General features: G+C 62.5%; 44 protein-coding genes and 1 tRNA gene (1 of these 45 running past the window's edge). 27 read left to right on the forward strand and 18 right to left on the reverse strand.

Going from position 1 to position 57,671, the window contains the following annotated elements; genetic code table 11:
- The 5 genes from OES25_10740 to OES25_10760 all read right to left on the reverse strand — a co-directional run.
- Positions 1–291 (reverse strand): Hsp20/alpha crystallin family protein (locus tag OES25_10740; GenBank protein MDH3628115.1); only part of this gene is annotated, 291 nt, incomplete at its 3' end.
- Between the two features lie 64 nt (positions 292–355).
- A complete protein-coding gene (clpB, locus tag OES25_10745) occupies positions 356–2,899 on the reverse strand; it encodes an ATP-dependent chaperone ClpB (GenBank protein MDH3628116.1) in 2,544 nt (847 codons plus the stop codon).
- 88 nt (positions 2,900–2,987) lie between these two features.
- Positions 2,988–4,295 (reverse strand): metallopeptidase TldD-related protein, encoded by a 1,308-nt coding sequence (locus OES25_10750; protein ID MDH3628117.1) that lies wholly within the window; start codon positions 4,293–4,295, stop codon positions 2,988–2,990.
- Positions 4,295–5,782, reverse strand: coding sequence for a TldD/PmbA family protein (locus OES25_10755; GenBank protein MDH3628118.1), 1,488 nt, complete (start codon positions 5,780–5,782; stop codon positions 4,295–4,297). The genes OES25_10750 and OES25_10755 overlap by 1 nt, the downstream gene beginning before the upstream one ends.
- Before the next feature lie 47 nt (positions 5,783–5,829).
- Positions 5,830–6,006 carry a 4Fe-4S binding protein gene (locus tag OES25_10760; GenBank protein MDH3628119.1) on the reverse strand — a complete coding sequence of 59 codons (177 nt, stop codon included), beginning with the start codon at positions 6,004–6,006 and terminating at the stop codon, positions 5,830–5,832.
- 92 nt (positions 6,007–6,098) lie between these two features.
- Between OES25_10760 and OES25_10765 the strand changes: the two genes are divergently transcribed.
- Genes OES25_10765 through OES25_10780 form a run of 4 tightly spaced genes read left to right on the forward strand, consistent with a single transcriptional unit; the run spans position 6,099 to position 12,006 of the window.
- On the forward strand, positions 6,099–7,505 hold the full coding sequence (locus tag OES25_10765) for an HD domain-containing protein (protein ID MDH3628120.1): 1,407 nt from the start codon (positions 6,099–6,101) through the stop codon (positions 7,503–7,505).
- A 43-nt stretch (positions 7,506–7,548) separates the two neighbouring features.
- Entirely contained in the window at positions 7,549–8,808 is a 1,260-nt protein-coding gene (locus OES25_10770; protein ID MDH3628121.1) for a serine hydroxymethyltransferase, read from the forward strand.
- A gap of 28 nt (positions 8,809–8,836) precedes the next feature.
- Positions 8,837–10,753 (forward strand): ATP-dependent DNA helicase, encoded by a 1,917-nt coding sequence (locus OES25_10775; protein MDH3628122.1) that lies wholly within the window; start codon positions 8,837–8,839, stop codon positions 10,751–10,753.
- A gap of 44 nt (positions 10,754–10,797) precedes the next feature.
- Positions 10,798–12,006: a dipeptidase gene (locus tag OES25_10780; GenBank protein ID MDH3628123.1), complete on the forward strand. Its 1,209-nt coding sequence runs from the start codon at positions 10,798–10,800 to the stop codon at positions 12,004–12,006.
- Here OES25_10780 and OES25_10785 read toward each other — a convergent pair.
- Positions 12,000–13,649 (reverse strand): gamma-glutamyltransferase family protein, encoded by a 1,650-nt coding sequence (locus OES25_10785; protein ID MDH3628124.1) that lies wholly within the window; start codon positions 13,647–13,649, stop codon positions 12,000–12,002. The two genes, OES25_10780 and OES25_10785, sit on opposite strands and share 7 nt — an antisense overlap.
- A 106-nt stretch (positions 13,650–13,755) precedes the next feature.
- On the opposite strand from OES25_10785, the gene OES25_10790 reads away from it, so the two are divergent.
- The 3 genes from OES25_10790 (at position 13,756) to OES25_10800 (ending at position 18,366) form a co-directional block, all read left to right on the forward strand.
- Positions 13,756–14,739 (forward strand): PDZ domain-containing protein, encoded by a 984-nt coding sequence (locus tag OES25_10790; protein MDH3628125.1) that lies wholly within the window; start codon positions 13,756–13,758, stop codon positions 14,737–14,739.
- Between the two features lie 42 nt (positions 14,740–14,781).
- A complete protein-coding gene (locus OES25_10795; protein MDH3628126.1) occupies positions 14,782–15,984 on the forward strand; it encodes a pyridoxal phosphate-dependent aminotransferase in 1,203 nt (400 codons plus the stop codon).
- Positions 15,985–16,104: 120 nt separating this feature from the next.
- A complete protein-coding gene (locus OES25_10800; protein ID MDH3628127.1) occupies positions 16,105–18,366 on the forward strand; it encodes a transketolase in 2,262 nt (753 codons plus the stop codon).
- Positions 18,367–18,368: 2 nt separating this feature from the next.
- Here OES25_10800 and OES25_10805 read toward each other — a convergent pair whose 3' ends face one another.
- The gene (locus tag OES25_10805; GenBank protein MDH3628128.1) at positions 18,369–19,262 is read right to left on the reverse strand and encodes a M23 family metallopeptidase; all 894 of its coding nucleotides are present in this window, start codon (positions 19,260–19,262) and stop codon (positions 18,369–18,371) included.
- A gap of 128 nt (positions 19,263–19,390) precedes the next feature.
- Here OES25_10805 and OES25_10810 point away from each other — a divergent pair, with 128 nt between their 5' ends.
- A complete protein-coding gene (locus tag OES25_10810; GenBank protein MDH3628129.1) occupies positions 19,391–20,263 on the forward strand; it encodes a thioredoxin fold domain-containing protein in 873 nt (290 codons plus the stop codon).
- Between the two features lie 3 nt (positions 20,264–20,266).
- Positions 20,267–21,919 (forward strand): metallopeptidase TldD-related protein, encoded by a 1,653-nt coding sequence (locus OES25_10815; protein MDH3628130.1) that lies wholly within the window; start codon positions 20,267–20,269, stop codon positions 21,917–21,919.
- Here OES25_10815 and OES25_10820 read toward each other — a convergent pair.
- On the reverse strand, positions 21,916–22,719 hold the full coding sequence (locus OES25_10820) for a transporter (GenBank protein MDH3628131.1): 804 nt from the start codon (positions 22,717–22,719) through the stop codon (positions 21,916–21,918). The genes OES25_10815 and OES25_10820 overlap by 4 nt on opposite strands.
- A 107-nt stretch (positions 22,720–22,826) precedes the next feature.
- On the opposite strand from OES25_10820, the gene ettA reads away from it, so the two are divergent.
- From ettA to OES25_10835, 3 genes are read left to right on the forward strand one after another with little or no spacing between them, the layout of a single operon-like run.
- The gene (ettA, locus tag OES25_10825) at positions 22,827–24,503 is read left to right on the forward strand and encodes an energy-dependent translational throttle protein EttA (GenBank protein MDH3628132.1); all 1,677 of its coding nucleotides are present in this window, start codon (positions 22,827–22,829) and stop codon (positions 24,501–24,503) included.
- A 57-nt stretch (positions 24,504–24,560) separates the two neighbouring features.
- The gene (locus OES25_10830) at positions 24,561–26,261 is read left to right on the forward strand and encodes an ABC transporter ATP-binding protein/permease (protein MDH3628133.1); all 1,701 of its coding nucleotides are present in this window, start codon (positions 24,561–24,563) and stop codon (positions 26,259–26,261) included.
- A complete protein-coding gene (locus tag OES25_10835; protein ID MDH3628134.1) occupies positions 26,258–28,045 on the forward strand; it encodes an ABC transporter ATP-binding protein/permease in 1,788 nt (595 codons plus the stop codon). The genes OES25_10830 and OES25_10835 overlap by 4 nt, the downstream gene beginning before the upstream one ends.
- A gap of 6 nt (positions 28,046–28,051) precedes the next feature.
- Here the strand turns inward: OES25_10835 and OES25_10840 are convergent, their stop codons facing one another.
- Positions 28,052–30,109: a tetratricopeptide repeat protein gene (locus tag OES25_10840; GenBank protein ID MDH3628135.1), complete on the reverse strand. Its 2,058-nt coding sequence runs from the start codon at positions 30,107–30,109 to the stop codon at positions 28,052–28,054.
- A gap of 21 nt (positions 30,110–30,130) precedes the next feature.
- The gene (locus tag OES25_10845) at positions 30,131–31,963 is read right to left on the reverse strand and encodes a VCBS repeat-containing protein (protein ID MDH3628136.1); all 1,833 of its coding nucleotides are present in this window, start codon (positions 31,961–31,963) and stop codon (positions 30,131–30,133) included.
- Between the two features lie 322 nt (positions 31,964–32,285).
- Between OES25_10845 and OES25_10850 the strand changes: the two genes are divergently transcribed.
- Positions 32,286–32,906, forward strand: a complete 621-nt coding sequence (locus OES25_10850) for an RNA polymerase sigma factor (GenBank protein ID MDH3628137.1) — start codon at positions 32,286–32,288, stop codon at positions 32,904–32,906.
- A 14-nt stretch (positions 32,907–32,920) separates the two neighbouring features.
- The gene (locus OES25_10855) at positions 32,921–33,775 is read left to right on the forward strand and encodes a hypothetical protein (protein MDH3628138.1); all 855 of its coding nucleotides are present in this window, start codon (positions 32,921–32,923) and stop codon (positions 33,773–33,775) included.
- A 4-nt stretch (positions 33,776–33,779) separates the two neighbouring features.
- Here the strand turns inward: OES25_10855 and OES25_10860 are convergent, their stop codons facing one another.
- The 3 genes from OES25_10860 to OES25_10870 form a co-directional block, all read right to left on the reverse strand.
- Complete coding sequence (locus tag OES25_10860; protein ID MDH3628139.1) at positions 33,780–36,197, reverse strand: CHAT domain-containing protein; 2,418 nt, start codon at positions 36,195–36,197, stop codon at positions 33,780–33,782.
- Between the two features lie 31 nt (positions 36,198–36,228).
- Entirely contained in the window at positions 36,229–36,600 is a 372-nt protein-coding gene (locus tag OES25_10865) for a hypothetical protein (GenBank protein ID MDH3628140.1), read from the reverse strand.
- A 74-nt stretch (positions 36,601–36,674) separates the two neighbouring features.
- A complete protein-coding gene (locus OES25_10870) occupies positions 36,675–38,639 on the reverse strand; it encodes a DUF11 domain-containing protein (protein MDH3628141.1) in 1,965 nt (654 codons plus the stop codon).
- 148 nt (positions 38,640–38,787) lie between these two features.
- On the opposite strand from OES25_10870, the gene OES25_10875 reads away from it, so the two are divergent.
- From OES25_10875 to OES25_10885, 3 genes are read left to right on the forward strand one after another with little or no spacing between them, the layout of a single operon-like run.
- The gene (locus OES25_10875) at positions 38,788–39,468 is read left to right on the forward strand and encodes a YkgJ family cysteine cluster protein (GenBank protein MDH3628142.1); all 681 of its coding nucleotides are present in this window, start codon (positions 38,788–38,790) and stop codon (positions 39,466–39,468) included.
- A complete protein-coding gene (locus tag OES25_10880; GenBank protein ID MDH3628143.1) occupies positions 39,461–41,422 on the forward strand; it encodes an oligopeptide transporter, OPT family in 1,962 nt (653 codons plus the stop codon). The genes OES25_10875 and OES25_10880 overlap by 8 nt, the downstream gene beginning before the upstream one ends.
- 4 nt (positions 41,423–41,426) lie before the next feature.
- Complete coding sequence (locus OES25_10885; protein ID MDH3628144.1) at positions 41,427–42,557, forward strand: DNA topoisomerase IV subunit A; 1,131 nt, start codon at positions 41,427–41,429, stop codon at positions 42,555–42,557.
- An 8-nt stretch (positions 42,558–42,565) separates the two neighbouring features.
- On the opposite strand, the gene OES25_10890 is transcribed toward OES25_10885, so the two are convergent.
- Entirely contained in the window at positions 42,566–43,120 is a 555-nt protein-coding gene (locus tag OES25_10890; protein MDH3628145.1) for a YqgE/AlgH family protein, read from the reverse strand.
- 86 nt (positions 43,121–43,206) lie between these two features.
- On the opposite strand from OES25_10890, the gene OES25_10895 reads away from it, so the two are divergent.
- Both OES25_10895 and OES25_10900 read left to right on the forward strand, forming a co-directional pair.
- Positions 43,207–43,584, forward strand: a complete 378-nt coding sequence (locus OES25_10895; GenBank protein ID MDH3628146.1) for a response regulator — start codon at positions 43,207–43,209, stop codon at positions 43,582–43,584.
- A gap of 36 nt (positions 43,585–43,620) precedes the next feature.
- Positions 43,621–43,695, forward strand: a tRNA-Cys gene (locus OES25_10900).
- 4 nt (positions 43,696–43,699) lie between these two features.
- Here OES25_10900 and OES25_10905 read toward each other — a convergent pair.
- Positions 43,700–44,272, reverse strand: a complete 573-nt coding sequence (locus OES25_10905) for a class I SAM-dependent methyltransferase (GenBank protein MDH3628147.1) — start codon at positions 44,270–44,272, stop codon at positions 43,700–43,702.
- Positions 44,273–44,297: 25 nt separating this feature from the next.
- On the opposite strand from OES25_10905, the gene OES25_10910 reads away from it, so the two are divergent.
- The 5 genes from OES25_10910 (at position 44,298) to OES25_10930 (ending at position 50,301) form a co-directional block, all read left to right on the forward strand.
- Positions 44,298–45,029 carry a class I SAM-dependent methyltransferase gene (locus tag OES25_10910; protein ID MDH3628148.1) on the forward strand — a complete coding sequence of 244 codons (732 nt, stop codon included), beginning with the start codon at positions 44,298–44,300 and terminating at the stop codon, positions 45,027–45,029.
- An 83-nt stretch (positions 45,030–45,112) separates the two neighbouring features.
- Complete coding sequence (locus OES25_10915; GenBank protein ID MDH3628149.1) at positions 45,113–46,615, forward strand: hypothetical protein; 1,503 nt, start codon at positions 45,113–45,115, stop codon at positions 46,613–46,615.
- A gap of 27 nt (positions 46,616–46,642) precedes the next feature.
- A complete protein-coding gene (locus tag OES25_10920; protein ID MDH3628150.1) occupies positions 46,643–47,599 on the forward strand; it encodes a glycosyltransferase family 2 protein in 957 nt (318 codons plus the stop codon).
- Positions 47,596–48,582 (forward strand): NAD-dependent epimerase/dehydratase family protein, encoded by a 987-nt coding sequence (locus OES25_10925; GenBank protein MDH3628151.1) that lies wholly within the window; start codon positions 47,596–47,598, stop codon positions 48,580–48,582. Before OES25_10920 ends, OES25_10925 begins: the two co-directional genes overlap by 4 nt.
- Before the next feature lie 339 nt (positions 48,583–48,921).
- Positions 48,922–50,301: a discoidin domain-containing protein gene (locus tag OES25_10930; protein ID MDH3628152.1), complete on the forward strand. Its 1,380-nt coding sequence runs from the start codon at positions 48,922–48,924 to the stop codon at positions 50,299–50,301.
- A gap of 5 nt (positions 50,302–50,306) precedes the next feature.
- Here OES25_10930 and glgP read toward each other — a convergent pair whose 3' ends face one another.
- Entirely contained in the window at positions 50,307–52,442 is a 2,136-nt protein-coding gene (gene glgP, locus OES25_10935; GenBank protein MDH3628153.1) for an alpha-glucan family phosphorylase, read from the reverse strand.
- A 78-nt stretch (positions 52,443–52,520) separates the two neighbouring features.
- Between glgP and OES25_10940 the strand changes: the two genes are divergently transcribed.
- Positions 52,521–53,303, forward strand: coding sequence for a 3'-5' exonuclease (locus tag OES25_10940; GenBank protein MDH3628154.1), 783 nt, complete (start codon positions 52,521–52,523; stop codon positions 53,301–53,303).
- A 16-nt stretch (positions 53,304–53,319) separates the two neighbouring features.
- On the opposite strand, the gene OES25_10945 is transcribed toward OES25_10940, so the two are convergent.
- Together OES25_10945 and OES25_10950 are read right to left on the reverse strand one after the other, a co-directional pair.
- Positions 53,320–54,699, reverse strand: coding sequence for a sulfatase (locus OES25_10945; GenBank protein ID MDH3628155.1), 1,380 nt, complete (start codon positions 54,697–54,699; stop codon positions 53,320–53,322).
- Positions 54,696–55,466: a class I SAM-dependent methyltransferase gene (locus OES25_10950; protein ID MDH3628156.1), complete on the reverse strand. Its 771-nt coding sequence runs from the start codon at positions 55,464–55,466 to the stop codon at positions 54,696–54,698. Before OES25_10950 ends, OES25_10945 begins: the two co-directional genes overlap by 4 nt.
- 74 nt (positions 55,467–55,540) lie before the next feature.
- On the opposite strand from OES25_10950, the gene speA reads away from it, so the two are divergent.
- Both speA and OES25_10960 read left to right on the forward strand, forming a co-directional pair.
- Positions 55,541–57,451, forward strand: a complete 1,911-nt coding sequence (speA, locus tag OES25_10955; protein MDH3628157.1) for a biosynthetic arginine decarboxylase — start codon at positions 55,541–55,543, stop codon at positions 57,449–57,451.
- Positions 57,452–57,461: 10 nt separating this feature from the next.
- Positions 57,462–57,671, forward strand: the 5' end (the start) of a protein-coding gene (locus OES25_10960) for a SpoIIE family protein phosphatase (protein MDH3628158.1). 1,470 nt of this gene lie beyond the right edge of the window; only the first 210 of its 1,680 coding nucleotides appear in the window; it begins with the start codon at positions 57,462–57,464; its stop codon lies off the right edge, out of view.

Here is a 57,671-nt window from a genome sequence, read left to right on the forward strand (position 1 = left end):
GACCCGCATGTGGTTCTCCCGGGTTTCGCTCTCGTCGACGCCGCGCTCACCACGAAGTCGAAGCATGCCGTTCTCGATCTGGATATCGACCTCGTCTGCCGTGACGCCCGGGAGGTCGACACGTAGCACATAGCGGTTTGGCTCTTCGTGGAGGTCCACCGGAGGATGCCAGCCCGCAGCGATGCCGTCGCCGCTTCCGTCCGAGCGGGAGAGAACATCCTCAAACATCCGATTCAACCGGTTCTGGAGTTCGACCAGATCCCTAACCGGGTCCCATCGCTGGATCGCCATCAGTCACTTCCTATCGTCGGCCCCACCAGCAGGACCACCCCTAGATAGTACGACCAAATCCCCGTCATGTCCGCGTGAGTTCCCCGGTGGAAAGGGCCAGGGATTCGCCGTCGGTGGCGACATCGACCCGAACCGTATCGCCCGCCAGAAACTTGCCCTCCAGAAGGTCCAACGACAGTGGATCAAGGAGCCATTTCTGGATCGCCCGCTTCAGCGGCCTCGCGCCGAACGCCGGGTCGTAGCCCCATTCCGCCAGCCGGCCTCGCGCCGCGTCGCTGACCTCCAGGGACAACCCGCGCTCGCTGAGGATCCCGGCAAAGCGGGAAATCTGTAGATCGACGATCTGCGACAACGCGTCGCGACCAAGGGACTCGAACTCGATCGTCGAGTCCAGGCGATTGAGAAACTCCGGTCGGAACGTGTGTTGAAGGGCGTCGGGCTGAACGTTCGACGACAGGATCAAGATCGTGTTGCGGAAATCGACCGTACGGCCCTTGCCGTCCGTCAGTCGCCCGTCGTCCAGAACCTGGAGTAGGACGTTGAAGATCTCCGAATGAGCTTTCTCGATCTCGTCAAACAGGATCACGGAGTACGGTCGACGTCGCACCGCCTCGGTCAACTGTCCACCCTCGTCATGACCGACGTAGCCGGGAGGAGAACCGATCATTCTGGCTACCGAGTGTCTTTCGGAGTACTCCGACATGTCGAGTCGGACCAATGCCCTCTCGTCACCGAAGAGACTCTCCGCAAGCGCCTTGGCCAGCTCCGTCTTGCCGACGCCGGTAGGTCCGAGGAACAAGAACGTACCGACCGGCCGGGCAGGGTCCTTGAGGCCGGCTCGCGCGCGTCGGACCGCAGTTGCAGCGGCCGTGACCGCCTCGTTCTGTCCGATGACACGACAATGAAGATGGTCCTCGAGATGAATCAGCTTCTCGACCTCGCCCTCGAGGAGCTTCGCGGTCGGAATCCCGGACCACTCTGCCACGACGGTGGCGATGTTCTCGTCGGTGACTTCCTCACTCAGCATCGCGCCGTCTTTCTGGAGTTCTTCGAGGCACGCGTTCAGCTCCGTACGTCGAGACTCAAGCTCGGGGATCTCGCCATACCGCAACTCGGCGGCCCGCTCCAATGCGGATGCGCGTTCCGCCTTCTCGGTCTCTTCCCGCGTCTTTTCGATGCGCTTGTTGATCTCCTGAACCTCGTGGATCGCGCTCTTCTCGTTGTCCCACCGCTGCTTCATGGCGATGAGCTGTTCATTCAGATCCGCCAGCTCCGACTCGATCGCGGCGAGACGGTCGCGGGAAGCCCGATCGCTCTCCTGGGAGAGCGCCTGCTTCTCGACTTCAAGCTGCAGGGTCTTACGCTGCAGTTCGTCGATCTCGGTCGGCACCGAGTCGATCTGCATTTTCAGCAGCGCGGCTGCCTCGTCGATGAGATCGATCGCCTTGTCGGGGAGGAACCGGTCGCGGATATAGCGATCCGAGAGTGTTGCTGCGGCCACGAGGGCGGCATCCTGAATTCGAACACCGTGGTGAACCTCGTAGCGTTCCTTGAGACCGCGAAGGATCGAAATGGTATCCGGGACCGACGGTTCTCCCACCTTGACCGGCTGGAACCGTCTCTCTAGCGCCGAGTCTTTCTCGATGTATTTCCGATACTCGGCCAGGGTGGTCGCGCCGATGCAACGCAGCTCACCGCGTGCGAGTGCAGGCTTGAGGAGGTTGGCTGCATCCATCGCGCCTTCCGCCGCGCCCGCGCCGACCAGAGTGTGCAGCTCATCGATGAACAGGAGGTTGTTGCCGTCGGAGTCCTGAATCTCCTTCAGGACCGACTTCAGGCGATCCTCGAACTCACCTCGAAACTTCGCTCCCGCCACGAGCGCCCCCAGGTCGAGGGCCAGCAACGAGCGATCTTTTAGCGACTCCGGGACGTCGCCGTCCGCGATTCGTCTGGCGAGCCCCTCGGCAATCGCCGTCTTGCCCACACCCGGCTCGCCAATCAGGACCGGGTTGTTCTTGGTCCTGCGGGACAAGACCTGCATCGTGCGACGGATCTCGTCATCCCGCCCGATCACGGGATCGAGCTTGCCCTCCCGCGCCAGTTCCGTCAGGTCGCGGGCGTATTTTCGTAAAGCCTGAAGTTTGTCCTCGGGACTCGAGTCGGTGACCCGGCGGTCGCCGCGCACGTCGCGGAGTGCCGAGAGGACACCCTTCTCCGTCGCACCAAATCGCTTGAGCGTCTCGCCGGCACGGTCATTCCCGCGTGTCATTGCCAGGAGCAGATGCTCCGTCGACAGGTACTCGTCGCCGAACTCCTGGCGGAGCCCGTCGGCCTGTTTCAGTGTCTCCGCGAGCTGTCGGGAGGTCTGTGGTTCCGCTCCGCCCGCGACCGTTGGAAAGGTCGCGAGTTCTTGTTGAACGGCGTTCTGAATTCCGGCGGGATCGACTCCCAGTCGCTGCAGGATCGGTGTGACGATCCCTTCGCTCTGAGAGGTCAGCGCGGCCAGGAGATGCAGGGACGTCCACTCCGCGTGGCCGGCGCCCGCCGCGAGTTGCTGGGCGTTCTGGAGCGCGTCAATGGTCTTGAGCGTCATTCGTTCTGGGTTCATGGTCGTCTCCTGGAACCGGAACGGTCTCCGGGTTAGCGGGGGGTTGGGATTCTCTAGACGGTCTGTCAAGCCGGGCGGGGACGGTGGATCAGCGAGGGTCGAATCGACAGCGCACACGCATCCCGGGAACACTCTCTCCCTCGAAGCGGACGAATCTCGTTTCCGGGTCGCGGAGGATGTCGAACAGGTTTCCGGAAAGTGTGCCGCGGCCTCGGCCGCTATAACCGTCGGCTCCGAGGGCCAACACGTGGGGTGCCGAGAGGGAGAAGTCTCCACTCGAACTGTCCTGTGTATGGACACCCAGCACGGAGAGCACCAGAGGGCCGCCGGCGGTTTCGGCGCCGGCTTGTTCCTCATCGAGCGGTTTCCCGTCGCCGAATTCGATGCTGTCGCTATCGGTGATCTGCGGGGTCGGCGTCATTTGCAGGCGGTGTGCGAATTTCAGGTCGAGGATGGGCTGGACGAGGCGCCCTCGATCGATGAACGAACACCGCTCAGCGGCGATGCCCTCCGCGGTGAAGCGATAGGTGCCTGAGCGAAACGGGTGAAGCGGGTCAAATCGCAGGTGGATATCGTCTCGGAGGACGGCGTCCTCCGCGCCAAAGCGATCCAGGGCGAATTGTCCTTCACCATGAGAGACGACCGAGCCGCGGAGGTTGAACAGGAGCGTGCTGAGGACGTAGGACTGCACGACGTGGGGGTGCAGCAGGACCGACTGGACGCCGTCGGACATCGTGGCTTCTGCGCCGGCCAGGGCGTGGGCGAGGACCGCGATCCGTTGCAGGCGCGAGTCGATCCGCTCGGGGGATTCCAGCCGCCGAGAGCCGTGTCCGTCGCCGACCTCTCCGTTGACGTACACGTACCACCCGCACTGAGTGCCACGTGAGCGGACGTCGACCCCGTTGGAGTTTGTCAGACGAGCCGAGCGACGGGTGGCGGAGAGCGACCCACTCCAGGTGCGATAGCCCTCGCGATCGACATGGGCCTGCATTCTCTGAACCTGTTGCGCGAGCGGTTCAACGCTTCCGTCGGCGACCTCGGCCGCCGCGTCGTCGTAGATTTCGACATCGGGCATCGGCGTCGGTTCGCTGACATGCGCCGCATCCGGGTCGTCGTAGGCGGTCTCCCGTGCCCACTGAAGGACCTCCCTCGGCTCGCTTTCCAGCTGACGCCGTTCGAGATGCCCCCGACTGACACGGCCGTCGTTCCAGACCAACAGGTAGCGAGCGCCCCCACCGCGCGTCAGGTTGATCGGGGAGTGAACGCTCCCGATTTCCCGATCCTTGATGCCAAGCGATATGCCGGATGCCTCGGAGACGAACAGCGACCACGCGGCCGGCCCGTCCGGCCGACCGGTCTGGTGCTCCAGATACTCCCGTAGGGCGTCGGCCGACATCAACTGCCGCCGATGTGGACGTCCGGGTGAGGGTCCAGGACGAGGAAGTAATGACTCCCGCCGCTGGACGGGACATGCTGGCCCCACTTGCCGCAGAATCCGATGGCGTCCAGTCGCAGGGGGCCGAAGGCCTCGCGGATCGACTCCAGTGCGCCGAACATCGAACCGGAGAAGATCGCCGGCTTGTGGAGCGTGACGCCGTCCGGTGAGAGCGAATAGATGGCCCGGCAGTTGAACACGAACTCGCCGACCGACGTGTTGACCTGTCCCCCGGTGTAGCCAGAGAGATAACAGACCCGTGGATGGCGACGGAACACGCCGGCGTCCGCAAGCAGGTCGCGAACCTCTTCCGGACCGTAGTCTTCGAATCGACCGGGGGCGGGGAGGGGTGTCGCACACTCGATGCGAATGTTGGTCATTCGAGGGAGCGGCGCCGAGCCGTACGACTGCGCGCGGGCCGCACCGGTCAGGCGAACACCGCCGTTCCGGTACGACCAGAGATCGGACAGGCCATCGCGAAGGTGGCCGTCCTCGACCAGCACGGCTCGCTCGCGTGGCAGTCCATTGGCGCTGTAGGGCTGCCAGGCGTGGTCGTTCGGTTGGGGTTCGTCGATGATCGAAACATGGGACGGGCCCACCCGGTGGCCGGTCCGAAATCGACCGTCCTCGGCAAGCACCGACGCGCGGAAGCCGTCGGACTCGGACGCATGCCCGAACGCCTCGTGGGCCAGCCCCTTGGCGAGTGCGTAGTCGATGACGAGTGGGAAGCTGCCGCCCGGATGATGAGGTGCGTCGGCCAGTCGTGTCGCGAGTCCGGCGGCAGCGCGGCCTCGTGTCATGAACCTTTCAACGACCTCGTCGTCGTCGATCAACCGGGGATCGCTCGAGAAGACGTTGGTGGAGACACCGTGCCGCCCGTCGGTGCCGTGATTCGTGGCTCGTAGCGAGAGCAGGCAGCGGGGCATGCCGAACAGGACGTCGGTGGTGTCGCTACGACGGATTCTCCAGGCATCCATCTCGGCTCTGTAGCCCAGTTGGAGGGAGGCATCCGCCGTGGACCGTTGGAGTTCGGTCTCGATTTCCAGGAGCCGCTTGCCGACGCGGGTCTGGTCGATGGCGTCGAAGGCGTCGTCGTCCACCGGGACCTCGCGGCCCTGATGGACGGCAAGTGTCGAGAGCGCGGCCGGCGTCAACCCGAGCCGCTCGCCGTGGCGTGTCGCCTCGATCGTCCTGTCGAGGAGACTCTCGGAATCCTCGGGGTCGAAGCCGTCCACGCTCGCCAGAGCGGGGTAGCCGTGATCGTCGATCACATGCATGCCGTGGCCGGCGGATATCGAGCGGTGGGTGTTCTCGACCCGCCCCTGACGCACCGATACGTGACGGGACGACAGCGATTGGGCGCGCCAGATCAGGAATACGCCACGCTCCCTTGCCGTCGCACAGAGGCGCGAGCTCAGGTCATCCAGGCGTTCCAGGTCATCGATCACGGCCGGACGTTAACCCGCCCGACAACCGTCTGCAAGCCTATCTGTCGCTAATCGATCGTGACGGCACCCGAGGCGCAGTTGTCGACACAGATCCAACACTCGGTACAGGCGGCGGGGTTGGCCAGCTCGGTGGCACCGTTCTCGTGCTCGATGACATCCTCGGGGCAGACCGCAGCGCAGACGCCGGAATGCTCGCAAAGATCGCTGTCAATAGTGATACCCATGCGAAAAACATAGGGTCCGGTCCGGGTGCGGGCAACCCGGTTGCCACCGTCCCGTTGCGGGGTGTAGCATCACGCCTCCCACCGAGAGAGTGATGGCCGACTCCGTCCGACAACGATTTGAGCAGGAAGAAGACGCCAGGCTGGCGATATATGCCTGGCGCTCGGCGGACGCCGACCGCCGGATGCCGGTCGAGAATGAGGGGCGGCTCTACGATTACCGCTCACGATTCCAGCGAGATCGAGATCGGGTCGTCTATTCCAGGGCGTTTCGACGTCTTCGCCAGAAGGCCCAGGCCGGGATGCTCCCGGAATACGAGGATCATCGTCGTAATCGCCTGACCCACACGTTGGAGGTCACGCAACTGGCCCGCACGGTTGCCCGAGCCCTCCGACTCAACGAGGACCTGGTGGAGGCGATCGGGCTGGCCCACGATCTAGGTCAACCACCGTTCGGTCCCGTCGGCACCCGCGCTCTCGACGATATCGTCGGTGGGCGTCTCGACGGTCGTGGCGGACCCGGTCTCGGTGATCTCGGTGGTTTCCGACGAAGCTGGCAGTCGCTTCGAGTCGTGGACAGTCTGGAAAAGCGATACGACCATCCGGGTCTCAATCTCACCGACCCGGTCCGAGAAGGCGTCGTCAAGTGCGCGCCGGTGCCGGACCCACCTCCGTGGGAGAGTCTCGGTCTGCGACGGGGCTGCGGGGTTCATCTCGAGGGGCAGGTCGTACGCGTCGCGGACCGGATCGCCACCGCGCTCCACGATCTCGACGACGGCCTACAGTCCGGACAGTTGGAGCTGTCGCGGGTCGAGCGACTCGACTCGGTTCGGCAACTGCGCCGGAAGCTCGGCGATCGCTACCCGTCCCGAGGGAGCCGGTTCGCCCGCATCAACTCGCTCCACAGGGGATTCGTTCATCTGCTCGTGACCGGAGCCGTGGTCGCCAGCGGGCGACGCCTCAAGCGGTTGATCGCCGATCAAGAGATCGAATCGGCGGAGCAACTGTCGACGGTTCGTGATGAGATCATTGACGGCACCGAGATTCGATTGCCGCCCTCCGCGCGACGGGTTCTGGAGCAGATCGAGCAGTTCCTCGAGGGACGCGTTCGCTCGACACGCGAGGCGGACCAGGTCGAGGCGACAGGACGCCGGGTCATCCTCGGGCTCTTCGCCGCCTACTGGTCCGACCCGACGCTCCTCGATGACCACGTGTTGCTTCGATTCCGCGAGGCAACGGGGGTGCGATACCTTCGGGATATCCCACGGGAGCGTCGAGCGGGGGAGATACGCGAGGTCTACCAGCAGGGATCCCAGTATGTGACGGTCCTGATCGACCATCTGGCAGCCATGACCGACACTTACGCGGTCCGCGAACACCGTCGCCTGCTGTCGATGGCTGCCGTACCGATCCCCGGCGCCGAGCGGCTACGTTTCGAATCCGAGTCTCTGGCTCCATATCCGGACACCCCTCGACCGCCCTCAACCGATAGAATGGACTGATCCTCAAATCCAAGAGCAACATCCAGTAAGTGAGATAGTCAAGATGAACAACAAGACCCTTCGCGAAACGGACCCCGGCGTCGCCGACGCCCTGGAGGGCGAGGCCCGACGTCAGGCCGAGGGCCTGGAGTTGATCGCATCGGAAAACTTCGTCAGCGAGGCAGTTCTCGAGGCGATGGGTTCGGTCCTTACCAACAAGTACGCCGAGGGGTATCCGGGGCGTCGTTACTACGGGGGATGCGAGTACTCGGATCAGGTCGAGAGGCTCGCCCGGGATCGTGCCAAGCAGCTGTTCGATGCTGAGTACGCAAATGTCCAACCGCACTCGGGGAGTCAGGCAAACCAGGCGGTCTATTTCAGCGTTCTGAAGCCCGGCGACACGGTCCTCGGCATGGATCTCGCCCACGGTGGACACCTCACACACGGTCATCCCCTCAATCTCTCCGGCCAGCTGTTCAAGTTCGTGGGCTACGGCGTCCGTCGTGAGGATGAACAGATCGACTATGACGGACTCCTCGACCTGGCGAAGGAGCACCGACCGAAGTTGATTGTCTGCGGCGCGTCTGCGTACTCACGGACGATCGACTTTGAACGGATCGCGCAGATCGCCGCGGAAGTCGGTGCACCCGTGATGGCGGACATCGCACACATCGCGGGTCTCGTCGCGGCCGGCGCTCACCCAAGTCCCGTGCCGCACTGCGAATACGTCACCACGACCACTCACAAGACATTACGAGGGCCCCGCGGAGGGTTGATCGTCAGCCGCAAGAAATTCGCCAAGGCCATCAATCGAACGGTCTTCCCGGGGTTGCAGGGTGGCCCCTTCATGCACGTCATCGCCGCCAAGGCGGTCGCGTTCCACGAGGCATTGCAGCCGACCTATGCCGACTACATCGGTCAGGTGGTCAAGAACGCCAGCACGCTTGCGGAGCGGATGGCAGGCCACGGATTCCGACTCGTCTCCGGCGGGACCGACAACCATCTCTTCCTCCTGGATGTCTTCTCGAAGGGGATCACCGGCAAGGAGGCCGAGGAGGCTCTGGAGGCGGCGGGGATTACGGTGAACAAGAACGCAATTCCGTTCGACCAGAATCCGCCGATGGTGGCCAGCGGGCTCCGGATTGGAACGCCGGCGCTGACCAGTCGAGGGATGGATCAGGACGCCATGGAGACGGTCGGCGACCTGATCGCCAGAGTCCTGGACAACCGCGACGACCCCGAGCAGCTGAAATCGATCCGACGACAGGTCGCGGAGTTCTCGTCGGCGTACCCGCTCTATGCCGGCCGCTTACAGATCGCCTGAGCCGGCAGCGACGTAGACGAACCGACCGGTGAAAACGCTCGATCGATTCTTCTCTCTGGATGGAGAGCTCGCCCGCGCCATCGAGGGCTACGAAGAGCGGCAGGGGCAGCGGCAGATGGCCGAGACCGTTGCCCAGACTCTCGAGCGCGGGGGGGTTCGCCTGATCGAGGCCGCGACGGGCACGGGCAAGACGCTGGCCTATCTCTTGCCGCTGATCCTCTCCGGTCGTCGGGTCATCATCTCGACCGGAACCCTTAACCTGCAGGATCAGATCGACCAGAAAGACCTTCCGTTCGTGCGGGACAAACTTGGACTCAACGTCGATTGGCGAGTGATGAAGGGGCGAGACAATTACCTCTGTCGCTATCGCCTTGCGGAGTTCGCCCGTCAGCCGCTCCTTCGAGATGCAAGCGAGGCCCGGCATGTCGACACGGTCGTCGCCTGGGCAGGCGAGACCGAGTCCGGGGATCGCGCCGAACTCAAGGGGCTACCCGAGCGACTTCAATTCTGGCGGGATATCAACGCTCGCGCCGATACGTGCACCGGCAGCCGCTGCCCGGAGTACGAGAACTGTTGGTTGACCCGCGTCAAGCGAGAGGCACAGCAGACCAACATCGTCATCGTGAACCACCACCTGTTCTTTGCGGATCTTGCTGTTCGTTCGGAGTTTGGTTCCGTCTTGCCAGAGTACGACACGGTCGTCTTCGATGAGGCGCACCTTCTCGAGGAAGTTGCGACCCTCTACTTCGGGATCCAGGTGTCCACGAACCAGATCGAGGAGTTGGCCCGTGACGCGGAGAAGCTCTCGGCTGCCGGCGGTGGGCCAAAGGTCAACGGCGCGGGTGCGGGGCCCCTGCGTGAGGCCGCACGGGAATTCTTCATGCCGTTGCAGGGACGCCTCAGAGACGCCATCGGACGGATTCGTTTCGATCCTCCAGGCCACGGCGGCGCAGACCTCGAGGCCGAGTGGGCGGTCCTGTCCCACGCACTCGATGAGGTCTCGCGGCAATCGGCCGCGCTCGAAACGGGTGCCGAGACCGTCGAGTCGCTCCCGCGTCGCTGCGAGACGATCCGTGTTGCGTTGCAGAACATCGTGCCGCGCGACGATCCGGGGACCGTTTACGGCATCGAGATGCGTGGGAGGGCATCGGTCGTCCTGACCGCGTCGCCGATCGATGTGGCGGACACGCTTCGCGAGCGGCTCTTCGAGCGAGTTGACGCCGCGGTCCTTACATCGGCGACCCTTGCTATCGGCGGCAAGTTCGACTTCTATCGTCAGCGGTTGGGTGTCGATGACGCGGAAGGGACAATCGTCCCCTCGTCTTTTGATTACGAGACGCAGGCCGCACTCTACCTGCCACCCCACATGCCCGAGCCACGCGAGCCCCAGTACTTCGACCGTGCCCTGGACGAGATTATCGCTCTGCTGGAACTTAGCGGCGGGCGGGCGTTTCTCTTGTTCACGTCCCACGCACAGATGAATCGTGTGCACGAACGGCTCTCTGAATACGAGCGATGGCCGCTCCTGTTGCAGGGGCAAGGCAGTAAGGCCGGCCTGATCGAGACGTTCCGCACGACCGATCGGGCGGTGCTCCTCGGTACGACGTCGTTCTGGCAGGGTGTGGACGTCGCCGGCCCGGCGTTGTCGCTGGTCGTGATCGACAAGCTCCCGTTTGACGTTCCCAGCGATCCGCTGGTGGCGGCTCGGATCGAACGACTACGGGACCAGGGACAGAACCCGTTCATGGAATACCAGTTGCCGATGGCGGTGTTGGATCTCAAGCAGGGACTCGGCAGGCTGCTGCGAGGACGCGAGGACCGTGGCGTACTGGCGGTGCTTGACGGCCGTCTCGTGAGTCGCCGGTACGGCAAGGTGTTCCTCGAGTCGCTGCCACCCTACAGCCGCTTCCGTGACCGTGAACCGCTTGCCGGGTTTTTTCGCTGAGTCCCTACGCTGCTATCATCAGCGCCCCAGAGCAAGGAGCTCCCATGCGACGTCAGATCCCGCTTCTGATTCTGATCGCGTTGTGCACGATCTCGTGCTCGACGCACGAGCCCGTACGCGACGATTCGATCACTCGGGCCAGGGACCTCGCCCGTCGGGTGATGATCGTCGATACCCACGTTGACGTGCCGTATCGATTACAAACGTCGGACGCCGATATTTCCGGCCCTGCGCCGGATGGGGACTTCGACTATCCCCGTGCCGTCGAAGGCGGACTCGATCTACCGTTCATGTCGATCTACGTACCGGCAAGCTATCAGGAGACGGGTGGCGCGAAGGTATTTGCAGATCAGATGCTGGACCAACTCGAAGCCATTGTCGCCGAGCATCCTGACAAATTTGCACTTGTTCACGACTCGGACGATGCGGAGCGAATCTTCGCGGCGGGGAAGATCGGTTTCGCGCTCGGGATGGAGAACGGCGCTCCGGTGGAGGGCGATCTCGCGAATCTATCCCACTTCCATGAACGCGGCATCCGCTACATCACGCTGACCCACTCGAAGGACAACGAGATTTGCGACTCGTCCTACGACCCCGCGCGCACCTGGAACGGTCTCAGTCCGTTTGGTCACGAAGTCGTTGCCGAGATGAATCGGCTCGGAATCATGATCGATGTATCCCACATCAGCGACGCCGCCTTTGAGCAGGTTCTCGATGTAACCCGCGCGCCGGTGATCGCCTCCCACTCGAGTTGTCGTCATTTCACGCCGGACTTCGAACGCAACATGAGCGATGAGATGATTCGGCGACTGGCGGAGAACGGCGGCGTGATACAGATCAATTTTGGCTCATCGTTTCTTGACGGCACGTACCAGAAGGCTCGTTCAGCTCACTGGAAAGCGGTGGGGGAGTATCTGGACGAAAACGGTATCGATCACTCGTCCGCAGAGGCGGCAGACTATCAGAAACAGTATTTCACCGATCGTCCCCTAGCCGTGTCGACCCTCGAGCGCGTCGTCGAACACATCGAACACGTGGTGAAGCTTGTCGGTGTCGATCACGTTGGAATCGGTTCTGACTTTGACGGCGTTGGGGACTCGCTCCCGAAACAGTTGCAGGACGTTTCCGCCTACCCCAACCTGATCGCGGAGTTGCTGCGTCGTGGCTACGATGACGCCGAAGTCGAGAAGATCTGCGGCGGAAACCTGCTGCGAGTCTGGAAGGAAGTCGAGCAGGCGGCAGCCGCTCAGTAGCCTCGCGCGCAACCGTCTTTGCGGGATTCCGTCGCACCGGAAAGCACGCCACTCTGCGGATCGCGTGCAACCGCCTGGTAACCCCCGTAGCTGTCCACTCCCGGGCCGAGTCGATGTCCTCTGCGGGACAGATCTTGACGAATCTCGTCGGGGACCTCGGACTCCAGATGCAGGACCCCTCCCGCGGTCATCAGCGTGCCGGTCGGCTCCGATGAATCCGTGTGATAGAACCGCGCGGCATCGCCGGCCTCCTGTAGGTTCATGTCGAGGTCCAGCATGTTGACGAGTATCTGGACATGTCCCTGAGGTTGCATGTCACCGCCCATGACGCCGAATGCCAGCCACGGTTGTCCGTCCTTCATGGCGAACGCAGGAATGATCGTGTGGAACGGACGCTTTCCCGGCTTGAGGTGATTCGGGCTTTCGGGATACAGGTTAAAGAGCGCACCACGATTCTGGATGCCGAAGCCCCACTGAGGGAGGACGTAACCCGAGCCGAAGCCGGTGTAGTTGCTCTGGATCAGCGAGACCATGTTGCCGTCCCTGTCGGCCACGGCGAGGTAGGTCGTGTCTCCGCGAGCCATACCCGGATCGCCCGGCTCGAGGCGCTCTGCCGCACGATTCATGTCGATCCGTTTGGCCTGCGTGCGTCCGTAAGCTTTCGAGATCAGGTTGCCTGTGGGGACTTCGGCAAACTCCGGATCGGCATAGAATCGCGCCCGGTCTTCGTAGGCCAACTTCTTGGCCTCGATCATCAGATGCCAGAAGTTCGCCGACTCGCGACCCATCGAACGAAGATCGAAACCCTCGAGGATGTTCAGCATCTCGAGCGCGGCGATGCCTTGCCCGTTGGGCGGCAGCTCGAACAGGTCGACGCCACGATAGGAGGTGGACTGGGGTTCGACCCAATCGGACGAGTGTCGTGTCAAGTCTTCGATGGAGAAGAACCCACCCTGGGCCTCCGAGAACGCAACGATCGCCCGCGCGATCTCGCCGTCGTAGAATGCCGCGCGCCCGGCGGTCGCCAGTTGGCGATAGGTTCCCGCCAGAGCCGGGTTTCGGAAGATCTGTCCTTCGTCGGGGGCCTTACCGTCGAGGAGGAACACCTCGGCAAATCCGGGCTTCTCTCCGAAGATCTTCACGGACCGTTTCCATTCGGCGGCGATCACTTTGGGGACGGGTCGGCCTGTTTCAGCCGCCGCGATCGACGGGGCGAGAATGCTTGCCATCGGCAGTTTGCCGAAGCGATCGTGGAGTACAAACCACCCGTCGACCGCACCGGGCACGCTCCAGGCGTAGGGGCTGTGGAGAGGGATAGTGCCGTCGTCCTCCGCAGGAACGGAGCCCGCCGTCAACGCCGCGGGGGCTCGGCCGGACCCGTTGAGACCGTGGAGTCTTCCGCTGTTTGCGTCCCAGAGGATCGCGAAGAGGTCACCTCCTACGCCACAGGACGTCGGTTCGAGAAAGCCGAGCGCGGCGTTGACTCCGATGGCGGCATCGACGGCCGTGCCGCCTTCTTTCAGAAGATCCAGACCGATCTGGACTGCTTGCGGATGGGCAGCCGCGACCATCCCGTTCTTCGCGTGGACCACGCGATGGGTCGGGGCATGTTTTCCTCCCGGAGCGTCGAAATTCCTGGGCATCGGACCGATCCTAACCGAAAAGCGGGATCTCCGTCCTCGCGCCGGATGCGTCCAAACCGTGGGTCCGTCGTACTACCCTATGAAGTCTCGGATACAGGAGTTATCGATGTCGGTACGTTCCACGGTTCAAATCTCGCTCTTCGCCTTCCTGGCCCTTTTCCTTCTCTCGACAGGATCGCTGTCGGCCGAGGAGCCACCGCCACCGCCACCGCGATCGGCGCCGCAGGTCCTTTCGCTGTTCGGCAGTGGAGGAACGTACCTCGGTGTTCGACTTGAGGAAGAGATCGACCATGAAGAGGGTGGGGCCCGCGTGACGACCGTCGTCGACGGGTCGCCTGCCGACGACGCCGGTCTCGAGGTGGGGGACATCATCGTCGAGTTCGACGGCGATGTGATCCGCGGTCCAGCCGCCTTGTCAAAGAAGATCAGCAGCCGTGACCCCGGCGACAAGATCAAGATTCGTATCGTTCGCGAGCGTCGTAAGCAATCCATCGACGTAGAGCTCGGAGAACGGGCGTCGTCGGCCCTGGCCGCGCTCGCGCCGCTCGATGCCTCACGGTCCTACGAGTTCTTCTTCGATGACCTCGAGGTGCCAAACGTCGACCCGGAGGTTCTGGAACGCGCGCTGGAGAGCGCCGGTAGGGCGCTCGGCGAGTTGAAGTTTCCCGGTTACTCGGTTGCATGCGCCGATGGCGATTGCGAGGGAACATCCCTTTTCTCATTCGGTTCGCGACCGACGCTGGGTGTTCATCTCGTCGAGACCACGTCGGAGCTCCGCGAGCATCTCGGCGGCAGCGACGACGCGGGTGTGCTCGTGAGCCGTGTCCTGAGGGGAACCCCTGCGGATAGCGCGGGGATCGAGGTCGGGGATCTGATCCTGCGTGTCGATGGGGACGAGGTCTCGGACGCCAGGGAATTGCGTGGTGCGCTTCGCGAGCTGGCCGGTGAGGCGTTCATGATCGAGATCGTTCGCGACGGCGACGCGCTCACCCTGGAGGTCGTGCTTCCTGAGCAGGATGCCGACGCCAACGGCCCCAAGGCGCTCTTTTCTCCGCCGGGATTCTTGATGCCTGTAGCCTTCCCCGTCTAGAATCCTCACGATCGTGAGGACTAGAGACCGGGAGGGGCCATTGTGAGTGTTCTGTCGCGTCGTGCCCGTGAGTTGGGCACGGAAAACGCATTCGTCGTACTGGGGGAGGTTGCGCGTCTCGAGGCTGACGGCGCGGATGTCGTTTCGTTCTGCATCGGCCAGCCCGACTTCCCGACTCCCGAGAACATTTGTAACGCGGCGATCGCGGCGATCCGTGAGGGCAAGCACGGTTATACGCCGTCACCGGGAATCGAACCGCTTCGTCACGCCGTTGCCGAATACTTGACGCGAACCCGCGGGGTCGTCGTCGAGCCGGATCACGTCGTCTGTGGTTGCGGTGGGAAGCCGTTCATCGGCTACACCATCCAGAGCGTGACCGACTACGGAGTGGGAGAGGAGGTCATTTATCCCAATCCGGGTTTCCCGATTTATGACTCCCAGGTGACCGCCTGTGGAGCCATCCCCGTTCCGCTTGATCTGAGAGAGAGTCGTGGCTTCGGCTTCGACATGGACGAGCTCCGTGCGCGGGTCAACGAGAAGACACGCCTGCTGATTCTCTGTAGCCCGCAGAATCCGACCGGCGGATGTCTTTCGCGGTCGGACCTGGAACAGGTGGCAGAGATCGTTCGTCCGTTCGATAACCTGTGGATCTACTCCGACGAGGTCTACTCCGGTCTGGTCTACGACGGCGACTTCGCGAGTATCGCGGCCGTGGACGGCATGCAAGAGCGGACGGTCATCGCGGATTCCGCGTCCAAGACCTACGCGATGACCGGTTGGCGGATCGGCTACGCGGCCAATGCGAAGCTGGCACCGGCGATGACCCGATGGGTCACCAATACCGATTCCTGCCCACCGCACCCCAATCAATTCGCCGTCGTCGAGGCATTGAACGGACCTCAGGACGCCGCGTTGGAAATGCGAGATGTGTTTCACAAGCGACGGGATCGTATCGTTGCCGGTCTCAACGACCTCGACGGCGTGCATTGCCTGACGCCCGGCGGTGCGTTCTACGTCTGGCCTAACGTCACCGAACTGTGCAAGATCGTCGGGGTCGAGGACAGCGAGTCGCTGAGGAAGCGACTGCTGTACGACGCCGGCGTCGCGGTGTTGGCCGACATCCACTTCGGTCGGAAGGTCGAGGGCGACGGCGAACATATCCGTTTCTCGTACGCGTCGTCCTTCGAGGCGATCGACGACGGGTTAGGCCGAATCGAGGATTTCATCAAGAAGAACCGTCGCTGATCGCGACGACCGGGGAGAATAATCGTGGCCGAGTCGCGTCCCGCCGATGTGCAACAGCTCTACAACCAGGCCGAAGAGTCTTTCGAACACTATGAGGTCGTGAAGGATCTGGTCGACGAGATGATCGACCTGATGCTGAACTACCGTCAGAGTGGTCATCCAGGTGGATCCCGATCGAAGGTTCACGTGTTTCTCACGCTTGTGCTGTCGGGTGCGATGCGATGGGACCTGTGGCGTCCCTGGCGCCCGTTCTGCGATCGATTCGTGCTTTCGGCCGGGCACACCGTCCCATTGGTCTACGCGTCGCTGGCCGTGCTGAATGAGATCGCACGCAGACGACACAAGCAGACCGGAAACGAAGCATTCGCCTTTCCGAGCGACGGCCGGTACGCATTGACCTGGGAGGACCTGCTCGACCTGCGGCACAACCAGGGTCTCGCCGGTCACGCGGAGATGGAAGGGAAGACGATGTTCCTCAAGTGGAACACCGGGCCGTCGGGGCATGGTATGCCGGCCGCCGCAGGGGAGGCCCTGGCGCTCCGGATGGCGGGTGCCCGAGAGGTCAGGGTGTTCGCCGTCGAAGGCGAGGGCGGATTGACACCGGGGGCGAGTCACGAGACGCGGAATAGCGCGTGGGGTCTGGGCCTGGACAATCTCACGTTTCTGGTGGACTGGAACGACTACGGGATCGATGACAACGCGATCTCCTCGGTGGTTCACGGCGCCCCCGTCGATTGGTTTGAGCCTAATGGGTGGAAGGTCGGCGGGACCGAACACGGATCCGAGTGGGGGCCGGTCTGTCGCGCGCTACTCGAGACCGTCTACGGGCCCAATCCGAATCGCGCCCCGACGATGGCCTGGTTCAAGACCCGCAAGGGGCGCGGTTACTTGAAGTACGACAACAAGTCTCACGGTGCCGCGCACAAGATGAACAGTGAGCCGTTCTGGCAACTGCGCGACGGGTTTGCCGAGAAATACGGCGTCACCTACGAGGGGAAAGACCAGCCGACCCCCGAAGGGGAAGCGGCCGTCCGCGAACAGGCAGCCACCAATCTGCGTACGGCGATGAGCATTCTTGATGATCGCCCAGACGTGGTGGAGGCGATCGGCGATCGGTTGCTGAAGCTCGCCGAATCGGTGCCCGACTCGATTGATGGCATGCGTCTCGACGGAGGCGGCGCCGCGATCTTTCATGACGAGGCGCTCTACGATTTTCGCAACTATCCCGAGTCGGTCTACGCCAAGCCGGGTGAGATCAAACCGAATCGGACCGGGCTGGCGACCTGGGGTGCGTGGGTCAACAGTTACGCCCGTAAGAACTACAACCGACCGCTGTTCGTCGTCTGCTCCGCCGATCTTGCCGACTCGACCAACATCTCCGGTTTCGCCAAGGGCTACGGCGACGTGGAAGGCTACGGCTGGTATCAGCGCGACGAGGACCCCGACGGCGTCTTGCTTCCGCAGCAGATTACTGAATTCACCAACGCAGGGATCTGTGTCGGTGCGGCGTCGGTGAACCTGGCCTCGGATCCGATGAAGGAGTTCAACGGATTCTGGACCGGTTGCTCGACCTACGGTTCGTTCTCGTATCTGAAGTACGGGCCGATGCGTCTCTTCAGCCAGTTGGCCCAGGACTGCGATCTGAAGGTCGGCAAGGTGATCTGGGTCGCCGGTCATTCGGGGCCGGAAACGGCCGAGGATTCTCGAACCCATTTCGGCATTTTCTCCCCGGGAGTGACCCAGTTGTTTCCGGACGGTCATGTGATCGACCTGCATCCGTGGGAATACAACGAGGTGCCCGTCGTCCTGGCCGCAGCACTCAAGACCGACGCCGCCATCGTGGCACTGCACCTGACGCGTCCTGCCATCGAGATTCCCGATCGAGATGCGCTGGGAATGGATTCCCACTTCGAGGCAGCTCGGGGGGCGTATTTGATCCGAGCGTACGACGCGTCGCGACCGAAGGCCGGGACCGTGATCGTTCAGGGCTCATCGACGACCAACAACCTCGTCAAGATCTTGCCGAAACTCAATTCGAGTGGCCCCAACGTGAAGATCGTCGCCGCGATCAGCCCGCAGCTGTTCGCGTTGCAGGATCGTGCGTATCGCGATTCGGTGCTTTCCGACAGCGATCGATGGGACTCGATGGTGATAAGCAACCGATCCCGGCGGGTCACCTCCGATTGGATCGCCCACCAACTCGTTGCCGAGTACTCCTTGACCTCCGACTTCGACGATCGCTGGCGCACCGGCGGCAGTGTCGACGAGGTCATCGATGAGGCCCACCTCTCATCTCGACATATAGCGGATGGGATCGAGCGGTTCGCCCGCGACCGTGATGAGCGGCTCCGACGGATGAAGGACCGGATTCCGGAAGCGTAGGCTCAGTCCGGACGCGCGAACAGGGAAGGATCCAGCAGGGCGGTCGGATCGAACGGTACGTCGCCGATCTTGGCACCCCAGTGGAGGTGTGGGCCTGTCACTCGCCCGGTGGAGCCGGATAGGCCCACTCGTTGGCCGGCCTCGACGGCGTCGTCTTCCTTGACCTGTAGCTTGCTGAGGTGCGCGTAGAGCGTGAACAACCCGCCGCCGTGATCCAGGATGACGGTGTTCCCCGAGTAGTAGAGATCCTGGGCCAGCACGACGCGGGCGTCCCCGCTGGCGATCACCCCCGTGCCCTCTGCGGCCCGCAGGTCGAGTCCGGGGTGAGGGGAGCGAGGCGCGTCGTTGAAGAACCGGCGCAGACCGAAGATGGACGTCGGCTCGCCCGGCACGGGGCGGACGAAGGGGCCTTCGGCGATCGGCGCGTCGCGTTTAAGGTAGAGGGCGCGCAGCTTCCCGCGCTCGCGATCGAGCCGATCCCGTACGTCTGCCGGCGGTTCCACGTACTTCGAGGAGACGGATAGCCGTTCTTCGGGAAACTCCCGTGATTCGATCGTCAGCGCGTGGGTGCCGATCACCGTGTCCCCGTCGGTCGTCGTGCCACGTACCTCGATGACCTGGGCTCCCGCCATGGCATCCAGATCCACGAGCGTCCAGCCCACCCAGCGATGTCGGGCCGGATCTCGTGGGTCTGCCGTGAACTGGATCACACGCTCCAGGAAGGTGCCGCTCAGATGGTCGAGCGGGACGTCCGAATCGGCCCAGACCCGGACCGGTTCTCCCGGTGCCAGCACGCGGCCGCCGACGTCGATTTCGAGCCCGGCGGACACGGGCAGCCTCGACGCAAGGGCGAGCATCAGGCAGGCGGTGGCGAACGGACTACGGGGCAGTTTCATCCTTCCATCCTACCCCGGCTCCCGGGAGACCCGCGCCGTTTGATTCCGTTCGCATCGCGGGCTAGAGTGGTGGCGTCGTCTCGGCCGGATGCCGGGGCTTCCCCCAACGGAAAAACGGAGACCCGCCGATGTCGTTCGGAGCCATCTTCACCGCGCTCTACTTCCTGCTCGTGGCAGCGGTGCTGACCTTCTCTCCGATCGTGACGACCCATGTTGGATTTCAGGTCAGTCGTTGGGGCGGGATCGCGCTACTGTTCTTCATGGCTCTCGCTCTGTTCGGCAATCGCGTCTGGGCAAGGTGGTGTGGGCTTCTGTTGTCAATCGCAATCGCGTCGGGAGTGTTGCTCTCCGGCGCCGAGGGTCCGATCATGCTGACCGTACTCATGGGCGCCATCGTAGGAGCCGTTCTGCTGTTGTTCCAGACCGGGGGTTCCTCGACCCAGCGATCGGGGCCGGGGCCGATCACGACCGGCTTGATGCTGGCTTCCGGGGCGTCCGCTTCCATCGTGGTTGTCGGGCTGCTGTTCGCCAGTCAGTCCGGTAGCGCGATCGCGTCGCCGCAGCCCACTGGCGACGAGGTGATGCGCGTCTCACGGACCCGCGTCGAGTGGACCGACTTCGGTGCCGCGTTGCAGCTGGGTGAGCAGGACGATCTCCCGATCCTGGTCAGCTTCGAAACGCCCTGGTGCGGTTACTGCAAGAAGATGAATCAAGTCACGTGGCGCGATCAGCAGGTGATCGATCGGCTCGGCGGGATCATCGCCGTTCGCATCAATGCAGAGTCCGCCGAGGAAGCGGGCGGCTATCGTGGGGTCGACGTCGCCCGTCGCTACAAGGTGCAGGGCTATCCGACGGTGATGCTGATGCGGGCGGATGGCCGGGTCATCTCCCGCACCAGCGGCTACCTCGCGCCGTCGCGATTGCTCTCCTGGCTCGATGGGCAACTTGGGCGTCGTGCGCCGGCGTCTTCGGTATCGACGATTCCAGTCTCCGGATCCTGATAGATGACACCGGGCCTGGCCCTGACCTCGAGTCGTCGCGTCGCCGGAGTCGCCGCGGAAGAACTCCGTCGCGCGATGGCGATGATGAAGGCACCGGGACATCCGCGCCCCTACTTCCTCTCGTACCTGATCCGTGACGAGGAGGCCTGGACCATCCAGGCTCGCTACGGTGCGGTCGGTCAGGACAGCCGGCGTCGGCGTCGCAACGCCTTCTGTGATGTTCGCGTCGGCTCCCATCGGTATGACCAAGTGCGTGAGGGGGGGCTCGATGACAACGACAAGGAAGCCGAGTCCTACTCGTATGTCGATCTTCCGTTTGACGGTCATCTCGACGGCACCCGTCACGGTCTGTGGAGGCTGGCGGACGCCCGCTATCGAGAAGCGCTCGAGACCCTGCTGAATAAACGGTCCCATGCGTTGACCTATCGTGATCAGAACAGGGGCTTCCAGGCGTTCGAGAAACTGGAAGCCCGTCGCGCTGAGGACTGGAAGACCCTCCCGACCATCGATCATGACTTCTGGTTGGACTACGTGACCCGGGTCTCTCGATCCCTGAAGCGATACGGGGATATCAAAGATTCACACGTCGAGTTCTCGGCGGACCTGACCGCCCGTGTCTTTGTGGACTCGGTCGGGTCGCGAATCATCGAGAGTCACCCGGTGGTCTCTCTCGAGTGCTATCTGTGGCTTCTCTCGAAGCGCGGGGATGCTTTTCCGTGGACCCACAAGATCACGGTGACGGACCTCGAGGAACTTCCGGACGAGAAGGCGTTTCGTCGTCAGATCTCGAAGGTCGTGACGCAACTCCGCGCGTTGGCCGAGGCACCACTCGTTCGGTCGTTTTCCGGTCCGGCCTTCCTGGAGCCGATCCCGGCAGGACTCCTGATTCACGAGGCAGTCGGGCATCGACTGGAAGGATGCCGCTTGCTGGCCTCGGGAGAGGGACAAACCTTCAAGGGCGCGTTGGGGAAGAAAGTTCTTCCTTCGTTCCTCTCGGTCTACGACGACCCTCCGAGAACACACTACGACGGGTGCTCCCTGGTCGGTCACTACCGATACGACGACGAGGGAGTCGTCGCAGCACGGGCGAATCTGATCGAGGATGGCGTGTTGAAGGATTACCTGAGAACACGCGTCGGCCTCGCCCGTGGGCATCGATCCAACGGCCATGCGCGGTGTTGTTACCATGAGCGTCCGATCAGTCGCATGGGGGTGCTCTGCGTCGAAGCGCGGGACGGCCTCGAACGCAAGGCTCTTTGGCAACGGTTTCTTGACGAGATCGTCCGTTCCGGTGCGCCCTACGGTCTGCGCGTCGTCCACGCCAGCAGCGGGGAGACGGCGACCGACGCCTACAACTTTCAGGCGTTCATGGGAGAGATCAATCTCGCTGCCCGGGTCTACCCCGACGGACGACAGGAGTGGATTCGAGGCGTCAACTTCGTCGGCACGCCGCTCAATGCGACGCAGGGCATTGTCGCCGCCGGCCGCGTCGGAGAGGTGGATAATGCGTGGTGCGGCGCCGAGTCCGGCTACGTGCCGGTCTCGACGGTCTCACCGGCACTGGTCCTGTCGGAGTTGGAGTTACAGGCGAAACCCGAGCAACCCTACACACCGTATACGTACGAAATGCCGTGGGTTCGAGGCGCTCGTCGTTAGCGGTTGCGGAACGACAGGCCGACTCCGAAGAACCGATCATTCCCGCTGGTGACCTCGACACCCGTAGAAAAATCCAGTTGGATTAGCGGGCGTAGGAGCCAGGTCACTCCGGCATCGATCCCATTCGCTGCACCGTCAGCGGCGCTCAGACCACTCTCGCCGAACGCCTCGACGAAAAACCCCCAACGCTCAGTGAGCGATCGACCGTAGGCCACCGTCCAGATTGCCGATGCGAGTTGATCGTCGTCTCCCGACGGATCCTCGACGGTATCGAGGCGCACTCCGACGTTGTAGCCGACCCCGGCGCGGTCAGACAGCGTGTGAGAGAAGCTGAATCGAAAGGCCGGATCGGTTTCGTTTCGTCCCAGGTCGGGATCGCCACTGGCAATCTGAATCTCCCCCAGTAGGGCGACCTGCGGCCGGGGGCCGGCCTCTTCGGCGAGCTTCCACTTGAATCCCAGGGACGCGTCACCGTTTCCGCGGACGCGCGGGCCCGAGGGAGTTTCGGGGCTGAGTTTCTGGTAGCCCGCGTAGCCAATACGAAGTTCCCAGCGTGGGTCCAACCCGATCCGAACCAGGGTCTGGGGCACGCTATCGATCTCCAGACGGACCCCCGGTTGGTCGACCTCAATCCGGCTATATCCCAGCTCAACCTGGAACGCTCCGGCGGCGATGGTCTCCGCGGACTCGGTCTGGTCGGGGCGATCGGTGACGAGCTCATCGCCGTTCGCCAGGGCGATCACAGGAAGTGCGAGGATCGCCACGAGAATCAGGTTCGCGGGTCGCCGAAAGCGTTTCATGAAACTCCTTTTGAGTAGTCAAAACCTTGAGAGCCGGGAGTATAGCAGGGGGCGGAGGGACCGCCACCTGCTATAAGCTGCGTCGTTCGACCAAGCAGGAGACCCCGATGCCCGAGTTTATCTACACCATGAAAGACCTGAGGAAGGTCGTTCCACCGAAACGAGAGATCCTCAAGGGGATCTGGTTGTCGTTCTTCCACGGCGCGAAGATTGGCGTCCTGGGGAGTAACGGCGCCGGCAAGAGCTCGCTTCTACGGATCATGGCCGGCGAGGATACCGAGTTCGACGGCGAGGCCTTCCCGGGCAAGAAAGCGACGGTCGGTTTCCTACAGCAGGAACCGCGACTGGATCCCGACAAGACGGTCCTCGGGAACATCGAAGAGGGGGTTGCCGAGACCAAGGCCCTTCTCGATCGGTTTAACGAGCTATCGGATCGATTTGCGGAACCGCTGGAAGCGGACGAGATGGACAAGCTTCTGGAGGAACAGGCCAAGCTCCAGGATCGGATCGACGCGGTCGGCGCCTGGGAACTGGAGAGCCGTCTCGAGTTGGCGATGGACGCGCTTCGGTGTCCACCGGCCGAGTCGAGTGTCGAACATCTCTCCGGCGGCGAACGGCGGCGGGTCGCCCTCTGTCGACTCCTCTTGCAGCAGCCGGACCTCCTGCTGCTTGACGAACCGACAAACCACCTCGACGCCGAGTCGGTGGCGTGGCTTGAGCGCCATCTCCACGATTACGCGGGTACGGTTGTGGCCATCACCCATGACCGATATTTCCTGGATAACGTCGCCGGTTGGATTCTCGAATTGGATCGCGGCGAAGGCATCCCCTGGGAGGGGAACTACTCGTCGTGGCTCGAACAGAAGCGCGCGCGCCTCGACAAGGAAGAGCGCGCGTCTGCATCGCGCAAGCGAACGCTCGATCGTGAACTTGAGTGGGTCCGAATGGCTCCACGCGCTCGTCAGGCCAAGAACAAGGCACGAGTCAAGCGTTACGAGGAACTGCTGTCAGAGGATCACGAGAAGAGTTCCGCGTTGGAAGCGATCTACATCCCGGCAGGCAAGCGTCTGGGGGATGTCGTCGTCGAGGCCTCGGGACTCAGCAAGGGCTACGAGGATCGACTGCTGATCGATCAATTGGAATTCAGTCTTCCGCCCGGCGGAATCGTGGGTGTGATCGGTGCCAACGGCGCGGGAAAGACCACACTATTCCGGATGATTACCGGAGAGGAGAAGCCGGACTCGGGAACGCTTCGTATCGGCGAGACCGTAGAACTGGCGTACGTCGATCAGTCTCGGGACGCCCTCGAGCCGGAGAAGACGGTCTGGGAGGCGATCTCCGAGGGCAACGAGCAGATCATGCTCGGCAAGCGCGAGGTGTCGTCGCGGGCCTATGCGTCCTCGTTCAACTTCAAGGGTGCCGACCAGCAGAAGCTGGTCAAGACCCTCTCCGGGGGGGAGCGCAACCGGGTTCATCTGGCTCGCACCCTGAAGAGCGGTGGAAACCTATTGCTACTTGACGAGCCGACCAACGATCTGGACGTAGACACGTTGCGTGCGTTGGAGGACGCCCTACTCAATTTCGCCGGTTGTGCCGTTGTCATCTCGCATGATCGCTGGTTCCTCGACCGGATCGCGACGCACATCCTCGCGTTTGAGGGGGATAGTCAGGTCGAATGGTTCAGCGGAAACTACCAGGAGTACGAGGAGGACCGGCGACGACGAATGGGTGATGACGCCGATCGTCCGCATCGGCTTCGGTATCGAAAACTAACGCGCGACTAGCGACAGATGGCGCGTTCTCTTCTTTGGCCTGCCGCACACAGGTATTGGCGTACGTTCGTGGGAGGATTCGTCCTCCTGCTGGCGACCAACGCCCTCGTGCTGTCGGTTCCCTGGTTGCTTCGGGAGGCGATTGACGGGCTCGAAGCCGGCGAGCCGATCGGTACGACGATTCGCTATTCGATCGCGATCGTCGTGGTCGCGCTGTTACAGGCGGTTGTTCGGACCTTCTCGAGGCTGGCGATCCTCGGCAACAGCCGCAAGATCTGCTACGACATCCGCGAGCGCTTTTTCCGTCATCTTCTCTCGCTGGGCGCTACGTTCTACGACAGCCATCGTGTCGGCGACATCATGTCTCGTGGTGTGAACGATATCCGACAGATCCAGGGGTTCTTCGGCCCGGGTGTGATGAACGTGGCCAACACCACGATTATCTACACGGCGGCAGCGGTCTTGTTGTTCAGGATCGATGCGACGCTGACGCTGTTCGCACTCGGGATCTACCCGATCCTGTTCCTCACGGTCAATCGGCTCAATCGCCGCATCTACTCGACGTCCGTCGCGGTGCAGGAACAACTCGCGACGATTTCCAGCCGCGTGCAGGAGAACATCAGCGGCATTCAGCAAGTAAAGACCTATGCCCAGGAGGACCGAGAGATCGAGATGTTCTCAGCGGAGTGCAACATTTATCGCGAGCGGAACCTCGCGATGGCGGCGACCCGCGGAACGATGATCTCGTTGATCGGTGTCGTCGCCGGTGCGGGCTCCCTCGTGGTGCTGTTCCTTGGTGGACGGGCCGTGATTGACGGCCGGATCTCGTTAGGCGACTTCATCGCGTTCAACGCGTATCTCGGGCTCCTCGTCTGGCCGACCATCGCCCTTGGCTGGATTCTCAATACGTTTCAACGGGGTCTGGGCGCGGCCGACCGGCTGCTGGAGATTCTTCGGGTTGAGCCGGATGTCGTCGACGGAGAAGATCGATTGCCGACCGATGGGCCGTTGCGGGGCGACCTGGAGATCCGCGGGTTGACGTTTCGACACGCGTCCGATGACACGTCTCGTCCGCCGTCTCTCAGAGATATCGATCTGAAGATCCCCAAGGGAAGCCGGATCGCCATCGTGGGTCCGGTGGGCTCCGGGAAGTCGACCCTGGTCAATATCCTTGCTCGGGTCTACCCGGTTCCGCGCGATCGAGTGTTTGTCGATGGAGTCGATCTTAACGACATCCCGTTGGAGCGATGGCGCCGAAGTGTCGGCTACGTTCCCCAGGAGGCGTTTCTGTTCTCGCGCACGATTCAGGAGAACGTCATCTTCGGGCGCCCCGATGCGGAGGCGGAGGAGATCGGTCGGGCAATTCGAATCTCGAATCTTGAAGGAGACCTGGCGGCCTTTCCCGAGGGGATCGAGACACCCGTCGGCGAGCGCGGGTTCACGCTCTCCGGGGGGCAACGACAACGAGCTACGCTGGCCCGCGCCGTCCTTACCGACCCTGACGTTCTTATTCTCGATGACTCGTTGTCGAGTCTCGATGCGGATACGGAGCGCTCGGTGCTCGAGCAGCTCGGCCACTGGCGGTCGGAGCGGACGACCATTCTGATCACCCATCGCCTGACATCGCTCGCAAACATGGATCGAATCCTCGTCCTCGACGAAGGCCGCATCGTCGAGGATGGCAGTCACGAGCAACTGGTTGCCGCCGACGGACTGTATCGCCAACTCTTCGACCGTCAACGTCTACAACAACGATTGGAACAGGGATGAGCGCGCACGGCCATCACCCCGGTTCGGCAGACGACCGGCTGGGAAAAGTCTACGACGCGGAGATGTTTCGGCGTTTGTGGGCCTACGTTCGCCCGCACCGGACTCTGGTATTCGTCTCGTTCGTGATCATCTTCGTCCTCGGTGCGGCACAGCTCGTTCAGCCCTATTTGATCCGTATCGCAATCGATGACCATATCGGTACCAGAAACTCCGACGGGCTCGGAATCCTTGCCCTGTGGTTCGGGCTGGCGTTGCTGGGAGAGTTCCTTCTGCGCTGGTTACAGATCTACGTTCTGGAGAGGACCGGGCAGAACGTCGTGTACGACCTCCGGACCGACGCGTTCGCTCATCTTCAACGACTACCGTCGAGCTTCTTTGACCGAAATCCGGTCGGTCGGCTGATGACACGCGTGACGAGTGACGTCGAGGCGATTCACGAGGTGTTCACCTCGGGGCTCGTGATGATTCTCGCGGACCTGGTCAAGGTGATCGGCATTGTCGTGATTCTGCTTGCGATGGACTGGAGGCTCGCGCTGGTGACCTTCGCCGTCATCCCGCCGATCATCTTCGTGACGTTGCAATTCCGGGGTCGAATGCGATCTGCTTATCGGACGGTCCGGGGGGCGATCGCGCGGCTCAACGCGTTTCTGCAGGAGAACGTAACCGGCATGCGCATCGTGCAGATGTTCGGTCGAGAGAACGAGAGCGCAGAGGCGTTTGCGGAGATCAACGCCGAGCATCGCGAGGCTCAACTCAAGGCGGTGGTCTACGAGTCCAGCTTTACGTCCCTCGCTGAGTTGGTCGCCGCTGTCGCCCTGGCGGTGCTGCTGTGGGCCGGAGGGTACGGGATTCTCGCCGGCATGGTGACGTTTGGAACGTTGGTCGCGTTCATCGAGTACTCGGCGAAGTTCTTTCGGCCCGTCCAGGAATTGTCGCAGCGCTACACCGTGATGCAGGCGGCCATGGCGGCGGCGGAGCGGATCTTCGGTCTCCTGGATACGGAGGTATCGATCAAGTCCAGCGACGGCGCAATTCCCGTTCCGGAGAAGCTGGCCGGCGATATTCGATTCGAGAACGTGACGTTCGGCTACGACGACGAACGGCCGGTGCTGAAAGACGTGTCGTTTCATATCCGCCCGGGTGAGCGGATCGGTGTGGTCGGTTGGACGGGCTCCGGCAAGACGACACTCATCCGTCTGCTCGTACGTCTCTACGATGTGCAGCAGGGGCGAATCCTGCTGGACGGTGTCGACATTCGCAAGTATCGACTACGCGATCTTCGTCGTTCGATCGGCATCGTTCTTCAGGATCCGTTCCTGTTCGCGGGTTCGGTGGGCGGCAATATTTCGCTGGGCGACCCCACAATAGGCCCGGATCGTGTAAAAGCCGCGGCTCGGGCGGTGCAGGTCGATCGATTCATCGAGACGTTGCCCGCCGGCTACGACGAGCGCATTCGCGAGCGGGGCTCCAATCTATCCGTCGGAGAGAAGCAGCTCTTGACCTTTGCGCGGGCGGTTGCGTTCGATCCCGGGATCCTGGTTCTGGATGAGGCGACGGCATCCGTCGATCCGCGGACGGAGCAGAAGATCCAACTGGCGTTGGCGACCCTACTTTCGGATCGGACCTCGATTCTGATCGCCCATCGACTCGCGACGGTCAGAGACGCCGACCGGATTCTCGTCCTGCACCAGGGTGAACTACGCGAGCAAGGGACGCACGAGGAATTGCTGGTCCTCGAGAACGGGATCTACAGGACACTGTATGCGTTACAGGCGACAGCGTAGGTCGCCCTACTCGCGGAACGGTGTGTCTTGCTCGTACCCGCGAAGTCGTTGTCCGATGAATCGTGCCAGCGCCGGATTCTGTTCCCGTCGAGCCAGTTCCAGCGCCTCCGCTGCCAGGGATCGAGCCTCTTCGAACTGTCCGGCCTCTGCGTGGGCGGCTGCCAGGGTGTCGAGGATCGTGGCGTCGAGGCCCCCGGCGAGTTCGCGCGCTCTGGCGGCCAACTGAACCGCCCGTGCTCCGTCTCGCAACGCCGGATCCCGTTCGGTCGCCAGGAGCCAGGCCAGCTCCGTGAGGGCACCCACGCCATCGCCGTCGAGTTCAACGGAACGGATCAGATGGGTTCGCGCGTCCCGTGACCGACCGGACTGCCGCGACGCGACTCCCAAATTGAAGTGGGCTTCGGCGGAGAGCGGTGTCTCCTCGACGAGCCGCGAGAAGAGCTGCACCGCGCGGTCGATATCGCCGGCGTACATCTCCGCGATTCCCAGGTTTGTTCTGAGCGCCGGATCGTCGGGGCGGATCTCATGGGCGCGCCGGTACATCCCGAGGGCCTGATCGTATCGACCCGCCGCAGACAGCATGCCACCCAGCCCGTTCATCGCGTCGGCCTGGCGAGGATCGATCCGCAGGGCGGCCTGATAGCTCTCGACGGCCTCTCGCGCCCTCCCCGCAGAGGCGAGAGCCCGCCCCAGCGTCACACGATTGTGCGCCAGTTCTTCGTTCAGGCGGCGAGTCTGGGGCTCGTTGAGGCGACCGCTGGTTCGTCGGCCGGTCTGATAGGCGATGGTCGATTCGAGGAGCGCGATCGCCGCCTCGGGGTCCGACGCGATGCGGGACTCGGCCATGCCGGGAAGGAAGACCTCGACGGGTAGGTACGGATTGAGGGATCGGCCCGGGTAGGGGAGCGCTCGAGGCAGAAGCTCGGCACCCTCGATAGACAGGAGATCGAGATCGGCGATCAGGGTCTCGGCCTCGACCTTCCCACGGTAGATGACGGCCAGTCTGCCACGCTCGTCGAAAAGGTACGAGGTCGGGACGGCGAGCTCGCGAACGCGGGCGAACTGGAGACGTTCGAGTTCCGCAAGCCTGTCGAGGAGGTTCGAGTCGGCCTCCGCAGAAACAAATGGCAGCCGGAGTTCCGCGACGCGCCCGCGTGCGTCGTCAAGGGTCGTGGGGCTCTCCGGATCGAGACCCTCCACCGTAGCCGCAACGATCTCGAGACCGGCTGTGGAGAGTCTGTCGTGGGCGTCGCGTAGTGTCTGCAACTCCTCGATACACGGACTGCACCAGCTGGCCCAGAGGTTGAGAAGCGTGGGATGCCCCTGTGTGGGAACGGCGATCGCAGCGTCCGGTTCCAAGGAACGAACATCGACCGCCGTCATCGGGAATCGTCGCGAGAGCACCGTCCGGTTCGGAATCTGTGAACCGACCGGGCGCGGCGAGCTGGGAAGGTCAGGGGTCACGGTGCGGGGTGCCACGGCCTGCGCCGTTCCACGCCCCTGTTCCAGCAAGAACCTGCCGCCCGCTTGAACCCCGTCGAACCGCTCCTGTTCTCCGCCTGGCCAATCGACGACCACGGAATCGATCTCCGGGGTTGAAGACAAACCGAAGTGCACCCACTTGCTGGACTGGGAACGGAATCCGTCCCCGGCCGTGAGGTAGCGAACGAGTGCCGGCGAGGAGGCGTCGGCAAACTCGATCTCGATGCGAGCACCGATGCCGTCGCGGTTACTGGTCACCCCGCGCAGTCTGAGGGCCACGGACGGTCCGTGCTCTCCACGGTTCAACATCAATCGCACACGCGGTGCCGTCCGGTTGCGCAGCCAGAAGTCGAGGTCGCCGTCCTGATCCCAGTCGACCGATGCTTGCCCACGCGCGTCGTCAACGAAATCGAGTCCACTCACGGCGGAGATATCGGCGAAGCGCTCCGAGCCCGTGTTCAGCAGGACGACGTTACGCTCATTCCCGCTCCAGTTACGCCCCTCTCGAAGAAATTCGTTGATCTGCGCCCAGCCGCTGGTGTACGAGGCGGTCGGTAACGAGTTGTCCGGTGATTGCGACACGACCTGCCGCCAGAAGAAGCTTCAGAGGTCGCCGGTATCGTCACCCGTCACAAACCCGTTGCAGACGACGATGTCTTCCCAGCCGTCGTTGTTGAGATCGCCGAACCGAGAGGACCAGGCCCACAGACCGCGGTCGACCGCGGCTTCCAGTGTCACGTCCCTGAACGTTCCGTCACCCGCATTCGCAAAGAGAGAGTTGCCGCGAGCCGTGCGCAGGAGGTGTTCTGCGGCAACTGGCGTGTGCTGTTCGGCGAACTGTGCCTGGCGGGCTACCCGGTTGCCGGCGCTCGAGAACATATTGCCGACGTAAAGGTCCGGCCGCCCATCGCGATCGTAGTCTCCCCACGCAACCGACATTCCCGTCCCGATATCCTCGACACCGGCGACCTTGGCGACGTCGACGAATCGGCCACCCTCGTTGCGATAGAGGCTGTTGCGGCCGAAGTCATTGGCGACGTAGAGGTCGACGTTTCCGTCGCGGTCATAGTCGTTCCAGGCCGAGGCGAAGCTGAATCTCCGGTTATGTGCGTCAAGACCTGTCGTGAGGGTGACGTCTTTGAAGCCGAACGATCCATCGTTCTGTAGTAGCACGTTGGCGCCGCCGTTTTGCGCGTCGTGGTAGGGGAACGGAGCCGAGGTCGTGGCGACCGCTCCGTCGGCATCGATGGCTCCTGCGGACCCTGTACCACTGCCACCGTACGTCGCGAGGTAGAGATCCAGGTCGCCGTCGTTGTCGTAGTCCGCAGCCGACAGCGAGTAGGCCTGCTCGACCCAGGTTGCGCGCTGGCGAACCGTGAATCGTCCCTGGCCATCGTTCTCCGCCAGGACCAGTTGGGGGTAGGTGGCCGCGGCAAGATCCTGATCGCCATCTCCGTCCAGATCGACGAGGAGAGAGCCGAAGGTCGCATCCAGCCAGTCGACTCCCGCCACCGAGGACAGATCCCGAATGCTTCCGTCGGGTTGCTGGACCCACAAGCGATTCGGAAGCCCGCCCTCCTCGCTGATATAGACGTCATCCAGGCCGTCGCCGTTGACGTCACCCACCGCGATTCCGCTGTGGCCGAGCAGTGTCATGAAATCAAACTGGGAGATGACGGACGCCCAACGATCGACGCCGATCTCGAACTGGGAGACGGAATCTTCGAGTGCCGCGGTTACCGTCTCCGTCACATCGCCGAACAACGGACCCGATTTCGATTCGAAAAAGACCCGTTCGCGCTCCAGGATCTCCGCCGAGAGCATCTGAGGCCGGCCACCGCGCGTTGCAGGCGACTTCCAGGTGACTTGCCATTCCTCGGTGCGTTGTGAGGAGACGGTGTCCGACTGAGCATAGAAGGTCCACCGAACGCGAGTATCAAACTGGGCGTCTCGTACGGTGATCCGGTAGATCTTGGGTTTGATTCGTATCGGAGTACCTTCGGGTACGCGAAGGGAGTCGTGGAGCCCATCGAAGTACCGACCCACGGCGATTCGTCGCTCTGCGGGGGTCTCGCTGCCTTCGGTTCGGGGTCGCGTCACAGAGAGCGATCCTTCGCGATAGACGGAACCCGCATCCCCGATCGCCGGTGCACGGACGGCGACCGTCGGGCCGTCGTCGATGGACACGTCGGGTTCGACGAGACCGTCGCGGATCCGCTTGAGTTCTGCGGTGGCGGCGTTGGTGAGTTGTTCACCCGTCCAGGCCTGCAGCGTCGGGTCCTCGGTCGTTCGTAGCGGGGACAGCCCCGAAACGACGACGGCCGTGGCGCCGTCGGAACCTGCGTCGGAAGGGGCAGGGGGAGCCTCTCCGCAGCCGAGGATGAAGAGGAGGACTAGGCCCCCGAGTGCGACACACGTCTTTTGAACAAAGCTCATGAGGTGTCTCACCGGCCGGAAACGCCAAGTATAGCAACTTACGGCGTTCACTTGCGGATCGTCCGACAGCAGACAAAGCACCGCGCGGGTCCAATTCTCCGGAGGGGCGGGTATCTTGTGGGTGCCATCTCCCCCATGGGGTTGGGTGCCATTGATGAGGCTCCCAATCCCATTTTTAGAGATCATTCGAGGTAATTCAGCCTCCCGCCACCCCCCCCGGGTCGGGAGGCTGTTTTTTTTGTGAACTCGTTGGCGTCGGGTGTCCTTATCCTGTGACGGGACGGCTCGACCGCCCCGGATCACGAGCCTCGGGAGAGACGTTGTGAGTGGTTCGCACCCCGGTCAGGATGGCAAGCCCACGGATACGGAACTGGTCAAGCAGTTTCAGACCGGCGAGGATCGGGACGACGCGTTCATGCAGCTGTTCGAGCGCTACGGTCCCATCACTTTCGCCTTTCTTCGTCGTCGGATCGGCAACGGCGAGGTGGCGGCCGAAGTTAACCAGGAGTTGTACCTCGGCGTCCTGACTGCGCTGGACGGCTTTCGAGGGCAGGCATCGTTCAAGACCTGGCTGTTCCGAATGGCCCAGAACAGGCTTCTCAACCTTCGCCGCCGATGGCGAACCCACGCCGACGAGATCCCGGCAGCGACACCCGATGCGCTGCAGGAGGATCTACTCCGTGCCGACCAGCCGGACCCCGACCACCAACTGGCCAAGGCTCACGTCGGTGCGACGATGCAGAACTGCCTGGCCGGTCTCAACGAGGTGCAACGGGCGGTCGTCATCGGCAACTACTTTGGCGGCGAGACCCTCGAGCAGTTGACCCGCTCGTTGCGGCTGACCAATCGAAGCGGTGCCCGGGCGACTCTGATCGCCGCACAAAGGAAACTTCGTAAGTGTCTCGAAAAAGCGGGTGTGGGTGCCCGCGATATCGTGGACTGAGGGAGACGCGGGCAATGAGTTCTAACGCAGGTCGCAATAGAGCGAACCCCGTCGGGTGTGGATTCCTCTCGGAGAGAGAGCTGGATGCCTGGCTCGATGGGCGTATGGCCACGCCTCAGCGCATGGCGTTTCTTGAACACCAACATACCGGGTGTGCCGACTGCGCGTTGCTGGCGGCGGACATGGCATCGTTTTCCACCGTTGTACGCCACGGCCCGTTGGTGGGCGAGCGTCGCCAGTTCGACGCGACACGAGCCATCGTCGCCGCGCGGCTCAGGCAGGAACCGGTCATGGAGAAGCCCGCAGGGTTCTCGTTTGCGGCTCCGTGGTCCTGGTTGTCGTGGCGGCTCGTCGGCGGGTTGGCGGCGGCGGCTCTGATCGTCGTGGTCTTCGCGCCGGATCTCTTTCGTCAGGGCTCCCCGGGTCAGTTCACGTTACCGGACGGGAGCGATGTGGTCTTCACGCCTGGGTCGATCCAGCCTCCGCCTGTGACCCGTGGGTCGGGCGCAGGAGGGGTCGTCGATCTCTGGTCTCGGGCCGACGAGGCCTGGCGCAACGGGGAGTGGCGCGAGGCCGCCGACGCGCTGGGTCGTATCCGTGAACTCGCACCGGGTCCCGACGTCGCGCTCTATCACGGTCGGGCGCTCGTCATGGCCGGAGAGTTCGAAGAGGGCGATAGCGCCTTCGTGTCGGCCGAAAGCCAGAGCGACGCGATCGGGGCGGACACCACGACCATCCTCCATTCGCGAGGGATGGCGGCGCTGGGTCGACACCATCTGGACGACGCCCGACGCTATCTTCAGATCGTTGCGTCACGCGATCATCCGCTGGCGGCGGACGCGCGAGAGCTGCTCGAGCGCCTCGACTAGATCGCTAGTCCTGGGGGCGCAGCACGACGACGAACGGAGCCCAGTAGGCTGGGTGCGGCTGCGTGGCCGATACGTGGCGGCGCGCCAGGGCGAGGGCTCGCACGGCGTCCCCGTCGTCCCGCAACCCACGGTGGTAGGCCGTCATCAACATCTCTGTGGACGTGTCTTCCACACTCCACAGGCTCGCCGTCACGCCGCTCGCGCCCGCCTGCAGGAATGCCCACGTCAATCCGACCACACCCTCTCCTGGCACGATCTCGCCCTCGCCGGTCTGACACGCAGAGAGAATGACAAGCGAGCCATCCAGATCCAGTCGGGCGATTTCCGGCACCGTCCACCGATCGCCGTCGCTCAGAAGGACGGCACAGCGCCGGGGGTCCGACGATGAGGCCAGCGCGTGGGTCGCGAAGTGGAGGGTTCCGAAGCGGCCCAGATCCAGGCGATCCAACCGGTCTCGTGTGAACTGATCGGCCCAGAGGGTCTCCGGTTCCGTCTCACCCCAGAGGGTCCTGAGAGTCGTCAACTCCCGTTGCGCGAGCGGCAGTCGGGTGAAGTCCGCGCCCGCAGAGAATCTTGGATCGCCGGCCAGTAGAACCGGGGCGTGCGTTTCATGGGTGCGAGGTATCGCACCGGCCAGGGGTAACCGCGCAACCTCGTGTTGTTCGGCGACGAACGTCGGAACTCCGCCTGTCGTTCCGGTCGGCAGGGCAGCGAACGGCACCAGATTCAGGTCCTGGTCCGCGACCACATACCAGCGTTCGGCCTTTTCGACCGAGGAGGTGAGGTCGCCGAGTAAGAGTTGGTAGAGCTCCACGCCGACGCCGATGTCTCGATCCAGGTCCTGCATCGGGCGCTGTTGGGCTTCTCGAACCAAAAGGGGTCTTCGCAACGCGTTGCGATAACGCGTGGTCAGCGGGCGCAACGTGGACCAACCCGGGATGGCGCGGCTTCGGACCTCGTCCCGATGTACCAGAAGCGCGGCACCGCGATCCGTACCGATGAGGAAACTGAGCAGCACCTCGTGGGGCTTCAGGGATCGCCTCAGGATCGCGAGCGATGTCGCCGCCGGAATCCGCCGGCCCTCCTGCTCCGTGAATCGTCTGAGACTTCGGGCATGAGCCTGCTCCATCACTCCGAGTAGTTCCTCATGCTGCGCCTGTTCGGCGAGTCGGGCCGCGAGGTCGGCGAACGGCTCCGTCCGTTCGCGGAGATAGCCGAGGCCGGAACGTCGGGGATCCAGGCCGTCGGCCTGGCTCTCAAGGATGTGAAGCGCGTCGCGAAGCAGATCGTCGACACCGGCATCGCCCCCGTCGCCGGCGAGGATCGCCTTGGAGAGCAGGGCGCGAGATAACCAACGATGTTCGGGAATGCCACCGGTCTCCGTCTCCGCCACGACATCGGACAGAACGGAGATCGCTTCGTCACGACCGCCACCACGAAAGAGTGCCTCACCCAGGAAAATACGAGCCAGCGTTTGATCGGGGAGGTCGGCACCCTCCACATCGACCGAACGGAGTAGCTCGATGGCCTCGTCATACCGACCGGTCGCCAGACGAGAGCGACCCTGGCCGAGTCTCGCGGCCGTGGAGACCTTCGGGTGATCACTCCCGACGAGGGCGAACCAACGCTCGCTCTCCTCGAACTGTTCCAGGCTTCGATGGAGGTCGGCCCGGGCGACACAGATGCGGTCGCGCCAGCGACTGTCGCCGATCGCCGTGGCTTCCGTGAAGACCTGGTCGAGAATCTCTGCCGCCTCGGTCAGGCTGCCGGTGTTCTTAAGGATGATGGCCCGGTTGTAGCTGGCACGACGGGCGGAACCATCCATCTCGAGTGCGCGCAGTCCCGCGATCGCACGGTCGAGATGCTCCAGCGCAGACGCGATCTCGCCACTCTCGAGCAGCATTCCCGCGAAGTTGTTGTGGTAGAACGCCGCCAGGTCGTCGCGTCCGGCGAGGGAGGCGTTGTCGAGCGCCATGACATACGCCTCGCGAGAGGCGGGGTAGTCCTGTCGGCGTAGGGCGATGGCGCCCAGTCGATTCGCGGATCTCGCGATGCCGACCGGATTCTCGATGTCGCGGGCAAGTTCTCGTGCTCGTCTCGCATGGGCGTGAGCCCGGTCGAGGCTATCCTCCGCGCGGCCACGGTAGGCGATCTCTCCCAGGATCCATGGAGGGCGCCAATCACCGGGGCAACGGGCCTCGCGTTCGACGACCTGAGTGGTGAACTCCGCAACCGTATCGTTCTTGCGCGCCCGCCCGAGAGCGTCGAGCCATGCGTTCTCGTCGGGGCACGGGTCGAGTTCGGGCGCGGAACTCTCGTCGGCGGGGGGAGCGGTCGGCTCAGGATCCCCGGCTGGACAACCGGGGATGACGAGCAGGAAGAGCAGGATGGGCCAGGCTATCCATCGGCGGCGAACGGGCATCGACGGATTCTACTCGACGGAGCAGAGGATCTCAGCGCCGGGGTTTCTTTCCCTTGTCGGAGCGCAGTTTTTTCTTCGTCTTCTTCTTGGCGTCCTCGTCGGTCTTCTGGGTCTCATCTTCGCTCTTCTCTAGCTGCGTGAGCCACGCGTTGCCGCTGTCGCCGAAGAGATCCTCGAGGGTGTTGACGGCGGCCGATTCAGGCGCCGGCGCCGGACAGAGCGGTGCCCCACTCTTGGGCTTGGCCTTGGGGGTCGTCTCGGCCTTGGCGGTGGTCTTCGCTTTTGCGCCGTCGTCTTTCTTGACCTTCTCCTCGTCGGTCACGGCAGCCACAAGGCTTGTCGAGACGAGAAGAGCCAGGGCCAGCACGCCGGTCGCCAGTCGAGATCGTTCGAATCGCTTCATCGCCAGATACCTCATGAACTTGAGAGTCCTACCTTTATACGACGTTCGGACCGATTTGTCCCACCGTGCCCGAATTACGGCAGCTTATCGTCGTAGGTCACGACGATCCCAACGCTCTTGTCGCCCGGTACCGACGGAAAGTCCGTTCCGCCGGTTTCGCCCAGCTCTTCCCAGTCGTCCGAGCCGATCGTGTGACAGCCGGGGCAGCTGCGACTCGTCGCGGGACACTCCGGGGGGCAGTCCACCGGGTTGTCCTCGGTGCACTGGCACCACACTCGGAATCGAACGTCCTCTCCCGTGCAGCCCACGGGAGTCCAGAAAATCATATCGGATTCGACCGTCAGGTCGCGGATGTTGCATGACGTTGCCGGAGTCCGCTGAACCCGCACCTCGACGGGGCAATCGACGCAATTGCCGGCACGATTCGACCCGAGAGGGATCGAATTCGCCATCAGTAGATCGTTGATCACGGTCACCGTGTCGTCGTCCTGGTTCGCGACGTAGAACTTCTGGAACTCGACGCGCCCCAGACTGTCCATGGCGATCGGTCCGGCACCGACGCTGACATCGGTCGTTCCACAGGTGCCGGCGTAGTCATCGTCGTCGATGACCCGCAGCTGTTGATTGCCACGGTCGAGAATGAACGTCTGCAGGTTGTTCTTGGCGGGGCCGGTGATGGCAACGTCGATCAGATCCGAGCCGACACCCAGATCGCAGACCGGTCGAGCCAGATGGAGGTCGACGAGGGTGTTCGATGTCGATTCCGGAAGAAGCGTGACTTCACGTCCGGGTATCGCCGTTCCTACGACAAGACGCTCGGGCTGGGCCGCCACCGCCGGGAGGGCGCGTTCGACGATCCGTCGTCGTTGCCAGTCCGGTGCCTGAATCTCGCGGCGCCCGGTGACCTCGATGGCACGAATCAACGGCGCCGCCGCGGGGATCGCCACGGTGTACCACGCACGCTGAAAGTCGGTCCCCGAAGGTGCCGCGATGACGGTGACATCCAGGGCCTTGCCGTCGGCGCCGCTCGGTAGGCCATCGAAGAGGGGGTCGGCCCCCACCACCAACGGAGAGCCCACCGGGGCAACACCGAGGATCGCCGCCTGATCCATGACGATGAACCACGGCTCGGCGGGTCCACCGCCCGCCGGCGAGATGTTGGCCGCGACGTGGAGATACCCCTTCACCACCTCAGAGTTGGCGTCCGTGAAGAGCTGGACTCTTGCGCTGGCGAGGCCGGCGAGTTGGATGTCGCTGCTGGGCGGAACACCGGTCAGCGTGCTTACGTCCATGTTGTCGACCACCAGACGGGTCGTCGTGTCGATGACGATGAGTTGTGTTCCCTGCCCGACGAACGCGAACGAGCCGATGTTGTTCGGAATCGTGGAGAACGCGAGCCCTCTCGGCGCGTCGCCACCGGGAAGGGCAATCTCCGCTCCGAGTTGGTCCGTACACGCATTGATGACATCGATCGTGTTGCTGCCCCCGTTCAGGACCCAGACTCCCGGTCCGTTGGAGCCGGTAGGTGTTACGGAGACGGCCGTGTCGTTGTCCGTACTACTGTCGTTGATCGGATTGGGGTCCGTGTCGGGAGGCATGACGTTGACCGTCGCCGTGTTGACCAGTGTGCCGGTCTGGCCGGGTGCAATCTGCCCGCGGACCGTGTACACCACACGACCCCCGTTGGGCAGGTCCACGTTGGTGTCCAGGATGTCGCCCAGTTGGGGACCCAACGTGCAGGCGGACCCGGGCTCAGGGTCGCACGTCCATTCGACGTTCTGCAGGGCGGCGGGAAACAGATCGGTGACCGAGACGCCTTGCACGCCGTCGGGACCCAGATTGTCAACATAGATTTGATACGACAACGGGCAGCCCGACGCGGCCTCGGTGAGACTGTCACTCACGACGATCCGAAGGTCGGCGGTCGCTCCAAACGGGCCGCGGCGGAACGTCTCGGTCTCCCCGGCGATCGCCAGCCCACAGTGCGTCAGCATCACGAGTGCGATTGCCGGACGCCATATTTTCAGCACTCGGGCCACGACGCCCCCCAGGTTGTTGGGCCGGCAAGCGGCCCCGTCGCCCCTGCATTTATACGTCGATCCCGGCAGATCGGTGCGGCCGGACCCGATTCCGCGGCCAATTGGCCGGTCCCTGCTAGTCTCGGGAGATCCGCGGAGGGATTTGCCGATGGGAACGGGTGCCGGAAAGCCACGATCCATGGACCGTGGACGCGTCGACAGTCATCTCCTGACGATTCTCGACGCGGACTGGGAGGACGCAAGAAATCGCGCGGGGGACCATCTGAAGTGCGAGCAGGGCTGTTCCGAGTGCTGCCACAGCCTGTTCCCGATCACCCGGCTCGACACCTGGCGACTTAGGCGAGGGATGCAGACGCTGACGGAGAGTCATCCCGACGTGGCGGATGAGATCCGACGCCGCGCGCGAGAAGCCGTCGATCGGTTTCGCATCGGGTTTCCCGGCGACCCGGAGACCGGACGTCTCGTCAACGACGACGAGCGGCTGGATCTTTTTTTCAAGGAGCAGGACGGCGCGCCCTGTCCGGCGTTGGACCCCGTCTCGCAGGGTTGCCTGTTGTACACGTCCCGACCGGTGGCGTGTCGCACCTACGGTCCGCCGATGCGATTCGGGAGCGAGGACTCGGCGCCCTGCGAGCTCTGTTTCACGGGTACCACCGCCGAGGTCGTGGAGGCCTGTCGATATCAGCCCGACGTGGGTGGGATCGAAGAGTGGATCCTCGAGCAGATGGGCGTCGAGGCCGGTCGGGAGTTGGAGTCGCTGATCGCGTATGCACTCGCATTCGAAGGCGAGGATTCTGGTAAGGTTGCCGGCGGAGGTGATGATGGCTGAGGCTCGAAAGTTACCGCGGACCGCCTACGAACTGAAGGAAGGCGAGCGATTCGTTCCACTGCATGATGGTGGACGGCCGATCGAGTTCAGCCTCAAGGCCGTGGCAAGTGGGATCATCCTCGGGATCGTGTTCGGGGCCGCGAATACCTACCTGGGTCTCAAGGCCGGGCTGACCATCAGCACATCGATCCCGGTCGCGGTCCTGACGGTAGTGGTATTTCGGCTGCTCTCGGCGTTGGGTGCGAAGCATGGCCTGTTAGAGGCCAACCTCTCGCAGACCATTGGCTCTGCCAGTTCATCCGTCGCGTCCGGGGTTCTGTTCACGATTCCGGCGCTCTTTATCTGGGGCATGGACGTCGACCTTGCGCAGATCACGTTGCTGGCCATGAGTGGAGGTCTCCTCGGTATCCTCGCGATGATCCCGCTTCGTCGTTACCTGATCGACCGCGAGCACGGGAAACTGCCGTATCCGGAGGGGATGGCGTGTGCCGAAGTCCTGGTTGCGGCAGAAGCCGGGGGCAAGCAAGCCCAGGGTGTGTTTGCGGGTATCGGTGTCGGGATGCTTGTCAAGATACTGACCGACGGCTTCAAGCTGATCCCCGGAAAGTTCCAATGGGCCCTACCCTTGAAGGCCAAGCTGGCGATCAGCGTTTCGCCGGCACTTATCGGCGTTGGCTACATTCTCGGCATTCGAGTCGCGACCGTCATGGTCGGTGGCGCGGCCCTCTCGGCGCTGGTGATCATTCCAGCGATCTATCTATGGGGGCAGGGGATGACGACCCCGTTCTATCCGGAAACCGAGCTTCTGATACGTGACATGAGCCACGGACAACTCTGGCATCGGTACGTGCGCTACATCGGCGCCGGCGCCGTTGCCACGGGCGGAATCCTCACGTTGATCAAATCGATTCCGACCATGATCGAGTCGTTTCGGCTGGGGATTTCCAACATGCGTCGTCGCACCGAGGGGTTGGAAATTCGTCGCAACGACGATGATCTGTCTCTCAAGATCATCGGCCTGATCGCCGTGGCGATCTTGCTGACGCTGACCCTCGTTCCCGGCATCCTTGGCTATATCGATTCCATGGCGGTTCGTGCTGCGGCCAGCGTTCTGATCGCAGTGTTCGCCTTTTTCTTCGTCACCGTCAGTGCACGCATCGTCGGCCTGGTCGGTGTCACGTCCAATCCGACATCGGGAATGACGATCGCGACACTGCTCGGGACGGGGGCGATATTCCTGGCTCTGGGCTGGACGGACTCGTTCGGTAAGGCAACCGCCCTGATGGTCGGGACAGTGGTCTGTGTCGCGGCATCCATCGCCGGCGACACGTCTCAGGACCTGAAGACCGGCTACGTTCTAGGCGCCACTCCGCGCCGTCAGCAACTCGGCGAGTTGGCCGGTGTGATCACGTCGGCCGGATTCGTTTGCATGGTCGTGATGCTGCTTCATCGCAGCACCGAGGGCGGACTAGGTGGCGCAGACCTGCCGGCGCCCCAGGCGGTCCTCATGAAGCTGGTTATTGACGGGGTCCTTGATCAGAATCTCCCGTGGGGTTTGATCTTGATCGGCGTTGGCCTGGCCCTCGTCGTCTCGTTGCTTCGGATTCCGATCCTGGCATTCGCGGTGGGTGTTTACCTGCCGCTCTATACCATGGCCGCAGTCTTCTGCGGTGGGCTCTTGCGATGGTGGTTGACCCGCGGCAAGGACGAGACACGATCCGAGGGACGCCGCGAGCAAGGTGTGTTATTCGGATCGGGGCTGGTCGGCGGTGGAGGACTCACCGGTGTGATGTTGGCTCTGTGGGTCGTGCTGCGTGGAGGCAAGAAGATTCAAGGGGTCGGTATTGAGTACTCCGCCCTCGTGAACTCTGCGCTGGCTCTCGCCGCTCTCGCGGCAATCCTGTTTGTGATGGGTTACTTCGCGAAACGAAACGACTCACAAGCTCAGGAGTAGCGCGGTGGCCAAGAGGAGCCCGAAGAGCCAAAAGGCACAGCTTGATCGAAAGACGATCGGCTCGATCCGCGAGGTGGCCGAGGGCATCGACAAGCGTATCGGCAGGGGGCGAAAACCGGAGATCACATTTCCCGTCCGCTCGCTCGGCAACGTTCGCTATGACCCGCGCAAGGGGTACTTTGAAATCGGCCGCGATCGATCCACGCGGACCCTGACGGTCAACACCGCCAAGACATTTGCGCAGACCCTGAAGATGATGGGTCTGTCGAAGGAGTTGGTGGAGACCAGCGACTTTGCAACCAAGCGGGATGCCTATTACCAGTCAAAGAACTGGGGGGATGCGCACTTCGACGAGCAGAGCGAGTCCGACACCGTCATGGACGATATCGAGGCGATGTTCTCAATCCATGGCATCAGTCGTGAGCAGCTTCGTTACATCCCGGACGAACACGGTGGGTCGGTCGCGGGTGAGCTCATCGTCAACGACACCGATATAGAGACGGGTAAGACCGAGCGAATCGATTGCACCCGTTTTGGTTCCGGCGCGTATTCAATTCCGTCGATGGTCGAACAGCTGACGTTCGAGACCAAGGCCAAGTTCGTTCTCTGTATCGAGACGGGCGGAATGTTTCAGCGCTTGCAGAGCCACAAGTTCTGGAAGAAGTCCCGCTGCATCTTGATCTCGATGGCAGGCGTTCCGACCCGAGCGACCCGGCGTTTCGTTCGACGCCTCTCGGACCAATGCAAGTTGCCGGTCTACGCGTTCGTGGACTGCGATCCCTACGGCATCTCAAATATCTATCGGACACTCAAGGTCGGGTCGGGCAACGCGGCACACATCAATCGCTTTTTCTGTGTCCCGACGACATCGTTCCTGGGAGTCACGCCCCAGGACATCATCGACTTCGAGTTGCCGACCCATCCGCTGAAGGACGTCGATAAGAAGCGGGCCAGCGATGCGCTCAAGAATGATCCGTTCTTCAAGCGTCACAAGCCGTGGCAGAAGGCCGTCGAGCAGATGTTGAAGATGGGGGTTCGCGCGGAACAGCAGTCCCTTGCCAAGTGGGGTCTCAACTACGTGATCGACGTGTACTTGCCGAGAAAACTGAAGAATCCCAAGGCGTTTTTGCCCTGAAACGATGTTCAGGCCTCGCCGCCGTGCGTCGGGACCATCGCTGCCGGATCGATCCCGAGGTCGCGGAACGACGCCTCCCATAGCCTCGCCGGGGCCGTATCGAGGATCGCCCGTGGGTCGGCGGGCGCAATGACCCAGGACCCTGCGCTGATTTCTTGTTCGAGTTGTCCGGCACCCCATCCCGAGTACCCGGCGAAGCAGTGGTAGTGGCGCTGTTGTACGCCGCACAGGCGTCGGAGCGTATCTCGCGAGGCGCTGAACTGTAGCCCGTCCATCACGGCCTGAGCATCCTCGTCCTCCGTCTCGTCGCCGAAGAGGACGAGACCATGATCCGGTTGAACCGGACCTCCGCTTCGAACCCGCTTCTGACTAGGACCGTGGTAGGGGATCCCCTGGTCGCGACACAGGTCCGCAAGTTTCAATTCGCTCTCGTGATTGACGACGACGCCGAGGGCGCCCTCTTCGTTGTTCTCGAGGAGAAGGACGACCGCTCGTCGAAAGCTGGGATCCATGAGGTGGGGTGCCGCGATCAACAAACCGGGCGCGAGTGTCGCTTCATCCATCCCCTAATGATGCCTCGAAACCGTGCGGCGCGCAGGCGAATTCTCGCCGTCTGGCATCTTGGCCACCGTTGCCTATACATAAACAGGTGAAGATACTGGTCATCGACGACGAAGAAGCCGTTCGCGATCTCATTCGGGAGATCCTCGAGGAGATGGGCAACGACTGTGTCTGTGCCGATAGCGCAGACGCGGCAGACGAGGTGCTGGGGCATCACGCGATCGATGCGGTGACGCTGGATCTGGGAATGCCCGGGCGCGGAGGGCTCGAATGGCTCGAAGAGCTGTACGAGAGCCACCCGGAACTCGCCCAACGCACGGTGGTCATTACCGGCGCATGCCTTGAGGCCGATTCGGTGGAGCGACTGGCCGCCTGCGGTGCAGGAATCGTCGCAAAACCGTTCACTGTAGAGTCTCTTTTCGAGATCGTCCGAACCCAGTTGAGGGACGACGGCAAACCCAATTGACCGTCCGACCAAGGACCGCTATATTTCCGTGGCTCTGGCGGCGTGGCCAAGTGGTAAGGCAGAGCTCTGCAAAAGCTCCACTCGCCGGTTCGAATCCGGCCGCCGCCTCCAGCATCTACTTCCGGAGCACGAAGACTGAGTAGTCCCAGAGCCCGGCGCGGATCGCGTCGCGGCGGACGATCTCGAAGCGACGCCCCAGCCGCGGTTCGTACCAACTGGCGGGTCGGATGACGTCGCCGGCGTCTAGACTCTGGAGAGCCTTTCCCAGCAGGTTGAATCGCGAAGCGGTCGGCGCATCTTCGATCAGAAGCAGGCTCCCACCCGGCGCCAACACTCGGTGTAGCTCGTCGAGGCAACCATCGACCTGCCCATCGGGAAGGTGGTGCAAAAATCCGACCACGAGGATCCTCGCAAACACACCGGAACGAAATCCACTCTGCAGTGCATCGGATCGCAAGAATCGGTGCCCGGGGAACTTCCGACGTGCGTGATGCAGCAGTCGTTCATCTAGATCGGCACCCACGTAGTCACCACCGGAAAACAGAGGAGCGTAGATCCCGGTGCCGCAGGGAAGGTCGAGGAGCAGTCCCGATCCATCGCCCAATTCGCGCTCGATGACCTCACGCTCACGACGATGACCGGCTTCAATGACGCTACGGGAAAGATCCCACAGAGGTGGATAACTCACCGCCTTTAGGAGTAGCCTCTTGAACATGGAGGAGCGAGAGTACCATAGCCTTCGTGCCGCCGAAGATCGCCATTGGTGGTTCGTCAGCACTCAGAAGCACGTCGTACGCTGCGTGCGTTCGGCCACGCGACGGACTCCGTTGCAAGTGTTGGACGCAGGGTGTGGAACAGGAGGCTTGGCCAGTCGTCTCCGTCGTCTGGGCACCGTTCGCTGCATCGATGCGTCGCCGATCGCCGTTGAATACACGCGCGCTCGAGGCCTGGAACATGTCAACTGCTCAGAACTCATGACGGCGGAACTCGAGGATAACTCTCTGGACGCGATCACGTCCGTCGATGTGCTTTACCATGCCGGCGTCAAGGATCCGCAGGCCGTCGCAACGAGGTTGGGTCGCGCACTTCGGCCAGGTGGGGTCCTGGTCTTGCATCTTCCGGCATTCGAAATCTTTCGTGGTCCCCACGATCAAAGGGTTCACACCCGGAAGCGCTTTCGTCGCTCCGAAGTTCGCGAGCTGCTTGCGAATGCCGGACTCGATGTGCGGCATGTCTCGTATCGTGTGACCGCGCTATTGCCGTTGATCTTGGTCTGGCGGTGGGTGCAACGCAAGAGTCCTACATCCGATATTCGGACCCCGGTGGCACCAATTAATCGACTGTTACTCTGGATTGCCGATATCGAGAACCGAATATCGACCGTCCTTCCATTGCCATTTGGGTTGTCGGTTTATGCAATCGCTCGAAAGGCCGACGAGCGATGATTGTCGACCGACCTACCTTCTCATTGTGGGTCCCGCTTGGACTTTTCGTCGTTATGACGATGTTCGGCATTTCGATCCACGAAATGTGGCGAGACGAGCTGGAAATCTGGCTCGTGGCGCGTGACAGCGGATCGCCGCTCGACCTGTTGCGAAATCTCAAGACGCAGGGGCACCCAGCGTTGTGGTACGTACTGGTCTACATCGTGACGCGTGTGTCCCATAACCCTCTGACTATGCAGTTGCTCAGCGTCGGCATTGGTGCGTGCACGGCGTACGGGATCCTGCGGTATGCACCGTTTACGGTGTTTCAGCGTTGGATGCTCGTATTCGGTTACTACTGTCTCTACGAATACACGGTCATCAGTCGGCACTACGGATTGGCGGTTCTGCTGGTCTGCCTGTTTTGCATCCGCTTCGTGAAGACGCGTCGCCTCGATGGCATGGGCGTGCTGTGGTTGTTCCTTCTCGCCAATACCACCCTGCAGGGAGCGATCTTCGCCTCCCATATTCTCTTGATCATCGTGTTTCGATTCGGTTTTCGAGCCGGTTGGGACGAGCTTCGTGCCGACCGCAAGCTTCTGGCGCGGAGCGGTCTGGTGGTGCTCGGTGTCGTGGTTGGCGTGGCGCAGGTTGTGTTCGAGGGGCTGATGATGGGAGATGCCCATCTGGGCGTCCATCAACCCACCTGGGACCTGGCTTGGGTCGGCGGCGCGCTTTCGACGGTGACGACCGGCTGGGTCGCGCTGCCAAATCCTGCGGAGTTCCATCTGTGGAATTCCACCGTCCTCTCGGCGCTGCCCGATTCCTTCGCGACCGCGGTCGGTGCCTTGCTTGGGATCGTCATTATCGTAACGGCAATCAGGCAACTCTCGCGTCAGCGGACCCTGAGTGTTGTCTTTGCTCTCGGGTCGATCGTCCTGCTCGCTATCGTCCTGTTTGTCTGGTTTGGATCGATGCGGCATCACGGTCAGCTGTTCCTGTGGTTTGTAACCTGCTGTTGGCTATGGTACGGGCTCGAGTCCGAAACGACTCCGGCGGCCGAGACGCCGCGTCCAGGTGGCGTCTTCCTGACCGCAACCCTGGGTCTCCAGGTCGTGGCCATGGTCTTGTTGTTCGTGGCGGACGTTCGTCATCCATTCTCGAACGCTCGCGCCGTGGGTGAGCACCTCTCACGACCGGAATTTTCGGGCGTGCCCGTTGTTGGCAGCGTCGACTATGCGGCGGAACCCGTGGCGGCGTATCGACCCGGCCCGATCTACTACCCCGAGAACGACCACTTTGGAACGTTCATCGACTGGGGACCCCGTCGGCGTCACGTGCCGGTGTCGGAAGTCCTCGAAGATGCGCGACGTTTGTCGATCGAGAGCGGCAGCGATGTGGTCGTCGTACTCAACTACCCACCGGCGAATATGCGGATCGGGGATGTCAAGCCCTACGATGGAGGATCGGTTCTTCGCTACTTTGGCCAGTTCGGCGGAGCGCTCGTCGCGGACGAGAATTATCATCTCCTCCAGTTGGCGACTCGTCCCGCGATTCCGTCGGACGACAACGTTGACAGGTCTCCGGACCGACCGGATAATGAATAACGCCTTCGTCATCAAATAGATAGCACCTTGATCAACCACTCTTCCGACCACCAATTGTCCTTCGTCATCCCGGTCTTCAACGGGTCGAAGAGTATTGGGGGCGTCGTCGAGCAGATCCACGCCCAGTACGCGGATCTCCGTTTCGAGGTGATCCTGGTCAACGATGGTTCCGTCGACGACTCGGAGCGGGTTTGCGCGGAGTTGTCGCGTCGATATCCCGCGACGGTGACATTCGTCCATCTGGCGAGGAACTTCGGCGAGCATTCCGCCGTTCTGGCCGGTCTGCATCACACCCGGGGAGAGTACGTCGCCGTACTGGATGACGATGGCCAGAATCCGCCGGAAGAGGTCCGCAGTCTTTATGACGCCATCCGAAAACATGGCCAGGACGTGGTCTATGGGCGTTATCGCGTCAAGCAGCATGGGTTGATCCGTAACCTCGCCAGTCGTTTCAACGATCGGGTGGCAAATCTGATGTTACGGAAACCGAAGGACCTGTACCTGTCCAGTTTCAAGGTGATGAATCGTTTCGTCGTCGACCAGATCACTCGCTACGAGGGGTCGTTTCCCTACATCGACGGACTCATCCTGCGCACGACCACCAATCTTGGTCAGGTGGATGTCGATCATCGGCAGCGAGAAGGATCCTCCTCGACCTACACGTTGCGGAAACTGACTCGCCTCTGGCTGAACATGTTCCTGAACTTCTCGATCATCCCACTGAGAATCTCCTCGCTACTGGGACTGGTCACGTCCGGGATCGGGCTTGTTCTATTGGTGGCGATCGTGATCGACAAGCTCTACTTCAACGCCGACGTCACGGCTGGTATCCCGACGGTTCTCGTGCTCGTCGTGTTCTTCTCCGGCGTTCAACTCGTCATCCTCGGAACGATCGGCGAGTATCTCGGGCGACTCTTCCTCGATCACTCGAAGACTCCCCAGTTTGTGATTCGCTACGTGCAACGCGACGGACAGGAGCGATGAGCCGGTTCTATCGCGACAAGCGGGTTCTCGTGACAGGGGGTGCCGGGTTTATCGGCAGCAATCTGGCGATCCGGCTGACGAAACTCGGTGCATCCGTTCACGTCGTCGATTCGCTCGCACCGAGATTCGGAGCAAGCCTGACGAATCTCGATCCATATCGCGACGAGATGCAGATCAGCCTGGAAGACGTACGAGACCAGGATGCCCTCGGGAAGATCGTTCCGGGCGTCGACCTGATATTCAGCCTCGCCGGCCAGGTCAGCCATCTCGACAGCATGCAGGACCCCCATGGGGATCTGGAAATCAACTGCGAGAGTCAGCTTTCCCTGTTGGAGTGTTGCCGCCACGGGAATCCGCAGTCGACCATCGTCTTCGCAAGTACGCGGCAACTCTATGGGCGTCCACAGTACGTCCCGGTCGACGAGGATCATCCTCTGCATCCCGTCGACGTCAACGGCATCAACAAGCTCGCGGCGGAGATGTACTACACCCTCTATCAAGAGGTCTACGGCATGCAGACGGTGAGTCTGCGGCTGACAAACACCTATGGGCCTCGCATGGATCTCAAGACGGGGCGAAAGGGATTTGTCGGTGTGTTCCTCGATCGCGCATTGAAGGGGCAGGAGATCGAGTTGTTCGGCGACGGGAGCCAACGACGCGACTTCAACTACATCGACGACGTCTGCGATGCCCTGCTGCTTGCGGGTGAGACGCCGTCATTGCAGGGCGGGGTGTTCAACCTCGGTGCGCGAGAAACCTACTCCCTGCGCGAGTTTGCGGAAATGCTGCGTCAATTCTCGGTTTTCGAGATCCGTTGCGTGCCGTTTCCGCCCGACCGCAAGGCGATCGATATCGGTGACTATGCGGGCAATTTCGATCGGTTCGCCGCCGCGAGTGGGTGGAACCCACAAGTCGGGCTGGAAGAGGGGCTCCGTCGTACGGTGGAGTACTTTCGACAACAGCCCGACGATCGATCGCAGTAACACAATCGTCAGCGTATCGTCGTAACCGTCGCCCGACACCGCTCGCGGGGTTGCGTCCGATGGGAAGTCACCCTCATGTGTCCATGATTCGTCATTTCATGCGAAGTGGCGATACTGTAAGCGACCCGCCGTCCAGCGGCGTCGCAACACGCCTTCGTGACGGATTCGAATGACGATCGTGTGAGCGGCTGCCACCCAGTGGTTCATTGACGATCAACACCGGTGTCCACCCGTTTCCGGTAATTCCCGTTCTTCGTGTTTGTCGTGGTACTGGCATGGAACTGGCAGTGTGACGTGTCGCTGCACGTCCCTGTTTCAGCGATGCGGCCAGGAGGCGACATGTCCCAAAGGACGAGTCATTGGATTAAATCACTGGGGGCACTGGTGATTGCGGTCTCGGTGGGCGTTCCGGTTGTGCTTGCCGGTTCCATGGAACTTACCTGGGATCCGGTTTCGCATCCGGACCTCGCCGGGTACCGCATTTACTACGGCTCGAGCAGCGGGAACTACACGCAGAGTATCGACGTCGGGTTGGCGACCTCGTCTGCGTTGACCGGTGTCGCCGACTGTTCGACGCACTTCGTGGCAGTTCGAAGTCTCGTCGACAGCGGTTCGGAGTCGGCGGATGCGTCAAACGAGATCAGTGGTTGGCCGCGACCGACGATCAGTAACGCGTCGCCTCAGCAGCTTGCCCCCGGGCAAACCGTCACGCTCGTGGTGACGGGCAACAATTTCAAGCCCGACTCGACGCTGGAATTTGACGACAACTCTATCAACGTGCTCTCGCAACAGGTCGACAGTTGCGCGCAGATGACTGCACAGATCTCCGTCGGGTTGGGCACCAACCCAGGGTCGTTGTCCTTCGACGTCGTCCACGGGGATCGCGTCTATGGATCGGCGAGCAATCAACTGACCGTCTCTACCGATTCAACTCCGATGATTCCCAACACGAACTGGTCGTTGACGCACGTCAGCAGCGAGCAACTTGGCGGCACGCCGACGCCTGGAAGCCATGCGATCGACGGCGATCCTGGCACGTACTGGCATACACGATTCTTGAACGGCAACGACAGCCATCCCCACGAAATCCGAATCGATCTAGGTACGCTCTACGATGTGGAGGGCGTTCGGTTCCTGGGTCGTCAGGATGGTTCCCAGAACGGTCGAATCGCGGACTACGAACTCTACCTCAGTGCCAGCGACGGCAACTGGGGCGCCCCCAGATCGAGTGGGACCCTCGTCAATCAATCCGATCTGCAGCGCGTGAGCGCGGTCGGTACGGCGGTGAGGTTCGTTCGTCTCGTGACGACCAGCGAGGTGAATGGTCAGCCGTGGACATCGCTCGCCGAACTCTCCGTGGAGGGGAGCGCTTCCGCGACACCCAACCAGGCACCCAACGGCAGCATCGTCGCGCCGTCGTCGAATGTGACGCGGCAGGCCGGCCAGTTGGTCGTATTCTCCGGCGACGGGACCGACCCGGAGGACGGGACTCCGGCTCAGTGGAGCTGGGACTTCGGTGACCCCGCTATACCGGACAGCACGGCACAAAACCCAGGCAGCGTCGCGTTCCCGAACGTCGGTGTCTTCACCGTCACGCTGACGGTAACCGATGCCGATGGCCTGGCCGATCCGTCACCCGCGACGGTCACCGTCACCATCGTTCCGACGCTGGAGGCGGCAGCGAACCTCCGTCGAACGGACGTCAAGATTGAGGAGTAGCCGGGCTACCGCGTCGGAAAATAGAACCGCTGGGCGTACTCTGCGACCATCCGCTGCGTGCTGAAGCGTGGCGAAAGGCGGGCGATGGCGGCCTTCATGCGCTGGATCCACTGGCGCGGGAGGCCGTCGTCGTCTCGCGTGTAGTAGAGCGTGACGAGGTCATCCTCGAGGAGCCGGTAGAGGTCGTCTGCATCGCCCTGATCTCGGCCGTCGTTGTCGGCGCCATCCGATTCTTCACCGATAATCCAGCCGACCTCGGGCGAGTAGCCCTCGCACCACCAGCCATCGAGGACGGAGCAGTTGAGTCCCCCGTTCATGGCGGCCTTCATTCCGCTGGTCCCACTCGCCTCGAGGGGTCGGCGGGGGTTGTTGAGCCAGACATCGACGCCCTGAACAAGACGCCGACCGAGACGCATGTCATAGCTCTCGAGGAACATCAATCGATTGCGGTAGACCGGGTCCTGTGACGCATTCCAGATCGACCGAATCAGATCCTGTCCGGGACGATCCGCGGGGTGGGCCTTGCCGGCAAAGAGGAACTGCACCGGGCGATCTTCGTTCTGAATGATCGTCTTGAGCCGCTCAACATCTCTGAGGATCAGGTCGGCCCTCTTGTAGGTTGCAAACCGTCGTGCGAACCCGATCAAGAGGTGCGAATTGTCCAGTCGTGAATTGTGCAGGCGAAGATCCTCGGGAGATCGCCCGTGACGCGCAAGTTGACGTAATCCAAGCTGCCTCGTCCTATCGATCAGAACCTGTTTCTGGCGCTGGTGTGCGTCCCACAACTCCCGATCGTCCAGTGCCATGACCGCTTCCTCGAACCCGGGGTCAAGGATCCGCTGCTCGAAGTCCGGACCGAGTCTGCGTCTCAAGAGATTGCCGATGTCCTCACCCAACCAGGTGGGTAGGTGAACGCCGTTGGTGACCGACTCGATGGTCTTTCGTCCTTCCGCTTCCTGCAGTCCGTTCCACATCTCACCGGCGACTCGACCGTGGAGCTCGCTGACTCCGTTGACCTGACGACTCGTCCGCAACGCAAGCACGGTCATGTTGAATTCCTCTGCTGAGCCGTTGTCCTGTACGCCAAGGTCGACCCAACTCGGGCGGTTCTCGGCGTCTCCGCTCCAGGCGTCGAGAAGGCGCTCAACCAGCGAGCGCGAGAAACTCTCGTGTCCTGCCGGCACGGGGGTGTGGGTCGTGAACAGCGCGCTCTCGGCGACCGTCTTGAGCGCCGCGTCGTAGGACTGCCCCTTCTGCATGAGTTGATTGACACGCTCAAGAGACAGAAGGGCGGAGTGTCCTTCGTTCATGTGCCAGACCGAGGGTTGGATCCCCAGAGCCTCGAATACCCGGACGCCGCCGAGACCCAGCACCCACTCCTGACAGAGGCGCATCTCACGCCCGCTGACGTAAAGGACGGAGGTGATGGGGCGATCGGCCGGATCGTTCTGAGGGAGGTCCGTATCGAGCAGGAGCACGGGAACGCGACCCACCGCCGCCTTCCAGACCCGGAAGTAGACCCGCCGCCCGGGGAGGGGAATCCACAGCACCCGCTCCTCACCGTTCTCGTCGACCAGGTGCTGGAGAGGGACGCGATGGAGGTCATGATCCGGGTAGAAGTGTTGCTGCTGTCCGTCCGGGTCGATGGTCTGGCGGAAGTATCCGAGACGGTACATCAAGCCGACGCCGACGAACGGTAGCCCCAGGTCGCTGGCCGACTTGGAGTGATCTCCCGAGAGGATTCCCAATCCGCCCGAATAGACCTGGAGGCACTCGTGCCAGCCGAATTCGGTTGAAAAGTAGGCGACGGGGCTGCCGTCATGATCGGGGAACTGGCGCTGAAACCAGGTCGGATCCTGGGGGTAGAGGTACTCGTCAAAACGATCGACGAGTTGTCTGTACGCTCGAACGAACCCCTCGTCGTTCTGGAGTCTGTGCCAGTGTTGCGGGTCGACCTCGATCAGAACCTCGATCGGATTGCGATAGCGATCCCAACTCCAGCTGTCGATCGAGCGGAAGAGGTGACGCGCCGCAGGGGTCCATGTCCACCAGAGGTTGTAGGCAATGTCGAGTAGGCGGCTGAACTGAAGGGGAATCTCGACGTCCGCAATCGGGCGAGAGGCGATCGGCTCGTGGGTCATGGTCTAATTCCTGGTCTTGTTTGCGATCGGAACGGGAGATAATCTAGCAGTCCGGGCCGGGAACGGGGAGGAGATGCTGTGAGCCGACTGAAACTGGATCGACCGCTGATCTACTTTGATCTCGAAACGACCGGGACCAACGTGATGCGCGATCGGATCGTCGAGATCGCCGCCAAGAAGGTGATGCCCGACGGGTCCGACGAAATCCGCTCGAGGCGGGTCAATCCAGAGTGCCCGATTCCGGCCGGGGCCAGCGCGGTCCACGGAATCTACGATGCCGATGTGGCTGACGAGCCGACTTTCCGGCAGCTGGCTCAGGGGCTCTTCGAATTCTTCCTGGGTTGCGACCTGGGGGGATTCAATATCGTTCGATTCGACGTGCCGATTCTCGAGCGTGAATTCCGCGACTGTGGTTTCGATCTGGCCGTCTCGGAGCGTCGGCAGATCGATGCGATGCGGATCTTCCACCGGCAGGAACCTCGCGACCTCACGGCCGCGGTCCGGTTCTATCTTGACGACGATCATGCGGGTGCCCACGCGGCCGAGGCCGATGTCGTCGCGACCCATCGGGTCGTCGAAGCCCAGCTCGAGAAGTACGCGGATCTCCCCGGCGATGTCGCCAGCCTCGACACGTGGATACGCGGAGGGCGGGCCGACGCCGTCGACCGGAGCGGGAAGTTCGTCTGGAAGGAGGGCGAAGCCGCTTTCGGTTTCGGTAAGCACCAGGGAAAGAGCCTGCGGGACGTTGCGGCGTCCGCGTCGGGATACCTGGATTGGATCCTGCAGTCCGACTTTCCGGAAGATGCCAAGGAGATCGTCCGCGGCGCCCGAACCGGAAAGTTTCCAACCCAATCTCGCTAGTGAGCCCGGCCGGCGCCTACTCTACGTAGCCGAGCGAACGGAGAGCCTCGATGCTCTCGGCATCGAGCGGAGTCGGTTGAACGTCATCGAAGGATGTCAGGCCGTCGTAGACGGCCCGCATCCACCCGACCAGATCTCCCGTGGGGTCCCCCTTGTCGCCGCCGCGGTCGTCGGTCTCTTCAGGGTCGGCAACAAGATCGAAGACATGCCGCCGATCCCGCTTGACGTGAAAGATCTCCTTGGTCCCCTGACGAATCAGGCCGACCTCGATCAGCCCCGCGCGGCGAGCCAGTTCCGACTCGTGACGCGAGATGACCGCGCCGCGATGGGCCTCATAGCGGGTCACCCGGTCCTGAGGCGCGGGGGCACCATCCAACACGGCGGTCCAATCGAGCCCCCGGAAAGCCGGTGGCGTCTCTAGCTGCATCAGGCTCAGAAGTGTCGGCGCGAGATCCACGTTGAGTGCCGGTGCGTCGATCTCGCGCGGTCGGATTCGCTCGGGCCAGGTAATGGACATCGGAATTCGAAGCCCAGGCTCGAGTAGGTTTCGACCGTGACCCCAGTAGTCGTGTTCACCGAGACTCTCGCCGTGATCGCTGACGACGACGACGATCGTGTTGTCGCCGAGGCCAAGCCGTCCGAGGCTGGCGAGTACCTTGCCGATCGACTCATCGACGAACGCGACCTCCGTGTCGTAACGGTCCGAGTCGCGAATCTTGCTTGCCGGGTCGATTCCCAGCCGTGGGAGGAATTGCTTATGAAGTTTGTACGGCGCATGGGGTTCGACGTAGTGGGCCCAGACGAAGAACGGCCGTTCGTTGCGTTCCCCGGCGTGGGTCTCCAGCCAGTCGACGGTCCGGTCGGTGATGTCGGCGGCATCCGCTTCACTGCGAACCATCCCGAACCAGCGTTTGCGGGTCAAGACTTCGTGGTACTCCTCGAAATGTTCGCCGAGTCCCGACAGTTTATCTCGAAGTGTCCAGTTGCCCACGAACGCGGCGGTCCGGTATCCCTCCGAGTGAAGGGTTCGTGGCAGGGAGTCCAGGCCGGGTCGAAGACGTAGCCCGTTGCGTGTCGAGCCATGTTCGTGGGGATGACGCGATGTCAGCATCGAGCAAAGCGCAGGTGAGGTGAGAGGTTCGACCGTTCGTGCAGTCTCGAACCGAACGCCGCCATTGATCCACGGATCGAGGTTCGGTGTGGTGTTTCGTTCGTAGCCGTACGCGGAGACACGATCGGCGCGCAACGTATCGATCGATAGGATGAGCACGTTGGGACGCGGCCGACTGACCGTGCCGTCCGGCGCGGTGGAAGCCGCCCACGCGGCACCGAGTCCGCAGAAGCAGACCGTCAACAGGGAGACGGAAATTTTCCGTCCGGCGGTTCGACTGATCATCGTTGGGAGGTCTCCGGATTGCGAGAAGGACCGGACGAAGAAGCGCCCGCAGTATAGCCGATGGCCTCGAGGATCCGCCTCGCGCGGGCAAGATCCTCTCGGACGGACGAGACGCTCCGGTCGGCGGCGAGACGGGCCAAGCGCGTCTCTTGCCAACGCCAATAGGCGCTCAGCAGGGGGCAACCCGCCCGAAGGAGCTGCGGGCCGACGTGGAGAAGATCGTCGACGACGAGACCGCGGGCCACCGCCAGATCGTGGGACTCCGCAAGTCTCGGACCGTCGCTGTCGGCGCAGATCACCGTGTAGAGGCGACCGCGATCCGAGACGATCGCCTCGCCGACGATTCCGAATCGAAGCTGCTCCACCGCTGCGCGAACCCTGGCGTGATGGGACTGGGGCTGGAGGACAAGTCGCCGGACCCCCTCGAGGTGCGAAGACCCACGTTGGAGCAACTCCGTCATGGTCTGTCCCCCCAGGCCGCAGACCGTGACGACGTCGACTCGATCCTCGGCCCGGATCGGTGCCAGGCCATCTCCGACCCGAACGACCAGCCGGTCGTTCGATCCACCTCCCGTTCGATGAATCTTCGCGGCTCGGTCGGCGTTCAGCTCCGTCGCCAGGCAAAATTCCACGTTCTCCGCGGCGATCAGCGCCGCAGGAAGGAGCCCGTGGTCGCTGCCGATGTCGGCCAGGCGGCTTCCTGGGGGAATCCAGGTCACCACGGCCGCGAGGCGGGGCGGCAGGGTGCGGGATGAAGGACGTGCCACGGAGGACCTCGACGGGGCTTGCCAATGGACCCCGCGATTCTATAATGCCTCGTCCTTCAACGGGTTGACGAGCCATGAACATCTCTATCACCGATCGATTCCGGGTCGAGGATGCCGCCGAGCTGTATGGATTGGACGGCTGGGGGCGGCGCTATTTTGCGATCTCACCCGAGGGTCGGCTCCAGTTTCAGCCCGAGGGCCAACCGGACAGGCAGATCGATGTCTGTACCGTGGTCGAGACCCTGCGTGAGCGCGGATTCAGCGCACCGGTGTTACTTCGGTTTCCGCAGGCGCTAGGAACCCAGGTTGACACGTTGGCCGGTGCGTTTGCGGCGGCGATCAACGAGTACAACTACTGCTCGACCTATCGCCCGGTCTTTCCGATCAAGGTCAATCATCAACGCTCGGTCGTTGAGGGTTTGCTGAGATTCGGTCAGCGTCACTCCCTCGGCCTCGAGGTGGGCAGCCGTTCGGAATTGATGTTGGCGGCCGCACTCGATACGCCGAAGGACTCCCTGATCATCTGCAATGGTTTCAAGGACGCCGAGTACCTTGCAACGGCGAGCATCGCCAGCCGTCTCGGCAAGCGCGTCATCGTCGTCATCGAGAAACCTTTCGAGCTCGAACCGCTGCTTGCACTGGCCCGTGACGGTAAGCCGATTCCTCAGCTGGGTTTTCGGCTCAGGTTGCAGGCGCGCGGTTCCGGCATGTGGGAGAAGTCCGGCGGCTTTGCGTCCAAATTCGGATTGACGACCGCCGAGTTGGTCGACTGTCTCGGGCAGTTGAAAGAGCACGGCCTGCTGGATGCCGTTCGTCTGTTGCACTTCCATATCGGCAGCCAGGTGACGGAAATTCGCAAGATCAAGGCGGCCGTCGAGGAGGCGACACGGGTCTACTCTCGCGTCTGTAAGCTCGGCATCGAGGTGCGCTACCTGGACGTGGGGGGTGGGCTCGGCATCGATTACGACGGGTCGCGAACCTCGTCCGACGCCTCCGTCAACTACAGCGTTCAGGAGTACGCCAACGACGTCGTCTTCGGCATCAGCGAGGTGTGCGAGCAGGAAAACGTGCCCCATCCGATCATCGTCAGCGAATCCGGTCGGATGCTTGCGGCGCATCATTCCATGCTTGTGACCGATGTTCGAGGGGTTATCTCAGGGGTCGAGCAATCCCCGCCGCGGTTGGCCGGCAACGAGCATCAGATTGTCAAGGACCTCGACGAGATCTACCGTGAAATGACCGTGAAGAACTTTCGCGAGACGTATCACGACGGACTCGAATACCGCGACCAGATGCATTCGTTGTTCCGCCTCGGTATGCTCGGCCTTGAGGATCGCGCGCTTGCCGAACGCCTGTTCTTCGCGATCGCGGTCCGGGCGGTGGCGCATTCGAAGACGGCAAAATTCGTCGCCGACGAGTTCCTCGAACTCGAGACGAAATTACAGGACAAGTACATCTGCAATTTCTCGGTGTTCCAGTCGTTGCCGGACCACTGGGCGCTGGATCAGTTATTCCCCGTGATGCCGATCCACCGACTGGACGAACCCCCGACTCGTCGTGCATCGCTGGTGGACATCACCTGCGATTCCGACGGCGAGATCGACAAGTTCGTCGACCCGCGGAAGATCAAGGGTGCGCTCGATCTTCATCCCGTCATCAACGGCCAACCGTACTATCTTGGATTCATGCTGGTTGGGGCCTACCAGGAAACGATGGGTGACCTCCACAATCTCTTCGGGTGTGTTCACGATTTTTCCGTGGAACTCGACCGGAACGGAGAGGTCCGGACGACCCACACGTCGACCGGCGAGACGGCCGCGGAGACATTGCGCTGTTTCGGTTATTCCGGTTCCGATTTGATCGAACAGGTCGAAACCCGCCTTCAAGAGGCGGCAAGAGCCGACGATATGTCGCCCGAAGAGGCGACCGGGCTGGCCGAAAGCTACCGTCGCCAGCTGGGCCTTTATACTTACCTCGATAAATAGGGGTCGCCGAATGCCGTTCGAATTGGTCGTCCACGGGTCGGACAAAGAAACCCGCCGCGTCTCGATGCAAGGCGACGTCATGAGCCTGGGGCGTGCTCACACCAACGATCTCAGTTACCCGGAAGACGCAAGTCTCTCGCGGCAGCACGTCTCGTTCACTCATGACGAGAGTGGCTGGTGGATCGAGGACCTGAAGAGCAAGAACGGCACCTTCCTCAAC

It is taken from the genome of Acidobacteriota bacterium, assembly GCA_029861955.1.
Lineage (GTDB): Bacteria > Acidobacteriota > Polarisedimenticolia > Polarisedimenticolales > Polarisedimenticolaceae > JAOTYK01.

Excerpts from the sequence above, each read along its gene's own strand:
- OES25_10945 (MDH3628155.1), bottom strand. The coding sequence starts at position 54,699 with ATGATCAGTCGAACCGCCGGACGGAAAATTTCCGTCTCCCTGTTGACG.
- OES25_10805 (MDH3628128.1), bottom strand. The coding sequence starts at position 19,262 with ATGAAACTGCCCCGTAGTCCGTTCGCCACCGCCTGCCTGATGCTCGCC.
- clpB (MDH3628116.1), bottom strand. The coding sequence starts at position 2,899 with ATGAACCCAGAACGAATGACGCTCAAGACCATTGACGCGCTCCAGAAC.
- glgP (MDH3628153.1), bottom strand. The coding sequence starts at position 52,442 with ATGACCCACGAGCCGATCGCCTCTCGCCCGATTGCGGACGTCGAGATT.
- OES25_10800 (MDH3628127.1), top strand. The coding sequence starts at position 16,105 with ATGATCGACCTGATGCTGAACTACCGTCAGAGTGGTCATCCAGGTGGA.
- OES25_10760 (MDH3628119.1), bottom strand. The coding sequence starts at position 6,006 with ATGGGTATCACTATTGACAGCGATCTTTGCGAGCATTCCGGCGTCTGC.
- OES25_10915 (MDH3628149.1), top strand. The coding sequence starts at position 45,113 with ATGTGGCGAGACGAGCTGGAAATCTGGCTCGTGGCGCGTGACAGCGGA.
- OES25_10925 (MDH3628151.1), top strand. The coding sequence starts at position 47,596 with ATGAGCCGGTTCTATCGCGACAAGCGGGTTCTCGTGACAGGGGGTGCC.
- OES25_10780 (MDH3628123.1), top strand. The coding sequence starts at position 10,798 with ATGCGACGTCAGATCCCGCTTCTGATTCTGATCGCGTTGTGCACGATC.
- OES25_10750 (MDH3628117.1), bottom strand. The coding sequence starts at position 4,295 with ATGTCGGCCGACGCCCTACGGGAGTATCTGGAGCACCAGACCGGTCGG.
- OES25_10930 (MDH3628152.1), top strand. The coding sequence starts at position 48,922 with ATGTCCCAAAGGACGAGTCATTGGATTAAATCACTGGGGGCACTGGTG.
- OES25_10765 (MDH3628120.1), top strand. The coding sequence starts at position 6,099 with ATGGCCGACTCCGTCCGACAACGATTTGAGCAGGAAGAAGACGCCAGG.
- OES25_10785 (MDH3628124.1), bottom strand. The coding sequence starts at position 13,649 with ATGCCCAGGAATTTCGACGCTCCGGGAGGAAAACATGCCCCGACCCAT.
- OES25_10865 (MDH3628140.1), bottom strand. The coding sequence starts at position 36,600 with ATGAAGCGATTCGAACGATCTCGACTGGCGACCGGCGTGCTGGCCCTG.
- OES25_10810 (MDH3628129.1), top strand. The coding sequence starts at position 19,391 with ATGTCGTTCGGAGCCATCTTCACCGCGCTCTACTTCCTGCTCGTGGCA.
- OES25_10890 (MDH3628145.1), bottom strand. The coding sequence starts at position 43,120 with ATGGATGAAGCGACACTCGCGCCCGGTTTGTTGATCGCGGCACCCCAC.
- OES25_10855 (MDH3628138.1), top strand. The coding sequence starts at position 32,921 with ATGAGTTCTAACGCAGGTCGCAATAGAGCGAACCCCGTCGGGTGTGGA.
- OES25_10820 (MDH3628131.1), bottom strand. The coding sequence starts at position 22,719 with ATGAAACGCTTTCGGCGACCCGCGAACCTGATTCTCGTGGCGATCCTC.
- OES25_10845 (MDH3628136.1), bottom strand. The coding sequence starts at position 31,963 with ATGAGCTTTGTTCAAAAGACGTGTGTCGCACTCGGGGGCCTAGTCCTC.
- OES25_10860 (MDH3628139.1), bottom strand. The coding sequence starts at position 36,197 with ATGCCCGTTCGCCGCCGATGGATAGCCTGGCCCATCCTGCTCTTCCTG.
- OES25_10815 (MDH3628130.1), top strand. The coding sequence starts at position 20,267 with ATGACACCGGGCCTGGCCCTGACCTCGAGTCGTCGCGTCGCCGGAGTC.
- ettA (MDH3628132.1), top strand. The coding sequence starts at position 22,827 with ATGCCCGAGTTTATCTACACCATGAAAGACCTGAGGAAGGTCGTTCCA.
- OES25_10770 (MDH3628121.1), top strand. The coding sequence starts at position 7,549 with ATGAACAACAAGACCCTTCGCGAAACGGACCCCGGCGTCGCCGACGCC.
- speA (MDH3628157.1), top strand. The coding sequence starts at position 55,541 with ATGAACATCTCTATCACCGATCGATTCCGGGTCGAGGATGCCGCCGAG.
- OES25_10910 (MDH3628148.1), top strand. The coding sequence starts at position 44,298 with ATGGAGGAGCGAGAGTACCATAGCCTTCGTGCCGCCGAAGATCGCCAT.
- OES25_10835 (MDH3628134.1), top strand. The coding sequence starts at position 26,258 with ATGAGCGCGCACGGCCATCACCCCGGTTCGGCAGACGACCGGCTGGGA.
- OES25_10875 (MDH3628142.1), top strand. The coding sequence starts at position 38,788 with ATGGGAACGGGTGCCGGAAAGCCACGATCCATGGACCGTGGACGCGTC.
- OES25_10880 (MDH3628143.1), top strand. The coding sequence starts at position 39,461 with ATGGCTGAGGCTCGAAAGTTACCGCGGACCGCCTACGAACTGAAGGAA.
- OES25_10790 (MDH3628125.1), top strand. The coding sequence starts at position 13,756 with ATGTCGGTACGTTCCACGGTTCAAATCTCGCTCTTCGCCTTCCTGGCC.